This window comes from Vreelandella titanicae (genome assembly GCF_014697095.1).
Classification (GTDB): domain Bacteria; phylum Pseudomonadota; class Gammaproteobacteria; order Pseudomonadales; family Halomonadaceae; genus Vreelandella; species Vreelandella titanicae.
The window spans coordinates 2641322-2697418 of sequence record NZ_CP059082.1 but is presented as its reverse complement, the minus strand read 5'-3'; the positions used below and the strand labels follow the sequence as shown (position 1 = coordinate 2697418).

Sequence of the window (56097 nt, the reverse complement as noted above, 5' to 3'; positions counted from 1 at the left end):
CAACCTTGGCCCCCGCGGCGTTATTGCACGCCTAGGTGGCGACGAATTCTCTCTCCTATTAGAAGATACCAACGCCGATCAAGCCATCAGTGTCGCGCAATATATTGTCCAACTATTAGACGGTATCGGCTTCGTTGTGGGTGAGCGGCGGCATCGAGTAACGGCCAGTATTGGTATTGCCCTGTTTCCAACCCATGGCAATACGCCTGCTGACCTAATGGCTAGCGCTGATGTGGCAATGTACAAAGCGAAGGAGAGTGGCCTTCAGCACTGGCATTTACTTTCCAAGTCGGAGAATGCCAAAGACGAACTGCAAGCACGAGTCTACTGGGTTGAACGCATACACAATGCGCTTGAGGAGGATAGCTTCGAGTTGATGGTGCAGCCCATCATGCGTTTGGAAGATCAGGACGTAAAACACCACGAGGTGTTGCTAAGAATGCGCGACGCAGACGGGAGCCTAATTTCTCCCGCGCACTTTATTCCTATTGCCGAACAAAGCGGGCAGATTATTTTAATCGACCGTTGGGTATTGCGACACAGTTTAAAAGCACTTAGCCAATTGCAGGATCGAGGTATCACTCTGGCAGTTAACCTTTCGGGTCAGTCTCTTCACGACGGAGGGTTGAAGCAATACTTGGCAGACGAGCTGACGGCTAGCGGCGCTGATCCTCACCACCTTATATTGGAAGTAACGGAAACTGCCGCGGTAACCGATTTTTCTACCGCCCGTGGCGTACTACAAGCAGTACGTGACCTGGGTTGCCGTACCGCACTGGACGACTTTGGAGTAGGCTTCAGTAGTTTTCACTACCTTGGGCAGTTACCCGTCGACTATATTAAAATAGATGGTTCCTTTATTCGCAGCCTGCTGATTAGCCCTGACAGCCGCGTCATTGTTCGTGCTATTGCCGACATCGCTAAAGGTTTTGGCAAGCAAACCATTGCTGAATTCGTTGATCAAGAAGCGCTATTGCCAATACTAAAGGCCTATGGGATAACTTATGGTCAGGGGTTTCATTTAGGCAGGCCTATAAAAATCATCGAAGCATTTAGTGGAATTAGTGCTCAAGAATGGATACCGTTTATACTTAACTCTGGATTTAAATAGGGATAGTACATGAGCGCTTTACCACTGCAAGTGAAGAACAAGGATGCGTCAGCGGTATTTATTACAAGATTCATACAAGAGTTCAAATTCAAACTCTGCATAACTGAGCATGAGAAACAACTGGCTTATCGTTTAAGACATGATGTTTACTGCGAAGAACTTGAGTACGAAGAAGCCAGCGACCCCATAAAAAAACTCGAATTTGATATCCATGACCAAAACTCTATTCATTGTTTGATAGAACACCGCAGAACAGGACTAGTGGCAGGCTGCGTGCGGGTGGTTATGCCTCAGGCCTCCAGACCTCATCCACTTAACCAGCTCCCATTACAATCTTATGGCAGCCAAAGCCTTACACACGCAGAGCTGCATCCCGACAAACTTGCCCAAGGCAGTTACTATGAAATTTCACGACTGGCTGTGAATCGCCTTTTCAGAATAAAACTTAAAGATAGCTCTACTTCTTTAGAAAGCTCGACTACCAATCACAATGCTACTTTTTTTTCTACTGAAGAGAGGCAGCTCTTCCCACTACTAGCCACAGGCCTATTTGTCACCGGCTATGCTTTAGGGAGGCAGCTAGGTAAAATTCAAGTTTTTGCAATGATGGAACCTAGCTTGCCCCGACTTCTTGCTCTGACAGGCTTTCACTTCACCAAAGTCGGCGAAACAATCAACTTCCATGGAAGAAGAAGTGCTTACTACATCAATAAGCAACAAGCAGAGAGTGGATTAAAGAAATCATTGCTCCCCCTCTACTTGCACATACAGCAAACGCTGGCCCTCCAGCTAGAAGAAATGCTAGCTCAAGATGTTAGTACCTCACTAATAACTTGAATATTTTATCTATACCGTGGCCGCGGCGCTTTCTCGATCATCCAACGAAGCAGAACATCTAAAATCATCAACCGTTACGCTGGTGAATTTCTCTAAGAAAAACACGAGCGTTTCAGGATATTGGAAACGCTCCTCGAAGCGCTCTTGGCCCTCTTGCGAACGCCGAGTCACGCTTGCTCTATAGCCGCCATTAGATTTAGTCACTTTTACGCTATTTTCGCGGCTTCCATCACGCTTAATGGCCGTTAATGGAGAGCTATCGCTTAATAAAACGTCTAGCTGTCGAGCGGCAGTGCGCTCTTCATCAGATGCCCAGAGAGGTTGATCTCGGTCACCATAACGGTAGAGCATAATCACCAGCATGACCGAAAAAATACTGCTGGTCAGCATCCAGGTTAATAAAACGCTCGAAAGCGCCGTTGTCAGCATGATGAACATTTGAATCACGATACCCACCGCCAGCACACCGGCCAGAGGCCTCCACATACGCGGGTTCATAAACCCGCGCTTGAGGATATACCCCCAAAGCCCAATCACCGACAATGCCCCTAACAACAAATGAATGGGGGCAAGCAGCGTTCCTCCTCCAGCCAATATAGCAATTACCCCAATAATCACTATTAAACTGTAGAAAGCAGCTAGCAGGTAGTAAGCACGATCAAGAGTCATATGCAGTCTCCATGCGGGTTAGCCGATAACCTAATCGCCATCGGTTTTATTGTTATTGGTATACGGAAAAATCCTTAAACTGCAGTATAGGTTATGACGAAAATTCTTCACTATTGCCGACGTAGCCAATACAGGTCATAACCCCTGCGCCCCTCGGCGTAGCCAATCATGCACGAAAGCGAGCTTATGTCGGGCAGTCTCTGAGAGGACAAAGGGATAAAGATCCGGCAAGCCCATTGAGCGATTAACATGATTAACGCCCACGGTGAGTGAAGCTGCCACGTAGATCAAGCGCTCTGCATCAGGCTCTGCATACGGCTCCCATTGATGGCTAGGCAGCTCTGGTGAAGAGAGATCTGATGCCGCAAAGCTATCGGCAATATCGGTTAAATGCAGCAGGTGAGCAGCAGTCTCGGCCCAATCTTCATGAGGGTGCGCAGAGGCATAAGTGGTTAAATAGCGCTCTTTCCAATCGGGCGGCGGGCCATCGGTATAGTGGCGCTGAAGTGCTGCGGTGTAATCCTGACGTTCGTCTCCAAACATCTCACGAAAAGCATCAAGAAAGTCTTCCCGCAGGCTTAACCGCCACCACAGCATATGCGATATTTCGTGGCGCATATGGCCAATCATCGTTCGGTAGGGTTCTTCAAGCGCTTCACGACGGGTCGTGACTAGTACGGGGTCTACTTCGGCTACACTAATGGTCACCACCCCTTCAATGTGCCCCATCGGCACAGGCGTACGGCCTTCGGCGAGCAAATGGAAAACCGGCGGCGCGCCTGGATCTTCCGGGCGGAACCAGTGCCAACGCCCGAGGTTATCAAGCACCCAGCGTTTGGCTGCTTCAGTCTTGGCCCAATTAGGAATCGCATTAGGAAGGCTAGGATCTGGAGCCAGCGCTGTCATGGCACAAGCACGACAAAAAGCTCCCTCTTCAGGTGCAATCCAGTTGCAACCGATAATGTCGCGGTTAATACAGAAAGGAGGCATTGGCACAAAGGCCCGGGCCTGAGGGTCGTAGGCAACGGGGGTACCATCTGCGGTTGCGAGATTATCGAACCATAGAGAGCCGGAACCGACGGGATTTGAAAATACGCGCATACGGTAAAGCTCCTGAAAGCGAGGAAAATAGAACCTCAACCGATTGACTGAGCGTTCTCTTTTCCAAAAATCCTATTAAAAATAGTGTGCAGCGCACTTTATTTCATTTCAAAACTATTTCATTTCAAAACCCTGCTTGATTAAAAAATCGCGCATATGGGGGCGCAGCTTGTTATCGAACAAAGGCTTGAGATTGCGAGACCAGTCGGTGTCTTTATTACTGCTACTGCGAGCCCGGTAGTAAGCCTGCATGGTCGTATCGAAGGACTCTACCTGTTCGCCGTCTTCAGTGTAGTAGTCTTCTTTCAGAACCGCCTCCACGGGTAAGCGCGGCTTCACTTCAGGCTCTTGATCCGGATAGCCGAGGCACATACCAAACACTGGGTACACGTGCTTGGGGAGGCGTAGCAGGTCGCTAACCTCCTGGGGATTATTGCGGATACCACCAATATAACAGATCCCCAACCCTTCGGACTCAGCCGCCACTGCCACATTTTGCGCCATCAACGCCGTATCCACTGTTGCTACCAACAGTTGCTCGGTCATGCCCCGCACAACGTTTGCACCGGTGCGCTCTGAAGCCTCCGTGGGACGCTTCATATCGGCACAGAAAACTAGAAAGTCTGCACAGGTGGCAATATAACCTTGCCCACCGGCCAGTTCTGCTATCTGCTCACGGTTCGCCTGGTCTTTTACATGGATAACCGTATACGCCTGAACGTGGCTGGAGGTCGCTGCCCCCTGCCCGGCTTGGATAAGCTCCAGCAGCAATTCTTTCGGGATCGGCCGGTCGCTAAATTTACGGATCGAACGGTGGGATTTCAGCAGCTTAATAACGTCGTTCATGGAACCTCGCTTATCTTGATAACGCTTATTTAAAACAGCTAACTAACAGGGTAACAGATTTGTACAACATGACAGGATTGCGGATGGCGTTAAACATGGCTATAGCAAATGCATGATCGCGCCCCGTACGCCATATTGATCTATCCATAATTTGCCTAGGGTAATCGGCAGTTTGAATCGCCGCTTTCCCGCCGCACCTGGGTTGAAAAGCAGCATTCCCTCCTGGTATTCATTGCGGGGCTTATGGGAGTGGCCATGCAGAAGTGCATCGCAAGCCAACCTCGGGTCGTAATCCTCTAAGCGGTGCACAAGGCGCAGGTGCTTCTCGTTCACAATGATGTCCTGATGTATCGGTAAACTCGTCGCCCACGCCGCCGTATCGATATTGCCCTTAACGCAATGCACCGGCGCCAGTGTCTCCAAACGCTGCAAAATCGTTTTATCTGCCTCTTTGCTACCTACATCCCCCAAGTGAAGAATGAGCTCGCACCCCTGCAGCAGACAAAGTGCCTCATCACGCAGCAAACCGTGGGTATCGGCAATCACTCCAACGGGAGAATTAACCCTATAGCAAGGCATAGATGGGCTCATTAACAACCTCTTCCAGCGGCTAAATGGTGTCATTCTAGCTTTTTTTACTAGACCACTATTAAAAGTTGCTTATCAAGGCCGATATCTAAGTTATCAAATAGATAGTGCTGGCGAGTCATTTATTATGATTTTCATTGGCTATCTAATAAGTTAGGCACCAGCAAGCTATACTGATATGGCTATACGTTGATAACTGAATTTTGACGGAATAATAACGACGCCAGGAAGCCGATATGACCCATACCCCTCAAAATGCACCCGGGCAAGAGTGGAATGCCAGCGACTACGCCCAGAATGCTAATTTTGTACCTAAGCTAGGCAGCGAAGTGGTCAAGCTGTTAGCGCCTCAACCCGGCGAACGTATTTTGGATCTTGGCTGCGGCGACGGCTCTTTGACAGAGCGCCTTGTACAACTGGGCGCTGACGTTCTCGGTGTTGACGCTTCAGAAGAGATGGTAAATGCCGCCCGCCAACGGGGCATTACCGCTCGCGTTGTTGATGGCCACCAATTGCCCTTCGACCATGAGTTTGATGCGGTATTTAGCAATGCGGCGCTGCACTGGATGCTTGACCCTCAGTCGGTACTCGCAGGCGTTAAGCGTGCATTGAAGCCGGGAGGCCGGTTTGTGGCTGAGTTCGGTGGTCATGGCAATGTCGCCGCTATTTGCACCGCGCTGATTGCCGCTCTCCAGTTTCGGGGCATTAGCGCCCGCGGCCGTCATCCGTGGTATTTCCCGACCACCCATGAATATGGCCATCTGCTGGAAACCGTCGGTTTCAAAGTAGAAAGCATTGAGCTGATTCCACGCCCGACTCCGCTGCCCACCGGCATGATTGGATGGCTTGAGACGTTTGCTAGCCCGTTCTTACATGGGCTCGACGAGGATGTGCGCGATGCCGTGCTTGAGAATACCTTGACGCTGCTGGGCCACAGCCTACGCGATGAGCAAGGAAACTGGACGGCAGATTATGTGCGTCTGCGCGTTTCCGCCCGCGCGTAAGCGATAGCTGCCTCTGAGGTGTGCTGAGATGTAAAAAAGCTGCCGATGATAAGTGCGCTTGTCACCGGCAGCTTGTAGTTAATTCAGACCTAGAACTCATCCCATTCATCGACGGCCTCTTTTTTACTTTGCGTCGCCTGCTGGCGTGGCGCTGGCTCAATACGACCGTCAACTTGTTGCTGCTGAGTAGTGTCCTTATGCGTCAGCGCAACAGCGCTGGTAGCACTCTCATCAATGCGGAAGGTAGCCATCAAGTCGGCCAGCTCACGGGCCTGCCCCTCTAGAGCGCTAGCAGCCGAGCTGGTTTGTTGCACCAGCGCTGCGTTTTGCTGAGTGACCGAATCCATTTCAGTAAGAGCAGCGTTAATCTGCTCAATGCCACTATTCTGCTCCCGCGTCGCGGTCGAAATTTCGCCCATCAGAGTGGTGACTTGACGAATCGCATCCACTGTTTGATAAATCGTCTGTCCACTGCGCTCCGCTTGTTCAGCGCCGCCGTTAATCTTCGTGGTGGTCTGCTCGATCAGGCTACGAATCTCTTTGGCCGAGTCAGCACTTCGCGTCGCTAGTGAGCGAACTTCACTGGCCACCACGGCAAAGCCACGACCTTGTTCGCCTGCACGTGCGGCTTCAACCGATGCATTGAGCGCTAAAATATTGGTTTGGAAGGCAATAGAGTCAATCACACCGATAATATCGTTTACCTGGCTCGCACTGGCTGCAATCTCACGCATGAGTTGCACCGTGCGCTCCACCTCTTCACCACCTGTCTCCGCCGACTGTGACGCCGCCACCGAGAGCTGATCCGCTTCTTCGGCCGTTTCAGCATTTTTACTTACCGTCGTCGACATCTCCTCCATGCTGGAAGCGGTTTGCTGAAGCGCGGAGGCCTGCTGCTCGGTTCGTGAAGAGAGATCCTGGCTTCCCGCAGAGATATCACCCGCCCCGCTGAAGACCTGTTCGCTACTGCCTCTCAATGCTATCACCAGCTGTTTTAACTTCTCCTGCATGGCCGCCAGGCCACCGAACAACTGACCAATTTCATTACGGCCCCGATCTTCAATTTGACCTGTCAGATCACCATCAGCAATCCGTGCAAAATGCTCACTGGCACGCCGAAGGGGCCTTACAACGCTACGCATCATTGCCCACCGAATGACCACCACGGCCACCAGTGAAATCACTAAAAGGGTAATCGCAATGACGCCAATAGTCGTCGCCAAGCGATTGACCTGCTGAAGAACGCTAGCGCCACGCTCTTCGGTATAAGCAATAAAACCGCTCATGGCCAGATCCAGCTCGGCGCTTAATACTCCCAGTTCCTCTTGCCTGCGCTGGATTTGGAAAGGGGCGGCCTCGAGCAGTGGCGAAATGCCCTCTGTCACAAAGGCATTGTAAGCGCTGATAATCGCATCACGGTGGGGTGCAAGTGTGCCTTCAGGATTGATTGGCACAGCACGAAACTCATTAAAACGTGCCTCTGCCTCAGCTACCGCCTCTGCAGCCATGGCAAGGCTCTCCTGCCCCTTTTCTGGATTACCCTGAGTGCTAAAACTTGCCGAGCGGTCTAAAAACGTTTGTGCTCTGAGTGCGTTGACTTGCGTGCGGTTGGCTAAATTCGTCAGCCGCACGTTGGTAGCCGTCAGTTCTTCAAGCGCCTGAGAGCTATTGTGATTAGCAAAAAAACCAAGACCACTGATCAACCCAATCATAAGCACCAGCAAGGCTAACGCAGCAGTCAGGCTCCATTTAATAGAGAGGTGCTTCATCCCGTTGATCCCTTTTTCGTTTATAAGTCATTTAATTAGGTATCGGCCAGGTTAAAACCAACTGAAGCACTGCAGAGCGAATCTAGACGTTGGTATAATAAATAGCGTGACAGATGTAGCAGCTAGCGGTTAAGACACCATGGCAATTTTGTGTAGGTTGGCCTTCTTAGCCACATCCACCTGGAGCCAAGCTCCCGCCATGCACTCTAGGCTAGGCGCCTCGACTATCCCCTGAATACGCGCCCGAGACAGCAGTGTGGCTTTAGTGTTGGCTTTAAGCGTACCGACCATTTTTCCGTCAATATCGACACTGTTGCCTTCAAGATACGATGCGACGCGGCCAGAGGCAGTCACAGAGACAGGATGATTAGGCGCAATAAGAGTCCCCTCCAAACGGCCCTTAATGAGCACAGGCTCATCGGCGATCACTTTGCCTAAAATATGAGTGGCTGACCCAATTCGGCTGCCACCTGGCATGCACTGGATGGCGGGAGACGTCACAGCGGAGGCTTCTTCAGGTGGCGACATTGCTTCAAAGGGGTGTTCTGAGATGGAAGCGGAATCCACTGCAGGCGCTTTGTGTGGTCTCCCTGCGGCGCTTAAAGCGCGCTGTTTTAGCTTACGGCGCTTGCCATCCCATACGATCAGCGTCATTACGCCAACGCCCAGCACAATAAACCATACTTGAATGCCCATACCGCTTCCTGCCGCTTTAGATGTGGTTGCCCCAGCTAACGTTATACTCGCTCTTTTATATTGCGGCGGCGTGAATAAGCCCACTCACTTGGCTTAACTCCAGGCTTTGAGACAGTAACAAGCCGATTAAGGTATTCAATGCTCAATACCACGCACCCCAAAGGCGCTCTGGCGTCATTCACTAGGAGCCACCCTATGTTTAACAAAGCCAAGAATGCCCCACCTGAGAATAAGGCTGCGGCGCTAACGCCACCTGATACACGCTCATCAGCAACACTAGGCACGCCAACCAGCAGTGCACGACCAAGCCTCTCCGTTATTGGGGGTCATACGCAAGTGGAGGGAGACATTAATAGCGATGAGGATTTGACAGTAGAGGGACGCGTAAGCGGCATTATCACCTGTAAACAACACACCGTGACGCTAGGTGCCAATGGCTATATCAACGGCGATGTATTTGCTCACACACTGCATATATCAGGCGAGGTAACCGGAAACCTGGTGGCACACCACCGCGCAACCATTCATAAGGGAGCCCAGGTTTCAGGCACTATTGTTGCCCCCTGCCTGGTACTTGAAGATGGCAGCGTTTTCCACGGCAGTATCGATATGAACCCCGACAACGATGTGCTGAAAAGTGCCTTTAGCGACGCTATCGGCAGCATGACTAAAACCTCGCCAAAAGCAACCGTTGAAAAGCATTCAACCACGAGTGCGAACGCCGCAGAGCATGACACAACAGAAGCAAAAGCTAACGATTAAGTCGCTTTCAGCACATCAGAGGCGCTGAGCGCACACAGGGCAAGCGGGATCGCGAGGCACTAGAAAGTGCCGCCATTGGCCGCTTAAACCATCAAAGGTAGAGAGGCCTTGGTGGGCAGAACCTGCGCCACTAAGCAGCTTAAAGGCTTCAACCGCCTGAAAGCAGCCGATCAAGCCCACCAGTGGCGCCATGACGCCACTTTCTGAGCAGCTTAGCGCTTCATCGCCACTTTCGTCGGGCGGATAGAGGCAGGCGTAGCAGGGACACTCGGCATTGCGTGGGTCAAAGACTGCCAACTGACCTGAAAAGCGAATTGCCGCACCCGATACCAGCGGCACACCTGCTTTTTGGGACGCCGCATTCACCGCATAGCGGCTTGAGAAACGGTCGGTACAGTCGAGCACCACATCCGCCGAAGCGACTAACCGCTCAAGCGATTCGCCCTCAACATGTTGGTCTAACGCAACCACTTGGCAGTGGGGATTGAGTGCGCACATGCTGGCCTGGGCAGAGTGCGCTTTATTTAAACCAATACTGGACTGCTGATGGGCAATTTGCCGTTGAAGATTGGAAAGTTCAACATGATCGGCATCGGCAATGGTGATGCGCCCGACCCCAGCAGCAGCTAAATAGAGCGCTGCCGGAGAGCCCAAACCGCCGGCCCCAATAATCACTGCATGGGCAGATTGCAGGCGCTCTTGGCCCTCGAAATCCACCTCGGGCAGCATGATCTGACGGCTATAGCGCAGCAGCGCCTGGTCATCCATCATCGGCTTACTTATCCTCAAATTCCTCAAAGGCAGGAAGGTGTAAATTGAAGCTCTCTTTGACCTCTTCCATCACCACGTAGCTTTTCGACTCTTTCACACCCGGTAGCGTTAACACCACATCGCCCAATAGCTGGCGGTAAGCGGCCATTTCGGGAATGCGGCACTTCAAGATGTAGTCGAACTGACCCGAGACAAGGTGGCACTCCTGAATCTGCGGTAACTTCTCCACAGCACGGCGAAACTCATCAAAGACCGCTGGCGACTGCGTTTCTAAGCTGATCTCGACAAAAACTAATAAATTGGCCTTCAAAGCCCGCGGATCAAGAATGGCTTGGTAACCACGAATAATACCCGCTTTCTCCAAACGCTTAACGCGTTCAAGGCAAGGGGTTGTGGATAAACCCACTTCCGAAGCTAAATCGACGTAAGAAATACGCGCATTTTCCTGCAAGCAGCGCAGGATTTTAAGGTCGATACGGTCCAGCGTTCTATTTTTTGGTTTCATGGCAGGATCCAATACTGATGAATCAGGCAGTTATTAAAGGTGCCCCAGGGTAACCCGTTCATGCCCCCCCAGGTCACGAGCACTTTCAACGTTTTTATAGCCAGCGCGCTCAAGCGCCTCGCGCACCATTTCGGCCTGTTTATAGCCGTGCTCTAGCAGCAACCAACCAGAAGCCGTTAGATAGCGCTGCGCGGAGTTTACCAAATGCAGCAAATCCGCCATGCCGCAGGCGTTAGCAACCAGCGCTGAGCGTGGCTCAAAACGCACATCGCCTTCGGCTAGATGAGGATCATCGGCGGCAATATACGGGGGATTACTGACGATAATATCGAACTGCTTATCTGCATCCGCACACGTTTCCAAAGCAGCAAACCAATCACTCTGTAAAAACCTAGCATTGGATATGCCTAACGAGCGCGCGTTACGGTTTGCCAACGCGACCGCCTCAAAGCGCAGATCCACCCCCACTACCTGCCAGTGAGGTTGTTCGCTGGCAAATGCCAGGGCAATGGCACCCGTTCCCGTGCCAAGATCGAGCAGCCGGCCTGAGGGGAGCGTCGCCCGCTTTAGGGCAAGCTCAACCAGGGTTTCAGTATCAGGCCTGGGTATCAACGTATCAGGTGAGGTGGCTAAGCGCAGCCCCCAAAATTCGCGTTCCCCGGTAAGGTAGGCAACCGGAGTGCCCTGGGCACGTGCAGCGATGAGCGCATCGAAACGGGCCTGCTCCCATAAGGGGCATATTTTATCCCCCCAGGTGTAGAGCCAAGTGCGATCACGCCCGAGCACGTGGCATAACAGCACTTCAGCGTCGATACGCGGCGAGCTGGAACCCGCCGCCTGCAAACGTTGGGCAGCCTGTTTCATCAGCGCATCAAGGGTCATTAGACATCCTGAAGGGCTGAGAGCTGTTCCGCTTGATACTCGTGAATCAACGGGCTAATTACATCATCCAACTGCTCGCCGCTGACCACTTCATTGAGTTTATAGAGGGTCAGATTAATACGGTGGTCGGTAATCCGTCCCTGGGGGAAGTTATAGGTGCGGATGCGTTCACTGCGATCCCCCGACCCCACTAGCGAACGGCGTGCATCCGCTTGCGTCTGACGCTGGCTATCGACGGCGTTACGCTTCAACTTCGCGGCCAGTAGCGACATCGCCTTGGCACGGTTTTTATGCTGGCTGCGCTCTTCCTGGCACTCCACCACCACGCCGGTGGGTAGGTGAGTAATGCGGATCGCAGAGTCCGTGGTGTTAACGTGCTGACCACCGGCGCCGCTGGAGCGGTAGGTATCCACACGCAGATCCGAAGGGTTGATATCGATATCGCCCACGTCATCGACTTCAGGCATCACTGCGACGGTGCAAGCAGAGGTGTGAATGCGGCCCTGGGATTCAGTCGCGGGGACGCGCTGTACGCGGTGGGCGCCGGATTCAAATTTCAGCTGGGCGTAAACACCATCGCCTTTGACGCGGGAAATGATCTCTTTGTAGCCGCCCTGCTCGCCGTGACTGGCGCTCACCACCTCGACCCGCCAACCACGTTTTTCAGCGTAGCGGGAGTACATGCGAAACAGGTCACCGGCAAAAATTGCCGCTTCGTCGCCGCCGGTACCAGCACGTACTTCCAGAAACACCCCACGGCCATCATCAGGGTCTTTAGGCACCAGCAGGCGCTTCAGCTCGATATCCAGCTCGGCTAACCGCTCCCGCCCTTCGCTTAGCTCCATCTCCGCCAACTCGCGCATGTCCGCGTCGCTATCGCGGCTAAGCTGCTCGGCTTCGTGCATATTGGTTTCAATATCACGATAGCGCTGCCAGGCCGCCACCAGCTCCTCTAACTCAGCATACTCACGCGAATAATCGCGAAAGCGTTGCTGGTTATTGATCACGTCGGGATCCGACAGCAGCATCGCCAGCTCTTCAAAGCGTTCGGTAAAGCTGTCTAAGCGTTGGCGCAGAGTCTCTTTCATGCGGGCGTATCATCCTTCTGGCGGTTAACCGGGGGCGCTGGTGTAGTCTCAAAGGCAGGCTTAGTGGGCAACAGCAGGCGCGGAGCGGCGTTGAGTAAATCGTGGTGCTCTTCAGACGCTGCATCGCGTATGGCCTGGGTGGGCTGGTGGAGCAAACGGTTAGTCAATTGATGCGCCAAGCGCTCAATGACTTTAGCCGGATCTTCACCTCGTGCCAGCCGCTCCAACGCTTGGTCGCGGGAAAGATCGCGCAGCGCTTCACCATGCTGGCGGTAGTCGCGGATCAGTTCACCACCATTACGAATACGCCGCTCATGCTGCCAACTACCCACCCCGTGTTCGATCAGCGACTCGGCTTGGTCAGCGGCAACCTGGCGATGACGGCGATTTTCCTGGATAACCTCTTCCAAGTCATCCACGGTGTAAAGAAACACATCCGCTAATTCACCCACTTCGGGCTCAATATCCCGAGGCACCGCGATATCAACCATAAATACCGGCCGATGGCGGCGTTTTTTGAGCGCGCGCTCAACCATGCCTTTACCAAGTATAGGCAGCGGGGACGCGGTGGAAGAGATCACAATATCGGCGTTCTCGAGAGCGTTAGGAATCTCTTGCAGGGTAATCGCCGTTCCTCCCAGAGGGCCGGCGACCAACTCAGCGCGTTCTCGGGTGCGGTTAGCAACCGTAAGCTCTCGGACACCCGCCTCATTTAGATGGCGCGCAACTAATTCAATAGTTTCACCAGCGCCGATGAGCAGCGCCCGAGAACGGCTAAAGTCATCGAAAATGCGGCTGGCCATGCTGACGGCAGCGTAAGCCACTGAAACGGGGTTTTTACCGATGCCGGTTTCGGTGCGCACCTGCTTGGCCACCGCGAAGGTGTGCTGGAATAAGCGTTCAAGCTCGCCACCCAAGCCCTTGGATTGGCGCGCCTGCTGATAGGCATCCTTCAACTGCCCCAGAATCTGCGGCTCGCCCAGCACCATGGAATCCAGGCCAACCGCTACGCGCATTAAATGGCGCGCTGCATCGTTGTCTAGATAGTGGTAGGCACAGCGCATCAGCTCATCGACGCGTAAGTTATGAAAGCGTCCGAGCCAATTGAGTACTGCCTGCTCGCCAGCCGCATCCGTGACACAGTAAAGCTCCGTGCGGTTGCAGGTAGAGAGCACCGCCGCTTCACTGATTTGTGGCAGGTTACGCAATTCAGCCAATGCGGTTTCAAGCTGCGTTGGCGTAAAAGCCACCTGCTCACGCACGGCCACGCTGGCGGTACGATGATTTATTCCCAGGGCAAGAAGCGTCATGCGTTATGCGTCTTCGCTAGTGTGTCGGACTTTTTGGCAGCCGTCGTGATGATAAGCGGCTGCACCGTCAATTAGGGCTTGCTAAAACAAGTCTTTAGCGTGGTTCGGCGCTGCCTACAAATATCTGTAAGCTGCCTACAATGGTCTTTAATAAGTAGGCATAAAGTTTGCTGACCACTTTTTCAAGGAGGAACATTCTATCACAGCAGGCTATCATCTGGCCCACACCACTTTGCCGCAGGCAGGCAAGCCGCTATGCTGGGCATCTGGCCACTTAATCGAGAGACGCATGCGACCTCGCTTTTCTTTATCGGGCTCTGGTTTAAAGGGCTCTACCTGTTCGGGCTTCTCACTAGTGAGCGCTATGTTCCGGCATTCGATGCGATTACCTTTGGCCGCTTCTGCTGCTCTGCTGCTGAGCGCCTGCCAATCTACGCCCAGCCCTCAGGATAGCCACCTCGGCACCTGGGCCGATGACCCAATGCGCAATGCGCCGCCAATAACCCGCGGGCTGGATGCCGCAGGGCTCAGTACGCTGCTGGGCGCGGAGCTTGCTGGCCAGCGTGGTGACTATCGCTACGCGAGCCAGGGCTACCTGGAAGCGGCTAAGCGCTATCGCGAGCCAGCGCTTGCCGAGCGTGCCACCTTCGCGGCCCGCTTTGGCGATGAAGCTTCATTAGTCGAAGCCTCGGCACTGCACTGGCGAGAGCTTGCCCCCCAGGCAGAAGCACCCAATCGTCTGCTGGCGGCCTTTTCACTGCAGCGTGGTGATTGGCTCGACAGCCTTGAGCAGCGCATTGCGATTGTTGAAGCTGGCGGCCATGGCGATATCACCGCCTTTGCAGAGATCGCGGTGGCTGAAGAGGCACCATTAACGTTGATCGCCCAGCAGCTGCGTGAGCATTTAGCCCGCCCAAACGCTGACCAACTGCCCCATCACAGCGATGTACTACTGGGCACGGCACTGATTGAGGCCGCCCTGGGTGATACAACGCTTGCCCAGAGGCGGCTTGATCAAGTCGAGTTGCTCGACCCCGAATCTGCTGCGTTATGGTTGGTGAAAGCTCGCTTGGCATTGGAGGTTGAGGATTACCCGGCCGCTCAACGCGCTGCCCAACAGGGCCTTGAACTCGCCCCTGACGATGTGCGGTTTATCCTGCTACTGGCTCAAGCAGAAATCCGCCTTAACAATATTAGCGCGGCTGAAGTGCAAACCAACGCTCTGCTAGAGAGCCATGCAGGCAATGAAGATCTGCGCTTATCGCTAGCCCAGCTTTATCTGGAAGAGGGGCACCCCGAACCCGCGCAACGCTTGCTGCAGCCGCTGATTGGACAACCTAACGTGCCAGATTTAGCCTATTACCTACTTGGCGCCATCACCCAAGAGCAAGGCGATATCGATAATGCGCTGCTCTATTATCGCCAAGTCAGCGAGGGCAGTGAATTTTTGCCCGCTCGCGCGGCGGCCGCGCAAATGCTGATTGAGGAAGATCGCCTGCTGGATGCTCGCGCCTTCCTACGCATTGAACGGATGCGCTTTGATAATTACTTTACTGAATTGGTGATGCTCGAAGTGCAGTTGCTGGACGAAATAAATCAGCCTGCGGATGCTGATGCGCTATTAGACCGCGAAATTAGCCGTACACCTGATGACGCATCGCTGCTTTATATGCGTGCCATGCGGCGCTGGGAAGCAGGCGACATCGCGGGTATGGAGCAGGATTTACGTCAGATACTGCGCACCGACCCAGACAATGCCGAAGCGCTCAATGCGCTGGGCTACACACTGGCCGATCTTAACTTGCCAGGGCGCTTGCAAGAGGCATTTGAACTGATTGAGCGTGCCTACGAGGCTGATCCGGACAACCCTGCCGTGCTCGATAGCATGGGCTGGGTCTACTTCCGCCTTGGCGAACCTGAAGAAGCGCTGCCCTGGCTTGAAAGCGCCTATATGCAGCTACCTGACCAGGAGGTCGCTGCGCATCTGGCCGAAGTGCTAAATGCACTGGGGCGTGATGAAGAAGCGCGCCAGTTGATTCAGCAAATCATGCAGCGGACGAACCAACACCCACTGATCGACGGGCTACTCGAGCGTTATCCTGAGCTAAGCCCTGAGCTCAGTCCTTAAATAAGTCCTGAACTAACGCCGCCAGAGACACCCTAACCCTGCGAACCCCATTTTAAGCGCCCCCATCATGTTACCCTTGCGCTATAACCACCTGACATGGAGCCTGTTTATGTTGACACTGACGTCCCCCTCGCCCCGCTGGCCATTGACACGTCAAACTTCGCGCCTCTGGCTTGCCGGCTTCGCGCTTCTCTTGCTCGCCGGCTGTGCCTCCCAGGCTCCCATGGATGAAAGTGGCCGCCAGGCAGGTCAGTGGGAACGCCAGCAGGCCGATGTAGAAGCATTCGATACCTGGACGCTGGTCGGCAAGGCAGGATTGCGCACCTCAGAAGAGAACGTCAGCGCCAACCTGGACTGGAATCAAACCCCCTACTATTTCCGTATGCTGATCAGCGGGCCCTTTGGCGGCGGACGCAACGTGCTTGAGGGGCGCGAGGGACGTTTCTCCCTCTCCAATAGCGACGGCCGCTTTGAGGCAGAAACCCCAGAAGCGCTTATGGAAGAGCAGTTGGGCTGGTCACTCCCCGTCACCGCTATGCCCAACTGGGTGCGCGGCCTGCCCGGTGATCCTGATAATGACAATACCGGCAGTTATCAGCTAGAAACCGACGAACTGGGCTTTCCTAGCCATCTTGCCCAAGACGGCTGGGAAATCGACTACCGCGACTGGGAGAAAGTCGACGATTTATGGCTGCCACGGCGCATGGTCATGCACTACGATGATGTGCGTATTACGCTGGTCGTCAACCAGTGGCAAGCTAGCGAAGAGTAAAGGTAACCGTTTCAATGAACGCGCCATTAACGCTTCCCGCGCCGGCCAAGCTTAACCGCATGCTGCATATAGTGGGCCGTCGTGAAGACGGCTACCACGCACTGCAAACGCTATTTCAGTTTATCGACCTGTGCGACCACCTTACGCTGGCCCCCCGCGATGACAGGAAAATTCAGTTAACCAGTGAAGTTAGCGGCGTTAGCCACGATGACAATTTGATCGTACGCGCCGCACGGTTATTGCAACAGCATAGCGGCACGGCACTAGGCGCTACGCTTACGATCGATAAGCAGTTGCCGATGGGAGGCGGTTTAGGGGGTGGCAGTTCCAACGCAGCCACCGCATTAGTGGGGCTCAACCACCTCTGGCAGCTCAATCTACCGTTAGTCGAACTAGCTCGTCTGGGGCTTCAGCTGGGGGCCGATGTGCCGGTATTCGTCCATGGCCATAGCGCCTGGGGCGAAGGCGTTGGCGAACGGCTTACCCCGGTGACGCTTGATACCCCTTGGTTTGTGATTATTCACCCGGGTATTAGTGTGTCTACGTCAGGCGTCTTCCAAGACCCGCAATTGACACGTGACAGCCGCCCCATTACTATGGCGCGCGCACTGCAGGGGGGAGCGCCGGAGTGGCGCAATGACTGTGAGGCCGTGGTAAAGGAACGCTATCCGCCAATTGCGGAAGCCCTGAACTGGCTTGCACAGCACGCACCTAGTCGGTTGACCGGCACGGGGGCTTGTCTGTTTGCTGCTTTCGATACACAGCAATCGGCACAAGCAATCGCGCAATTAGCGGGACAACATTGGCCGGCATGGGTAGCACGCGGACTCAACACCTCTCCCCTACATGATGCTCTGGGCTGTTTATAATCCCGCTCTGGGCTATTTACAGTCCCGCTCTGGGCAGTTAAAAGCGCCCGGTCAGCGCGTTAGGTTATTGCTGGGGTATCGCCAAGTGGTAAGGCACCGCTTTTTGGTAGCGGCATTCCCAGGTTCGAATCCTGGTACCCCAGCCAACCCAACAATGGCCTGCGTTTTTACCCCTGATCCCCAACACTGCAAAGGTGGCTGCGCGTGTCAAAATTGATGGTTTTCGCCGGGAACGCCAATCCCGCACTCGCTCAAAAAATTGCCGAGAGCTTAGACAGCCGTATGGGTAACGCTACGGTGGGTCAATTCAGCGACGGCGAAATCGCAGTCGAGATCAATGAGAACGTGCGCGGTAAGGATGTCTTCATTCTACAATCCACCTGTGCACCGACAAACGACAATCTAATGGAGTTGATCCTGATGGTCGACGCACTGCGTCGCGCCTCGGCAACTCGCATCACGGCGGTACTTCCCTACTTTGGCTATGCTCGCCAGGATCGCCGCGTGCGCTCCGCACGGGTGCCGATTTCCGCTAAAGTAGTGGCGGATATGATGGTTAAAGCGGGCGTTGACCGTGTGATGACCATGGATCTACACGCTGACCAGATCCAAGGCTTCTTTGATGTTCCTGTCGACAACGTCTACGGCTCGCCCATCCTGCTGGATGATATCGAACGTCAGAATTACAGCGACCTCGTCGTTGTTTCCCCTGACGTGGGCGGCGTTGTTCGCGCCCGTGCCATCGCCAAACAGCTGAATGCCGATCTCGCCATTATCGATAAGCGTCGCCCTCAGGCCAACCAGGCCCAGGTGATGCATATCATCGGCGAGATTGAGGGCCGCACCTGTGTCGTAGTCGACGACATGATCGACACCGCTGGCACGCTGTGTAAAGCCGGTGAAGCGTTAAAAGATCACGGCGCCAAGCGCGTGGTGGCCTATGCGACACACCCGATCCTGTCCGGCCCTGCGGTCGATAATATTACCAACTCCGTACTGGATGAAGTGGTGGTGACCGACACCATCCCGCTATCTGACGTTGCCCGTCGTAGCGGAAAAATTCGCCAGTTGAGCGTTGCTGGACTGATCGCAGAAGCGATTCGCCGGGTCAGCAACGAAGAATCTGTCAGCGCGATGTTCCACTAATCCGCTGACGATACAGCCCCCTTTTGGGGCCACGGAAACGTCATCGTCTGGTCGCGGTCGGCGGCGTCTTCCTTACTTAAACTAAGAGGCAATTCCATGTCTGATTTTATCCTGAAAGCCAGCGTTCGTAACGACCTGGGGAAAGGTGCGAGCCGCCGCCTGCGTCGTGCGAACCAGCAAGTGCCGGCCGTTGTATACGGTGGCGAAAAAGGCGCGCAGTCCATCGCTGTTGAAAAAACCGCTTTCTACAAAGCGATTGAAGATGAGTCTTTCTTCTCTTCCGTCATCAAACTGATGATCGAAGGTAAAGAAGAGCAAGTCGTTGTTCGTGACCTGCAGCGTCACCCTTTCAAGCCGTTGCTGACCCACGCCGACTTCCTGCGCGTTGATGCGACTCACGAAATCACCATCAACGTGCCACTGCACGTGACGGGCGAAGAGAAGTGTGTCGGTATCAAAGACCAAGGCGGCGAACTGCACGTACTGGCCAACGAAGTGGCGATCAGCTGCTTGCCGAAAGACCTGCCTGACTTTATCGAAGTCGACATCGCTGCCGTTGAGCTTGGCACGACACTGCACTTGTCTGACCTTACCCTACCGGCCGGCGTCACCTCAGTTGACCTGTCCCACGGTGAAGAGCACGACAATGCAGTACTCAGCATCACGAAAGTAAAAGTGCGTGCTGATGCAGAAGATGAAGATGGTGAAAGCGAAGGCGAAGAAGACAGCAGCGCCGAGTAAGTATCCCGTTAAGCATCTTATGGGGGCCATGCCTGCATGGCCCTTGTGATGCTGACACGATGTTAGAATCAAGCGCCTCGGCGCTTGATTTTTTTTAGGGCCGTCGCTGGCGCGGCGTCAACCATGTTTTCTGGATTGTTTTAGTCTTCTGGATAGTTTTGGTCTTCTGAATATTTTGTGCGAGGTGGGAAGATGAGCCAGGTAACAGCCATTATTGGATTAGGCAACCCCGGAGCGGAATATGAAGCCACGCGCCATAACGCCGGTTTCTGGCTGGTAGAGGCTATTACGCAGAGCGCCCATGCAGAGCTACGACCGGAAAAGAAATTTTTCGGCCACTACGCCAAGGTACGCCTAGGCGACCATGAACTGCACCTGCTCAACCCTGCCACCTTTATGAATCGCAGTGGCGCCGCGGTGGCAGCCTTGTGCCAGTTTTTCAAACTTGCCCCTGAAAACCTACTGGTCGCCCACGACGAGCTCGACCTCCCCCCCGGCCAAGCACGCTACAAAACCGGTGGCGGGCATGGAGGCCACAATGGCCTGCGCGATATTATTAGCGCACTAGGCGGCCAGAAGCAGTTTCACCGGGTACGAATTGGCATTGGTCACCCCGGCGAGGCACGCCAAGTCACTAATTATGTACTGGGGCGTCCCGGCAAGGCCGAACACGAGGCCATTGTTCGCGCCATGGACGAGTGTGTCACCACCCTGCCGCTAGCGCTCGCGGGAGACTGGGCCAAAGCCATGAACCAGCTGCACAGCCTCAAGCCAGCATAGACGCCGCCAAAAGCTGTTCAGTTACGCCGGTAGCTGACGGCTAGCGCATCTCGTAGAATGGCGATTACTTTTACGCCCTACCACCTTATTCTCAGGAACATTTTATGGGTTTCAATTGCGGCATCGTCGGCCTGCCTAACGTCGGCAAGTCCACACTATTCAATGCACTGACCAAGTCAGGCATCGATGCAGAAAACTTCCCCTTCTGTACCATTGAGCCGAACGTGGGTATCGTGCCGATGCCGGATCCGCGCCTTGATAAGCTTGCCGAGATCGTCAAGCCACAAAAAACACTGCCGACCACCATGGAGTTCGTCGACATTGCTGGCTTGGTCGCCGGGGCCTCCAAAGGTGAGGGCTTAGGCAACAAGTTTCTGGCTAACATTCGTGAAACCCAGGCAATTGCCCATGTGGTGCGCTGCTTCGACAACGACAACGTTATCCACGTAGCCAACCAGGTCGACCCGCGCGCCGATATCGAAACGATCAATTTAGAGCTGGCGCTGGCCGACCTGGATACTGTCGAAAAAGCCAGCCAGCGTCTGGTTCGTTCGGTGAAAGGCGGTGATAAAGAGGCCATTGCCACTAAGGCGATTCTTGATCGTATTCAGCCCCACGTTGCGGAAGGCTTACCGCTACGCAGCTTTGGCTTAAGCGAGGAAGAGCAGCGCCAGGTGAAGAGCTTCGGCTTTTTGACTCTGAAGCCAACTATGTACATCGCTAACGTCAATGAAGATGGTTTTGAGAACAATCCTTACCTGGATATTGTTAACGAAATCGCCGCTGAAGAAGGCGCGCTTGTGGTGCCTGTTTGCAATCAGCTGGAAGCCGAAATTGCCGAGCTGGATGATGAAGAGCGCTCGATGTTCTTAAGTGAGATGGGCATGGATGAACCAGGCCTTGATCGTGTCATTCGCGCGGGCTACTCACTGCTGGGTCTGCAAACCTACTTCACTGCCGGTGTTAAAGAAGTGCGCGCCTGGACAGTGAAAGAAGGCGCAACAGCCCCCGAAGCCGCTGGCGTGATTCACACCGACTTCCAGAAAGGCTTTATCCGTGCAGAAGTAGTTGCCTATGAGGACTTCGTATCGTTAGGCGGCGAGCAGGCAGCCAAAGACGCCGGAAAATGGCGCCTGGAAGGCAAAGAGTACATTGTCAAAGATGGCGATGTGGTGCACTTCCGCTTTAATGTGTAAGCGGCAACACCCATACGACCAGCAATAAAACATTGACTGAAGGCGGGGTTATCAGTATCATTCGCCCCCGTTGAAAGGCTACGTAGCTCAGCTGGTTAGAGCACATCACTCATAATGATGGGGTCCCCTGTTCAAATCAGGGCGTAGCCACCAAGCATATTAAAAGCCCGCTAATTTTATTTAGCGGGCTTTTTTTGTGTTGCAAAGCTGTTATTGCTAAGCAAAACTCAGCTATTTACTTGGACTAGCTTAACGCAGGACGGTTTAGAAATAGCGTTAGGGCGCGGGTTAGATACTCGACATCTTTAGTACCCGCGGTTTCCCGAATCGAATGCATCGCCCATTGAGGCACCCCCACATCAATAGTGGGCACACCCAGCTCGGTGGCGGTAATCGGGCCAATCGTACTGCCACAGCCCATATCCGCCCGGGTAACAAACGACTGCACGGGTACGTCAGCCTCACGACAGACATCGCGAAACAGCGCACCAGTGACACTATTGGTGGCGTAACGCTGGCTGGAGTTCACCTTGATGACCGGGCCACCATTAATCGCTGGACCATGGCGCTCATCGTGCTTGTCGCGAAAGTTAGGATGCAGTGCGTGGGCATTATCGCAAGAAATCATCAGCGACGACTGAATCAGTTGAATCAGCGACTCGTCGTCTCCCTTGCCCACCTGGCCATTAATGCGCTTTAGCACATCCGCCAAGAATGGGCCTTGGGCACCACAGGCACTGGCACTGCCGACTTCCTCGTGATCGTTGGCCACCAACAAAGCGCCTTGACTGCCATCGCAAGCCAAGAGTGCCTCTAAACCGATGAAGCAGGAGAGCAAGTTATCCAACCGGGCGCTGGCCACCAGTTCTTGCTTAACACCGACCAGGGACGGTGGCTGAACATCGTAAAAGCCTAATTCAAAGTCCACTACTTCCACTGCACGCAGGCCGTGCTGCTCTTCTAACCACTGCGCCACTAGCTCGCCTAGCGTAGCCGTATCGCTCTGCATCAATACTGGCGCCATTTGCGTCTGCGGGTTAATCGGCCGTCCTGCGTTGACATCACGATCCAGGTGAATCGCCAGGCTCGGCACCATGGCAATTGCCTGATCGACATTAAGCAATACGCTTTCCAAGCGACCATCGGCATGGCGCACATGCACACGCCCTGCCAGCCCCAGGTCACGGTCAAACCACGGCGCCAACAAAACACCGCCATACACCTGCACTCCCAACTGTAGCCAGCCTGCAGAGCACTGCGTGGCGTTAGGCTTTAGATGCAGCCCAGGGCTATCGGTGTGGGCACCGATCATACGCAGCGCCGTCACTTCAGACTCAGGCAACTGAAAAGCAATAATCGCCGAATCATTACGGGTGACATAGTAGCGCTTGCCCGGGGTTAGCTGCCAATTGGCCTTCTCTTCCAGCCGCTGAAAACCAGCTTGCTCCAATCGCTCAGCCATATTGCCTGCAGCGTGCCACGGGGTCGGTGATTGGCGCAGAAAATCGCATAACCGCGTTAAACGATCAGCGTTGAAAGTCTCGGACATGGAAATCCTCATAACAGTAATGATTGAGTCTCATCGCGCAGGCGACCTGCTACAATACCCCTTCGACCTACGCAACTCATGGGTCATATGCGAGTCTAGGGAAGAATGAGTGTACACAAATCCGGGAGAGCTTGACTGATGAGCTTGTTTGCAACGCTTTCGCGTTCGGTCGCCCTGGCTGTCATGCTGGTTGTTACCAGCCCAGCCGCCTTGGCGCAACTTGAGCCGACCGACGAACAACGCCAGGCGGCAGTGGAAATTGCGGACTCGCTCCGCTACGGCCATTATGCTGATATTACATTTGATGAAGCGTGGTCGCAGGATGCTTTCCAACGCTATTTGGATATTCTGGACGGCCAGCGCGCCTACCTGCTGCGCAGTGATATCGAGCCCTATCGTCACTTAGAGACGGGCATGGCAGACGCTCTTTTCAATGGTGAGCTGGATGATGCGTTTGATCTCTATAACACCTTTAGTGATCGGCAACGGTCGCGCCTTGAGTCTTTGTTGGCAAAGCTGGACGAAGGCCTTGATTTCGATTTTGAAAGCAACGAGCGTTTAGAAATTGATCGTGAAGAGGCGCCCTGGGCATCCCGGCAAAGCGAGCTTGACGAGCTATGGCGCAAGCGGCTTAAAAACGACGCCTTAACGCTCGCCCTGACCGATCAGGATAGCGAACAGATTGAAGACAACCTGCGCCAGCGCTATGAAGGCCAACTAACGCGGCTGGAGCAAACCGAGTCTGAAGATGTATTTGGCGTACTGATGGCAGCCGTTACTAGCAGTATCGACCCACATACTGGCTACCTCTCCCCTCGCCAGGGCGAATCCTTCGATATTCAGATGAGCCTCTCCCTTGAGGGCATTGGCGCCCTACTTCAGTCCGATGGTGAATATGTCAAAGTTTCCAGCCTTGTGCCCGGCGGCCCAGCGGAGCGCGCCGGCGTACTTGAGCCAGCGGATCGCATCATCGCCGTAGGCCAGGAAGAGGGTGAGATGGTCAATGTGGTCGGCATGCGCCTGGACAACGTGGTGGATCTGATTCGTGGCCCCAAAGGCTCCGTTGTTCGCTTGGACGTGGTACCTGCCCAAGCGGTGGATATGACCCGCTCGCAAACCGTTGAGATTACCCGTGACACCGTTAGCCTTGAAGACCAAGCCGCCCATGGCGAAGTGATTGAAGTCGAGCGTGATGGAGAACCTCACCGCTTAGGGGTGATTAACATCCCGACGTTCTACGTCGATTTTGACGCCTGGCAAGCGGGTGAAGAGGAGTATCGCAGCACTACTCGCGATGTTGCCAAAGAAGTCGAACGCCTTAAAGAAGAGGGCGTGGAAGGTATCGTGCTTGACCTACGCAACAACGGCGGCGGTGCGCTCCAGGAAGCCAACTCGCTTATTGGCCTGTTTATCGACCGCGGCCCCACCGTACAAGTGCGCGATGCCCAGGGGCGCATTCAACTGTATGGCGACAGCGAAGCAGGGACACTTTATGACGGCCCGCTAGGGGTGCTGGTGAATCGCCTCTCCGCCTCTGCCTCGGAAATCTTTGCCGGTGCGATTCAGGATTATGGTCGCGGCTTAGTACTGGGCACGCCGACGTTTGGCAAAGGCACCGTGCAGACGCTCAACGAGCTGAGCCATGGTCAGATCAAACTGACTCGCGCCAAGTTCTACCGCATTTCCGGCGACAGCACCCAGAATCGCGGCGTTGAGCCGGATATCGACTTCCCCAGTTTGATTGATCCCGAGCGTATTGGTGAAAGCAGTTTGGATAATGCCTTGGCCTGGGACACCGTTCAGAATGTCCAGTATCGCCGCTATGGCGAACCTGAAACCATGCTAGACAAGCTGATAGCCCAGCACGACGCACGCGCTGAGGACAACGCCAACTTCCGCTATTTAGAGCGCCAGTCCACGCTGGCCCGCCAGTTACGCGAGCAGCACACCAGCGTGAGCTTAAATCGTGAGCAGCGTCAGCGTGAAATGGAAGCCCAGGAAGCCGAACAGCTTTCGCTGGAAAACCAACGCCGTCGTGCACTGGGCCTGGAAGAGCTGGATGAGTGGATGGATGCTCGTACGGATGCCACCGAAAGCGTCACAGAAGGAATTGAGGACGCAGAGGCAACCCAAGACAGTGAAGGGGAAAGCGACGAAGATGACGCACTGGCTGTTGATCGCGCCTATGTGCTCGAATCGGCTGAAATCCTGCTCGACTACGCCCGCCTGCAAGACACTCAGCGGCTAGCCGCTAAGCGCTAAGCAAGCCGAGTTAAAGAAGCAAACGCCGCCCCTTAGCAAGGGGCGGCGTTTTGGTTTTAACGTTTTGGCTTTAACCCTGGTTTCAACAGAGCGCCGCCAGGCGGGCTGGCCGGTCACCCATTTTGGTTAAGCGCCGAGTCAGCGCAGCTAACTGGGCGGCACTGCCCTGGCCACCCGCGCGAATCACCTCATGAGCCCAGGCAGGTAACTGGGGGGCAAGCCGGTAATAGACCCACTGCCCCTCACGCTGATCACTCAGCAACCCACACTGACGCAGCTGAGCCAAATGACGCGATACTTTAGGCTGGGACTCCTGCAGCGCATAAGTCATTTCGCACACGCAAAGCTCCTGCTCTTGAGCCACCAGCAGTACCAGCATCAAACGCGTCTCATCGCTTAAACATTTAAACACCTGCAAGGCTTGCGGTGTATTCACATTGCCCACCATAAACTTCCCAGACTGATTGACTATGTGTAGTTTACGCCACAAGAACCGTTAGCAGTAAGCACCGCGCGAATGCGCGGCATTCAGGCACAGAAAAACACCCAGATGCCATTAAGCAGCGGGTATTAAAGAAACAGTGAGACTTAAACTAACAGGGGAAATTAAATGGCTCCTCGAGCAGGACTCGAACCTGCGACCCAATGATTAACAGTCATTTGCTCTACCAACTGAGCTATCGAGGAACAGTGCACTACCTGTTATATGAAGATATCCCCGTATCGGCATATCTTAAACAGCTAGCTAATGCGCAGTACCTGTGAAGTACTGATGTGATAACTTGGCTCCTCGAGCAGGACTCGAACCTGCGACCCAATGATTAACAGTCATTTGCTCTACCAACTGAGCTATCGAGGAACATCTTAAGCTATTTTTTCATAAGCGCTGTCTTTTCAAACACTATCGTGTTTAAAGCGAAACCAAAATTGCTAATAACTTCCAGCAATTGATTGGCTCCTCGAGCAGGACTCGAACCTGCGACCCAATGATTAACAGTCATTTGCTCTACCAACTGAGCTATCGAGGAACTGCTCAAACACGGTGCGTAGTATACCCATAGAATCGTGAGGGTCAAGTATCGATTATGGATGAACGCTAGCCGCTGGTTTCTTGTATCCGTATAATGCGCCAACTAACGATAGCGGTTCGGGCACCATCACTGCCGACCGCACGACGACACTCCATTCATCCTCGTCCCCCGACGACTCATAGATGACAGGTACCGATGGCGAAGAAGCTCTTCATCAAAACGCACGGCTGCCAAATGAACGAGTACGACTCCTCCCGCATGGCGGATCTACTCGGCGAATCTCACCAGCTCGAACTCACTGATAATGAGCGTGAAGCCGATGTCATTCTGTTAAACACCTGCTCGATTCGCGAAAAAGCGCAGGAAAAAGTTTTTCATCAGCTGGGACGCTGGAAAAAACTTAAAGACGCCAATCCCAACCTGGTGATTGGCGTGGGCGGCTGCGTGGCAAGCCAGGAAGGCGAAGCCATTCGCAAGCGCGCGCCTCACGTGGACATGGTGTTCGGGCCGCAAACCCTGCACCGCGTACCCTCAATGCTGGATGCCCGTGGCAATAATCAGATTGCGGCGGTAGATGTCACCTTTCCAGAGATCGAAAAATTCGACCACCTGCCCAAGCCCTCTTCTGATGGCGCAACGGCGTTTGTGTCGATCATGGAAGGTTGCTCAAAGTACTGCACCTTCTGCGTGGTGCCCTACACCCGCGGTGAAGAAGTCTCGCGCCCCTTTGAGGCGGTAATGGATGAAGTCATTCACCTTTCCGACCAGGGCGTGCGCGAGATCAACCTGTTGGGCCAGAACGTCAATGCCTACCGCGGTGAAAACCAGCTTGGCGATGAAATCGACCTGGCCGAACTGATTGCCTGCGTTGCGGCGGTTGAGGGCATTGACCGCATCCGCTTTACCACCTCACACCCGGTGGAGTTTACCGACAGCCTAGTTGACGCCTTTGCCGATATCCCTGAGCTGGTGAGCCACCTTCACCTGCCGGTACAGTCGGGTTCAGACCGTATTCTTACTGCCATGAAGCGCGGGCATACGGCGGCCGAATACATTGAAAAGATGGAGCGCATCCGCGCCAATCGCCCGGACATCAGCTTCTCTTCTGACTTCATCATCGGCTTCCCCGGCGAAACAGAAGAAGATTTTGAAGCGACGATGAATTTAATTCATCAAATCGGCTTCGATCATTCGTTCAGCTTCGTTTACTCCGCACGCCCCGGCACACCTGCTTCTGGCCTGCCGGATGAAACACCGGAGAGTGTCAAAAAGCAGCGTCTGGCGATTCTGCAGGAGCGGATCATTCAGCAAACCGCGCAAATTAGCCGCCGCATGGTCGGCAGCACACAGCGTGTACTGGTTAACGGCTTTTCGCCCCGCGACCCCGGCCAGCTCTCAGGGCGTACCGAGAATAACCGAGTGGTTAACTTCCGCGCTGCCAACCCCACCGAACTAATCGGCTACTTTGTCGATGTAGAGATCACCGAGGCATTTCCCAATTCGCTACGCGGTGAGCTTGCCTCACCTGAGCGCTATTGATTGTTTAACGCATTTATAAATGCCCGATAACGAGTGCGAGAACAGGTTGTAGCGAGGGTCTTTTGCCAGGGATGGCAAAAGTAGCGCCCAAGGAAGGGTTCACAGCGCCCTCGCGGAAACCTGCTCTCGGCACCGTACTGTATAAAGTACCTTTCAGTTAGCATAGATCATTGCCCCGCTTCTGGCGGGGCAGTAAGCTGAACGATACACACACTAACGAGGGGTTTCCCACTCTTGAGCCAGCCAACACCTCAGGCCAATCGCATCATCACCTTAAGCCTTGAACCCAATGATCCGCAGCGCCTTGCTAGCCTTTGCGGCCAGCAGGACGAGCATTTGAAGCTGATTGAAAGCCGCCTAGATGTGACGCTGCGCAACCGGGGCAATGTGTTCCAACTGGCGGGCCCAGCCAACCGCATCAAAGCAGCGGCGAACGTGTTGGAACACCTCTATCGCGAAACAGCGGCGAGCGAACTTGAGGCCGACACTGTGCACCTGTTCCTGCAAGAGTCTGGGCTTGAAGCGCTGGAAGAGGAAGCTGACGGCGTCGGCAGCAGCGATGAAGTGATCATGCGCACCCCACGCACCATGATCAAACCGCGCGGGCTCAACCAGCAGCGCTACGTATCCAGTATCCGCGAACACGATATCAATTTCGGCATTGGCCCTGCGGGTACCGGTAAAACCTACCTCGCTGTTGCCGCCGCGGTTGAGGCACTCAACCAACAGGAAGTACGCCGCATCCTGCTCGTGCGCCCGGCGGTGGAAGCGGGTGAAAAACTTGGCTTCTTGCCCGGCGACCTGGCCCAGAAAATCGATCCCTACCTGCGGCCCCTTTACGATGCCCTGTATGAAATGATTGGCTTCGAGCAGGTGGCAAAACTGATTGAGCGTCAGGTGATTGAGATTGCCCCGCTGGCCTATATGCGTGGCCGCACACTCAATAACTCCTACATCATTCTGGATGAGAGCCAGAACACCACCCCGGAGCAGATGAAAATGTTCCTGACCCGGATTGGCTTTGGCTCCACCGCCGTGATTACCGGCGACGTGACCCAGGTCGATCTCCCCAAAGGCCAGCGTTCAGGGCTGATTCAGGTGCTCGACGTGTTGAAAGACACTCAAGGCATCGGCGTCACCCACTTTGCCGCCAAGGATGTGGTACGCCACCCGCTGGTACAGCGCATTATCGAAGCCTACGATATGTTCGAATCCCAGCAGGAAGTGGAAGAGCGTGCTCGCCGCGAGGCACGCCAGCAAGAGCGTGACGCACGTATGCAGGCACGCGAAGACGCATGGGATAGTTCGCGATGAGCGAGGCCATTGAAGTCATCGTTGATCGTCAGGCGGCGATTGACGAACCACTGCTACCCAGCCTGCCACAGCTCACCCAATGGGTGGGCTGTGTGTTTGCCCACCACCCTGACGATCAGCGTCTTGAAGTGACTATTCGCTTTGTGGATGAGCTTGAAAGCCAAACGCTCAACCGTGATTACCGCGGCAAAGACAAAACCACCAACGTGCTGTCATTCCCTTTTGAGAGCCCGCCGGGTGTGGATTTACCGTTACTCGGCGACCTGGTGATTTGCCATGCCGTGGTGGCCAAAGAAGCCAACGAGCAAAACAAGTCGATCGAGCACCACTACGCCCATATGGTCGTGCATGGCATCTTGCATTTAATGGGCTACGATCATATTGATGATCACGAGGCCGAGGAAATGGAGCAGTTTGAGCGCGAGCTGTTAGCCGAGCTAAGCATTCCTGATCCGTATGCTGACAGCCCCCCCGCTCAATAGGGAACACGCTTAGCCCCTTACCTCTTTATTATTTAGCGGTGAGTGCGTTAAATCACGTAACAACTAATCTGGTACTATCCCCCGTTTCAGTGATAAAACAGCTACCTGACGACATGGTTTATATAACGATGTCGTCAACGAGATAGCAACTGTCTGCCCGCAAACGAGAGAATTGACGCATGAGCGAAGACCGATCGAGCAACCCCAATCAAAAATCCTGGCTCGAGAAACTCTTTGGCGCCCTTTCCGGAGACAATGACGAACCCAGCTCACGCGATGAGCTGATGACGTTTTTACGCCATACCGCAGGGAAATTAAAGCTGGATCAAGACGCCATTATGATCATCGAAGGGGCGCTTGATATCAGCGATCAGCAGGTTCGTGAAGTGCTAATACCTCGCTCCCAGGTCTCAGCCATCGCTCTGGATCAAACCAGCGACGGCTACCTACCACTGATTCAGGAAACCGGCCACTCCCGCTACCCGGTGATTGGCGAAAATCTGGACGATGTAAAAGGCATTCTGCTGGTAAAAGATTTACTCCCCCTGCTCTCCCAGACACAGGCCCAGCGTGATGCGTTCAAGTTAGATGACATTTTGCGCCCCGCGATGTTTATCCCTGAATCAAAACGGCTAAACAGCCTACTCAAAGAGTTTCGGGATACCCACAATCACATGGCAGTGGTGGTGGATGAATACGGCGGCACCGCGGGCATTATCACCATCGAAGATATTCTTGAGCAGATCGTTGGCGACATCGAAGATGAGCACGATACCGATGAAGAGGACGATATCCGCGAAATAGAGAATGGCCGCTACGCCATTCGCGCACTGACCCCCATCGAAGATTTCAACGAACGCTTTGACACCGAGTTCTCTGACGATGAGTTCGATACCGTTGGCGGCCTGGTAATGCAGCAGTTTGGCCATCTACCGCGGCGCGGTGAACACACCATTCTGGGCGGCTGGCGGTTTGTGATTCTCAATGCCGACACCCGACGCATCCGTCTACTCGAAGCCTATCGCGACACCCGCCGCGATGACGAAGAGGATGATGACCAGGAGAACAAGCCAGCCTAGGCGCTTGTTGTCGCGCTGTTTTCTCTCCACTCCCTCGCACTTTACCGTAGATAGGTTATCGCTATGGGTTTACCCCCCGCGTTTTTGTTACAGCTGCTTGCCGCCCTGGTGGCGGGCGGTTTCACCACCCTAACGGCTTCCCCTTTTGAGCTTTGGTGGCTTGGCCCGGTGGCCATTGGCTTACTCTATGTGGGCCTGCACACTTTAACCCCCGCCCAGGCGGCCCTGAAGGGCTGGTTATACGGTGTGGCACTGTTCGCCAGCGGCACCTCTTGGGTGTATGTCTCTATCCACGACTATGGCTACACCGGTGTACCGCTAGCTGTTTTCCTAACAGCGCTGTTTGTGACGATTCTGGCGCTGTTTTTTGCCGGCACTTTCTGGCTCTACCGGCGCTTCACCTCCGCCCGGCTTGCGTTTATCAGCTTTGCTGGCGCCTGGGTACTGGGCGAGGTGCTACGCACCTACTTGTTTACCGGCTTTCCCTGGCTGTTGCTGGGCTCTGGCTACGTCGACTCGCCGCTGGCTGCCTGGGCACCCGTTGGCGGCGTCTACCTGCTCTCGCTGCTGGTCGCACTTAGCGGTGCGCTTGGCGCTGAACTACTGCTGCGCCGTCAGTGGTGGACACTTGCGCCACTGGCGGCTATTTGGCTAATTCCCTTGGCACTCCCCCATCAGTGGACCACGCCTGTGGACGAGCCCACGCGCGTGGCACTGCTACAGGGCAACCTGCCGCAGTTGCTGAAGTGGACGCCCGAAGGGCAGCGCACGGCGGCGAATACCTATAGCAACCTCACCCGCGAAGTCGCCGATGAGGTTGACCTGATCATCTGGCCAGAAACCGCCCTGCCAATGATGGAGACCCAGGCTCGCCCGGTGCTGGAGCGGGTGCAAGCGAACCTACCGCCCGACGTCGCTCTGCTCACCGGCATCGTTCAGCGCGACGAGCAGGAGCGTTACTTCAATAGCGTGATTGGCGTCGGCGACGTAGAGGGCAGCTACCAGAAAGAACACCTGGTGCCTTTTGGTGAGTACCTGCCGCTGGAGAGTGTACTCCGCGGGGCGATTGATTTTTTTGACCTGCCCATGTCGACCTTTACCAAAGGTGAGCATGAGCAAACACCGATGCAGGCCGCCGGGATTCATATTGGTAACGCTATTTGCTATGAGATCATCTACCCACAGCTAGTCGCCCGCCGAGCCCAAGACAGCGGTGTCATCATGACGGTGTCTAACGACACCTGGTTTGGCGCCTCAATTGGCCCCCACCAGCATCTGCAGATGGCACGCCTACGCGCGCTAGAGAATGGACGCTATGTGATCCGCGCCACCAGCAATGGCATTACCGCTATTATCGATTCCAGTGGGCGCATTGTTGAACGCGCGCCGCAGTTTGAGACAACCACGCTCACCGGTGAGTTTTACGCCATGGAGGGTCTAACGCCTTTCACCCGCTTGGGTAGCTGGCCAGCTTGGCTGTTAGCAGGCTTGATGCTCTTGCCCGGCGTGGTGGCAGCAAGAGTCACACGCCAACCACGAAGTTGAAACGCCTCAGGCGCTAAAGTGGCTAGCTAGAAAAACGGCCCGAGTCCTCTGCAGGACTCGGGCCGTTTTGTTTTGCTCCAGCTACCTACCTGAGTGGATAGATAGGCAGCTAGACAATCCGTTATTTAGGCTGCACTGTTTTTTAGCGTGGCCATATCAATCACGAAACGATAGCGCACATCGCCTTTTTCCATGCGCTCAAAACCTTCGTTAATGTTATTGATATCGAGCATCTCGATATCACAGGTAATGCCCTGATCGGCGCACAGCTTGAGCAGCTCTTCAGTCTCCGCAATGCCACCAATTAGTGAACCGGCAACCACACGACGCTTAAAGACCAAATTGAACGCTTCAATAGCAGGCTCAATGGGCTCTAACAAGCCGACAATGATATGGGTACCGTCATACTTCAACGACGTTAGGTAGGGGTTTAGATCGTGTTGGACAGGTACGGTGTCGAGCATGAAGTCGAAGGTTTCAGCCACCGCATCCATTTGTGCCTGGTCGCTGGAAACCACCACGTGGTCTGCACCGTTACGCTTGGCTTCTTCAACCTTGGCGTCGGAACGGGTGAACACCGTGACTTCAGCGCCCAACGCTTTGGCCAATTTAACGCCCATGTGGCCTAAGCCACCCATACCGATCACACCGACTTTATGGCCTTTGCCCACGCCGTGATGCTTGAGCGGTGAGTAAGTCGTTACACCGGCGCATAGAATCGGCGCCGCTGAGGCCAGATCAATACCATCAGGCATCTGTAGCACAAAGTGCTCGCTCACCACGATGGAATCGGAGTAGCCACCCTGGGTTAGGGTGCCATCCTGACGATCTTCGCTGCCGTAGGTCATGGTGAAGCCTTCCAGGCAGTACTGTTCTACGCCATCTTTACAGGCAGCACAGGTACGGCATGAATCGACCATGCAACCGACACCCACCAGGTCACCGGCTTTAAAACGCGATACTTTATCGCCCACAGAGGTCACGCGTCCGACAATTTCATGGCCAGGTACGACGGGATACTGGCTCATGCCCCAGTCATTGCGAGCAAAATGCAGATCGCTGTGGCAGACACCACAGTAGAGAATTTCGATGGCTACGTCATCGGGGCGCGGCTGACGACGATCAAAAGTAAACGGTGCTAAGGGCTTATCGTTGGCAAATGCGGCGTAGGATAATGCTTGGCTCATCGGTGAAACTCCTTATCAGCAAAAGACTGCCGTATAAATCAGCAGACATTTCCCTCGCATGCGAGGCATGCCAATAGTATTGGCCTATTCAGTGGTGATAGCGATGAACGAAGCTACGTCATTTTTGCCAAATACTCCGACAAAACGTAATAAAATAACAAAAAATAGCCATAAATCGTTATGATTATACAAAAACCACCAGAAACCCGAGATAAACCCTCATGACCTCCACCGCTCAGGCTGGCAATGCGCTGGCTGCCGTTATCGCGCCACTGGTTAAAAGCGACGGAATCAATAACACGCAGCTACCCGGCGTGTCGTTACTCTGTTTAAGCCGCCATCAGGTACGTACGCCACTGCTCTATGAGCCGAGCCTGACCATCATTGCCCAAGGGCGCAAAATGGGTTATCTGGGTGATCGCGAAATCCACTACGACCCCGGCCACTACTTAGTGCAAACGCTACCACTGCCCTTTGAGTGCGAAACTCACGGCTCACCGGAAGCCCCGTTACTGGGTATATCGGTACGCCTGGATCCGGCGCTGTTAAGCGAGATGGTGACGGCCATGGGCGATGCCGGTCATAACGCATTGGCTCCGCTGCCGATGGCCTCGGTGGCCATGACAGAGGGCATGCAGGAGGCCGTATTGCGCTTGGCCAACGCGCTACATGCTGACATTGAGCGCAACACAATGGGCAACGCTCGCATTCGCGATGTGGTGTTTGAAGCGCTGAAGGGAGAACAGGGTCCCGCTTTACGGGCGCTCGTACTGGGGCATGGTAACTATTCACGCATTGTGCAGGTGCTGTCTAAGCTCCACACCCATTTTGCCGACGACTTTAGCGTGGAGCAGTTGGCGGCACAGGCCCATATGAGCCCCTCGACTTTTCACCAGCACTTTAAGCAAATTACCCGCTCATCACCGGCTCAGTACTTAAAGCGGTTGCGCCTAATCAAAGCGCAGCAGTTGCTGCTGCAGGATAATCACAACGTCAATCAGGCCGCTGCGGCGGTGGGTTACCGCAGCGTGCCTCAGTTTAGCCGTGACTATAAGCGCTACTTTGGCGAGCCCCCGCTTCAGCATCGCCGCCAGGAGCAAGCGTTACGCGCTTAAAACGAGATTTAATGCAGGGCTTATTTAGCAAACACCTGACTCATATCTTTAAACGCCTTGAACTCCAGGGCATTTCCGCAGGGGTCGAGCAGAAACATGGTGGCCTGCTCACCTACTTCGCCTTTAAAGCGAATATACGGCTCGATCACAAACTGCGTATCGCGCGATTTCAAGCGCTCGGCCAGGGCTTCCCACTCGTCCCACGCTAATATGACGCCAAAGTGCGGCACCGGGACGTTGTGCCCATCTACCGGATTAGTGTGGGCGCTCTCTTGCCCCGGCGTTTTGGGCTGCTCATGAATGACCAGTTGGTGGCCAAAGAAATTAAAGTCGACCCACTGCTCGCTGGAACGCCCCTCTTCCAGGCCAAACACATCATTATAAAACGCCCGCGCCAGCGCCACATCGTAAACGGGAATCGCCAGATGGAAGGGTGAAAGGCTCATGGTCATTCTCCACATTATTGGGTTTTATGAGGGTTAGCGGGCACTTTATGCAGCCCCGCTGTATTAATCCTAGGGCCGCTCATGGGAAAATAAAATCAATAACTATTTAGCTGATTCACAAAAAGGATTGATCAATGATCCGTGAGCTAAAAACGCTGATTGCGGTAGCACAGGAAGGCACCTTTGCCGCAGCGGGCAATAAAATTGGCCTGACTCAAGCGGCGGTAAGCGCACAAATGAAACGCCTCGAGGAAGAGTTGGGTATCCCACTGTTTGAGCGTAAAGGGCGTACCGCCATCTTGACGCAGCGTGGGCAGGAAACGTTAAAGCAAGCTCATGCACTGCTCACCCTCTACAGCGCGCTGGGTGCGACGACTGCAGGCCAAGCCACCACTCAACGGGTCAACATTGGGGCCATCGCGTCCATACAGCGTTCGCTACTGCCCGATGCGCTGGCGCGCTTTCATCACGCCTATAGCGAATGCCGCACCCGCGTGGTGCCTGGGCTCTCCATGGAGCTGGTGAATCAAGTCGACGCTGGGGAGCTGGATATGGCGGTGATTATTCGCCCGCCCTTTTCACTGCACAGCGATTTACGCTGGACGCCCCTTGCCCACGAGCCATTTCGTTTAATCGTGCCGCGCCATATTGAGGGCGATCACTGGCAGGAGCTGATCGCCCACCAGCCGTTTGTCCGCTACGACCGTGCTTCCTTTGGGGGACGGCAGGTCGAACGCTTTCTGCGTGACAATCACTGCAATGTACGTGAAGTATGCGAAGTGGATGAACTAGAGGCCATCGTTAAACTGGTCGCCAAAGGGGTAGGCGTTGCTCTGGTGCCCCAAGCGATTGCGCAGCAACCCTGGCCAGCGAAAGTGCGTGCGATTGATTTAGGCGAACGCACCTTTCACCGCGACATAGGGCTGATACATCCCAGTAGCGGCCATTTGAGCGAACCCGCCCGGGCGCTGGCCCAATTGATTGGCGAAATCGCTCAGCGGCCTGATAATGGCGCCTAAAATGTTTCGTTCAATATCAAAGGAGTAACTGCATGAAACCAGAGGATCTGGAAAAGCTAGTGACGCGTACCATGCCCTTTGGCAAGTACGAGGGTCGGCTTATCGCTGACCTTCCCGGCCCTTATTTAAACTGGTTCGCTCGGGAGGGGTTTCCCTCCGGGGAAATTGGCCAACTGCTGCATCTGATGCACGAAATTGATCATAATGGGCTTGGCCCGTTGCTTGACCCACTGCGAAAAACGCCTAGCCAGCGTGGCGAAACTTAAGGCTGAGCGTTTTTATCTGCGTTCTCACGCTCGTCAAGAGCACCCTGAAACTCAGCGCGGTAAGCGGCCTCGTGCTGTGCGGTATCCGCAGGAAAGCGGCCTAAGGTGACGGCTAGTTCAAAAAAGCCAGCCGCAGGTAAATCGCCGCCCCGCCGGCTGACCACCAGTGCTGCGATGAAAGGCTTCTGCTGTGCGGCGTCTTCGCGCATTAACTGCTCTAACGCCTGAGTGACTTGAGCGATAGTCCGCGGCGGTGTTAGCGCTAGCGCGCTAGCCACCTGCTGATATGTCATTGGCAGGGCGTCACGCGGTGCGCTGAGCAGTAGCTGGCGAAGAGCGGCTACGTTATCGGTCATATATATCCTATCGTCAGGTTTTAACACGTTCACATTGCCCATTGACCCAGTGTTTGTGCTAAGAAATAGTTGTGCTAAGAATAGCGAAATACGCTGTGATAAGGAGAGAACATGGTAACGCGACTAACAACGGTACGCCCTCGTGGAGGCCGTTGGCCAGGCGTGCTAGCTGGCTTAGCCATTTTGCTGCTAGCGGTGGCGACCCTAATGATGGCGGGCTCCGGGCCTGCTTATCGGGGCGAATTTATCAGCCTAGGCGAGGCGTTCAACTTACTCCGTAACGGCGTTTATGCCGCTGGAGGAGCAGTCGCGGTCAGTATTGTCACGCTACTGTTTAGCCTGCTGGTTCATCGCTCTAGGCCCGCCTTAATAGCCACGCTGGTTATCGTCGCTGCTGCTGCACTGCTTTACGTACCCTGGCAGCATTGGCAACGCGCTCAACAAGTGCCCGCGATTCACGACATCACCACCGATACGCAGAACCCTCCTGTCTTTGAAGCGTTAGCTGACGCACGAGAAGCGGCGCCTAACGCGGTTGACTACCCGGGCGATGCCACCGCTCAGCAGCAGCAAGCAGCCTACCCTTATATCAAGCCGCTGGTCTTGGACGAGGCCCCACAAATGGTACTCGCTGCTGCACAAGCTGAGGCCGAAGAGGCTGGCTGGCGGATCGCGCGAATTACCGACAATCACATAGAAGCCACCGCGACCACGCGCTGGTTTGGCTTTGAGGATGATGTGGTCATTCGCCTAACCGAGCTTGAGAACGGAGTACAGGTGGATATGCGCTCGGCATCACGTCTGGGTGCCAGCGACGTGGGCACCAACGCAGCGCGTATTGAAAAATTTTTAACGGCGCTGGAAGCGCGACTTGAGTGACCGTTTCAATAATCGCCCTACTCTCTCTTATTAATGCAATGGGTCGCGCGTTTTGCCGCCCTCACGCGCTAAAATTTGCTCAGCATCCAGGGTGGCGATAGGCACTTGATGCTGGGTAGGAATATCACCCGTCAATTGAAGCGCTTGATAACGCAGAGCGCAAACGCGTAAAAACGAGGTAAAGTTACCCAAGTCGTGCCCGGCGTCGATAGATTCATGATAAAGCCGGGTAATCATTTGGGCCGTGTTCATTCCATCACGCTGGGCAATCTCTTCGAGAATGTGCCAGAAGTAATTTTCCATTCGCACGCTGGTAACCATGCCATCGATACGCAGCGAGTGTGTCGCGCTGCGCCACAGCTCTGGGTCGGCTTGAATAAACAGTTTACACATAGGCGCTGTCTCTCGGGGTGTTCGTAACCACACGCATTATCAGGAATCCTCTGATTAGAGCATAGCGGCAATTATTGGCACAGCAAACAAGAGCGCCCAGCGGGTGCTGGGCGCAAATTTCGTTAGGTTAGTGGGCCAAGCTCACTTATTCAGTAGCGCCATAAACTGCGCCAGCCAGGCTGGGTGGGCAGGCCATGCGGGGGCGGTGACCAGGTTGCCATCGGTTACCGCATCGGTCACTTCCAGGTTGGCAAAGTGGCCACCCGCAAGCTCTACTTCCGGCTGGCAGGCCGGGTAAGCGGAGCACTGCTTCCCTTCCAGTACTTTTGCAGCGGCTAATAGCTGAGCGCCGTGGCAAATCGCCGCCACGGGTTTATTGGTCTCAAAAAAGTGCTGAACCATGGTTAGCACCTCTTTGTTCAAACGAAGATATTCAGGTGCACGTCCACCAGGCACTACCAAGGCATCGTAATCGGCGGGATTAATGCTGGCAAAATCGGCATTCAGGGCAAAACGGTGGCCGGGCTTTTCGGAATAGGTTTGATCGCCTTCGAAGTCATGAATCGCCGTCGCCACAGTATCGCCCGAGGCTTTCCCGGGGCAAACTGCATCGACACGATGGCCGACTGCCATAAGTGCCTGAAATGGCACCATGGTTTCATAATCTTCAGTGAAATCGCCGGTGATCATTAAAATGCGCTTGCTGCTCATCTCAGTGCTCCTCTTGGTTATCTTATGGTTATTGATCGAGTGTTTGAGCACACGCAGGGCGTGTTAGATGAGACTAGCAAGCGCTTTCCGACAATAGGTAGTAATTGCTTACTACTGAGTCACTTTCTCCTGCTGCGGAAGCGCTAGATGCCGTTGCCCTGCCGCGTCGCCGACCCGAAAGCGCCCTACCAGTGAATGCATATCACCGGCACGATCATCCAGCGTATGGCTGGCAGTCGTCGCTTCTTGCACCAAGCGGGCGTTCTGGTGTGTCACCTGATCCAGCTGCGAAATTGCCTGGTTGATCTGATCAATACCAGCAGATTGCTCATGGGTCGCCCCAGCAATCTCGGTAACATAGCGCGTCACCTCTCCCAGGCTATCAATGATTTCCTGCAGGTGTTTGCTTGAGGCGTTTACCAGTTGCTCACCCTCGCTTACCTTGGCGACACTGTCGTCTACCAAATGACGAATTTGGGCCGCTTCGTCGGCGCTACGTCCCGCTAATTTGCGCACTTCTTGGGCCACTACGGCAAACCCACGGCCCTGCTCACCCGCTCGCGCCGCTTCAACAGAAGCGTTGAGCGCCAGCAAGTTGGTTTGAAAAGCGATATCGTCAATGGCTTTGATGATCGAGGTAATCTTTTCGCTCGCCTCGCGGATATCACCCATTGCCGCCGTGGTGCGCGTTGATACCTCACCAGCGGCACGGGCGCGCTGATCAACATTACCGCTAGCGTCTTTGGCTTGGTCAGCGTAATCAGCGGTCTGTTTCACCGTGGCCGTGATCTGCTCGAGGCTTGAAGCCGTTTCCGCCAACGATGCTGCCTGCTGGTCAGTACGCTGGGAGAGGTTTTCATTACCGGCGGCAATTTGTCGGCTGCTGGCCGCGATGGCTTCGGCACTTTCACGAATTTGTGCCACCATGCCTTCAAAAGTATTCATCATGTTGTTAAACGCTTGGGCAGTTTGGCCCACTTCATCATTGCGCTTAAGCTCAAGTCGCTTAGAAAGGTCAGCGTTTTCCCCTGCGGCTCCGCTGATGTTTTCCATTTGCTGGCGCATCGCCACTAGCGGGCCCAATACACGCACCATGGTACGCCAGCCAAAGATGGCAAGCAGCGCGATGACGGTCAGTGTGACCATGATCAGTAACGAGCGACCAGCGTTGGCTAAGGTCTCTGCTTGCGTTGCCGCACTACCTGCCTGGGCAACGGTGTAAGCTTCGACATCACTTAGCGCCGTTCGCATCTGCGCCATGGCCTGGGCAACATTAGTGAGTGCCGCTTGCACCTGGGCATTTAACTCTAGCTGCTGTAAACGCAGCTCATAGACAGCGTTGTCATCGGATACCATCAACCCATCCAACTCTACGATGACAGCATCCAAATCACTGATTAGCGCGCGCTGATCTACTTCGGTGCTTGGCGCGTCGGCGATCGCCGCCAGAGATTGGCGAGCAAGCCCCACCTGCTGGGCAATTTCATTGTGGCGCAAGTTAACCAGCGCATCGGCGCTATCCGTTTGCATCATCTGGCGGCCAAGATCTGACAATTGCGCTAATGCCATGCGTGCATTACCACTCAGGCGCCCAATATCCGCTTGCGCGGTAAACATATTGTCGAGCAATTGGGTCGGTAACGTGGTCATGCCATCTTCGCGCCAGGCTTCCATTAACTCGCGCTGTTCGCGGTCACTGCGAACCTGTGCCAGCGCCGTACGGCCGGCAATATCTTCAGCACTCAGCATCACTTGAGAAATAAGCGCCTGCATCGCACTGATGCGTTCGGCCATCTGGGTTTGTAGGCTCAGCTCTTCACGGCGCACTGCTTCCAGCGCCGTATCGCCTTCTAGTAACGTCTCATAATGGCTATCCAGGTCACTCAGCCCTTGCGCTTGATCGACCCCCTGAAGGCCTTTCCGTGCATCACGAAAACGTGCATCCAATGCCGATTGAGTCGTGACCTCGTTGAGGTCATTCACGCTCCCTGCGGCCAGCAAATCCGCATGGCGTTGACCAAATGCCCCCATGGTTAACACCATGCCCATGCTGGCATCCTGAAGCGGCAACACATCATTGGTAATATAACGCTGGGAGTTGATTAGCCGTTGGTTGGTCGCCCAACCGGTTGCCGCCAGCACCACAGCGCCTAGTACTGCAGCCAAAAACAGGCTGATCAACATCGCTCGAATACTTAAGGTCTTTTTCATTATCTGTTTTCACTTGTGTCAGGGGACAGACAGGTAACGTAAGCTTTAGGGCAACAGGCTTGCCCATTCCACCGACTCGAAACGGCCGTTTTTAATAATGGTTGGCCATACCGCATCACTGGCTTGATGGTCATTTGGCCCCAAGCTCAACGGCTCTTCCAAACCAATATCAACCGAGCCCAACCCAAGCAGACCATCCACAATCGCCTCACGGTCAGGGTTAGCACCGGCCGCTCTTACGCCCTCAACAAAGAGTTTTGCCGCCAAATAACCTTCCAGGGAAATAAAGTCAGGCTCACTACCACGGGCATGGGTTTCCAGCGCTTTGCGGTAGGCCTCAACGGCGGGTAGGTCAGCATTTAGCGGAGGGACGACTTGGGTAATAATGACGCCTTCGGCCAGATCGCCCAGTTCTTCCATAAGGGCTTGGCTGCCCACAAAGGAGACGTTCAGAAATACCGTATCTGGCAAGTCATTTTTCGCTTCACGAATGAAGTCCGCTGCGGGGCCGTAAGTACCGACGATGATAACAGCGCGAGGTGTTACTGGTGCTTCCAGAATCGTCGCTAAGCCCTGGTGAATATTGCGTGTACCGCGCGTAAAGCGACCATGGGCCAGTGCCGCGATATTGTCGACGCCATGGGCAGTTAATGCCTGGGTGGCGCCATTGTATCCTGCATCGCCAAAGCTATCGTTCTGCGTAAAGAAGGCGATCTCCTCGGGCAAAACACCTGCCTCCAACAGCCCGCTCACCATGGCGGCGGTTTCTTGTACATAGCTTGCCCGGTAGTTAATCACGTAGCGGTCAGGCGGCGTTTTGCGCAGCACACCCGCGCCAGTAAAAGCGCCATACAGCAGCGTTTCATATTCGTTAAAGATGGGAATAGTAACGGTGGCCGTCGGAGTGCCGACATTTCCGATCGCCGCGAGCACTTCATCCTCTTGAATCAACTGTCGGGTATTACTGGCGGCCTGCAGCGGTTTGTACTGATCATCCCGGGCAATTAACGCCAGGGTTTCACCATTAACCCCGCCTGCCTCGTTGACTTCGGCAAAGTAGGTCTCGATACCTTTTTGCATACCCAATCCTAGCGGTGCGGCCCCACCGCTGGAAGGAGCAACAATACCGAAACTCAGCTCTGCCTGCGCAAGAAGTGGAACAAACATTCCCACTGCTAATGCTATATTCAATAAGTATTTTCTTAATAAGACCTTTTGTGACAAGGCTTTTATTAACAACCCGATTCCCAATCGTTGCATTGATCTGCTCCTTGCTGGCTAGATCACTTCCCCACTACATAAATGGCAATATCGAATACGTGCAATGGTTAACACCGCACGCGTTCGAAATCACCAACCAGTTCTTATCTCTATCGGCGGGAGGATATACGACTAAAGATTAATTATCGTCGGTTGCTAAGTAACAAATATTACTTAGATTGTAACAGTTGATATCACGCCCGCCATTAGCGCAAAATTATGCTTTTAAGCAGGTCTTTCGATGGCGAAACGGTCACTGATACGGATGTAATCACTGCCTGCAAGCCGGCCAACAGGTTTGAGTCGATCCATATCGACATGGCGACCGTCCCACAGCGAATCGTCAATATGGATGGAGACAACCTGAGCCAGCACCAAAGTACCTGCTAGCGGCTGGTCACCAAAGCTAATCATATCGAATAGTTTGCAACCAAATGCCACGGGAGCGTTGGCAATGCGTGGCACGCTGACCCCAGGCATCTCAGCTTTTTCAAGGTCGGCCAGCGCAAACTCATCCTCTCCTGGCGGCAAGCTGGCGCTAGTGGTATTGAGCGCTTCTATCAACCCTTCACTACCCACATGTACGACACATTCAGGTACTTCTTTTAAATTGCGCACGGTATCTTTAAGTTCACCGCTACCATTCAGCAGTGGAGAAAACGCCAGCACCGGTGGATTCACGCTGACCACGTTAAAAAAGGAAAATGGCGCCAAATTGGTATTTCCTTGCTTATTCTGGGTAGACACCCAGGCAATAGGCCGGGGGCAAACAGTGCCCGACAGCAACCGATAAATAACCCCTGGGCTTAGTGGGGAATCATCCAATAGGTAGTCGCTCATTTTTGACTCCTGAGTAATGGGTTTAAGCGTATTATCAACCTATAACAGCTATCACTTTACAACAGCATTGCCAGCATAGACGCGTTTTACAAACATATGCTGCCCAGCAAGGAACCGATTCAATGAAGATTGTCATTGCCGATGATTATCAGGACTGTGTGCGCAGTTTAGACGCTTTCAAGCAGCTAGAAGGCCAAGAGGTAACGGTTTATCACGATACGCTTACCGACCTGGACGCATTGAGCGCGCGCTTTCAGGATGCCGAGGCGTTGATACTCATCCGTGAACGCACGCCTATCACGGCCGCCCTGCTTGAACGCTTGCCCAACCTGAAAGTCATTAGCCAAACGGGTGGCGGTGCAGCGCACGTGGATATGGAGGCTTGCCGCCGCCATGGCATCACTGTCATGACGGGAACTGGCTCGCCCTATGCAGCGGCAGAATTAACCTGGGGCTTAGTGCTTGCCGCGATGCGCCATATACCCGCAGAGGTCGAGAACCTGAAAGCGGGCCGTTGGCAGCGTACCTTAGGCACGGGCCTTAAAGGCCGCACCCTAGGCATTTTTGGCTATGGCAAAATCGGCAGCTTAGTAGCGCGCTATGGTCAGGCATTTGAAATGAACGTTTTGGTGTGGGGAAGAGAAGGCACCCGCCAGCGCGCTTCAGATGCTGGACTAGAGGTAGCCAAAAATCAGGCTGATTTGTTCCAGCGTGCGGATGTGCTCAGCCTACACCTTCGTTTAAACGACGATACTCGCGGTATCGTCAACGCTGAAACCCTAGACCAGATGAAGCCCACATCTCTGTTGGTGAATACCAGCCGTTCTCAGCTAGTGGCACCTGGGGCGCTGGAACAAGCACTAAAAGCCGGGCGACCCGGTCAAGCCGCAGTCGACGTTTTTGATACGGAACCCCTGTTGGGGGATCCGTTACTTGAGCTGCCCAAACTTATCGCCACGCCTCACCTTGGCTATGTGGAAAAGGATAGCTACGAACTCTACTTTGGCGATGCGTTTAGTAACCTGCTGGCCTACATCAATGGTCAGCCAGTCAACAATCTAGCTGACTAATAGGGCGCGCTAAAACGTGGGCTAAACATCAGGGCTGCAAGCGCCCCATAGTCTCATCAGGCTGGTAGCTCACACATTCGCGAGCTGAAGCTCCCTACCACAAGTGCTGAAAGCCCTCCTTCGTCTCAGGTGTGCCAATTGTGCTAGCCTTATGGGTTAACGAGTAACACAGGGGCCATTAATGCTCACCATTTCTAGCAACGTTACCCTGGCTGATTGGGAGATTGATATTAGCCAGATTCGCGCCCAAGGCGCGGGCGGCCAGAACGTCAATAAAGTCGCTTCAGCGGTACATCTGCGCTTCGATATTCTTAGCTCAACACTGCCACCGCTGTACAAAGAGCGCTTAATGGCGCTGTCCGATCAGCGCATCAGCAAAGAGGGCGTGGTGATTATTAAAGCCCAGAGCCATCGTAAGCTTGAGCTGAATAAAGAGGATGCGTTGGCACGCTTAAAAGAGCTGATACAGAGTGCCACCAAGCAGCAAAAAGCACGCCGCGCCACTAAGCCCACCAAAGGTTCACAGCGCCGCCGCGTCGATCACAAAACGCGTAAGGGCAAAATTAAATCGCTGCGCGGTAAGGTGTCGGCCTCTTAATGACTAAAGACGCCGCACCTCCTGCTCAGCGCCCCCTTTCGCCCTGCATACAAATCTGTCAGATTGAACCAACAACATCGGTGTGCGAAGGGTGTGGTCGCACGCTGGATGAAATTGCGGTTTGGGGCAGCATGACCGAGGCCGAAAAGACCCCGGTATGGGAACGCTTAATAGCCGAAGGCTATGTTTCTAGGGGCTATGTTTCTAGGGGCTATGTTTCTAAAGGCAGGGCTTCCGGCGAGTGACGGTCGCGCAAGATATGGTGTAGCTCGCCACACGCGACCATCGGGTCATCACAGTTAATCACAATATCCGAGTGGGCCAATACATAGCTGCGGCCAGTAATGGTATTTTCCACTACCTGGTAAGCCCCTTCCTGATGGGTGCCAATGAAGGTGCCGATAAACCCCGTCTCACGCAGTGACACCGTCTCTAGCTTATCACCTACATTCAAACGCCCTTCGTAGTTCATTAGCGCTAGACGTGCCGAGGTGCCGGTGCCCGTTGTGCTGCGGCAAATAACGCCTGGATGAACGTAGGTCGTTGACCGTGAACGTGTATACCCCTCCCCTATCTGCTCTTCAGGCCCCATAAAGTGCAAAAATGGCAGAGGCCCCACATCGCCCAGAGTGTAGTGAGAAAAGCCCCGCTGCGCTTTTATTGCCTCAACAATTTTGTAGGCACACTCTGAAAGTGCGCGCTCCTCATCACGCACCAACTTAAAGCCCAGCTCGGTTGCATCGACCAAGGCGTAAAAGCCACCGCTATAGGCGATCGAATAGGTGACTTCGCCAATCCCCGGCACTTGAATCGTATCGCGATAGGTATCGATATAGCTGGGAAGGCCGCCACAAGTAACCGACTCCACCACACCGTTATGCACCTTCGCTTCGATTTGCACTAGCCCCGCCGGCGCTTCAAGCTTAAAGCGCTGTATGCCTTCCTGCTTGGGCACAATGCCGCTCTCCAGCACGGCCGTGGCGGTACACAGCGTGTTGGAGCCAGAGTAAATAGGGTACCCCATCACTTCCATAATGATGTAACCCGCCACCGCCTCAGGGTGAGTGGCCGGCACCAACAAGTCGACCGACATTTCCGGGATGCCGTAGGGCTCTTCGAGCAGCAGGCGGCGCAAACCGTCGGCGTCATCACGCAGGTACTCCATCTGCTCGCGAACGGTGGCGCCAGGCAGAACATCAATCCCCCCTGTGACGATACGGCTAACGTCACCACCGGCATGAGTGTCCATTAGCTGGATGGTATGAAGGTTATGCACTAGCGGCGCTCCTAAACGGCAGAAGAAGGATTTTCAAGGGCGAACGGCGCACCGTGAGATGCCCACTGAGCATCGGGAACAAGCACAATTTTGCCCAGATAATTGCTACCCCGGTTAACAAAATAGCACTCGGCGGCATGCAGGTCAGAAAGCTTAAAAGCGGCGTGAAGTACCGGCTTTAATTCCCCACTGCGAATCCACGCCACCAGTTGTTCGGCCTCTTCGCGGGTGCCATGGGAAACGCCAAATATCTGTACTTGGTAAAGGTACACGCGGGTCCACATCATTTCGCTAAGGTTGCCACCGCTGGCACCAGCAATGGAGAGACGGGGGTAGCTCTTACGCCCCTGCATATCGACAATCATGGTGTCAATAAACAGGTTGGTCATCTCACCGCCGACTAAGTCCATCACCGCATCGATTGGTTTGCCGCCAGTGGTTTCCAGCACCCGGTCAACAAACGTCGGTAGGTCGCCACGATCAATGACCGCTTCTGCGCCTAGTGCTTTGAGCGCCTCGGCTTTATCTAACTGGCTAACGGCATACGGAACCGCTCCCACAATACGGCAGAGCTGAATGAGCGCGGTGCCCACACCGCCACTAGCACCACTGACCAGCACACGCTCGCCAGCACTCACCTTGGCGGCAGTCATCATGTGGTAAGCCGTTTGATAAGAGCACATGCCCATTGAGGCCAATTCAGCGTCGTGAAGCTCGGGGTTGGGCACGTGATAAAACTGATCAGCAGGCACAGCGATATACTCAGCAAAGCCGCCGTCGGCTCCATGGCCATAGTAATCCGGGGTTAGATTAATATCACGGCGTTCATCGGCGTAAATATTAAAATCCAGCAAACCTCGCTGACCAATGCGCTCAGCGTCAACGCCCTCTCCCACCGCCACTATGCGGCCAGCGACGTCGGCGCCTTGAATACGCGGGAAAGTTAAGGTTGGCGTACCTCCCATGGCAAAGGACGTGACATCGCCTTTGTCCTTGGTAGGGTACAGCCCTTCACGCGCTTTGCGATCCGTGTTGTTCTTCGCCGTGGCGGTCACCTGCACCAGCACTTCGCCCGCCTTGGGCTGCGGCGTGGCGACATCCTGATGGTATTCCAGCTTTTCGATACCGCCATGTCCGATCAAAAGCATAGCAGCCATTGTGGTGGGCACCGTGTGTGTTGTCTCGGCCATGGAGTGACTCCTAGGTTGGGCTAACGTCAAACTGCTAAAAATAGATTAGCTAAAAACAGGGACGCCAATCAGTACTGTGTGCAAGTAAAAGGCAAACACCACATACGCTACCAAGCCGACGAGTACGGTAACAATGGTGGCCATTTTATGGGTGCTGACGGGCGCGGGCGGTGCAAGACGGCCACGTTTTTTGGCGGCTTTGAACGCCAGGATAGCCCAGATAAGAAAGGCAGCAAAAAAGATAATATCACCCAAGCGACCGTTGGCCAGCAGGTGAGCAAAAGCCCAGACTTTCACCGCCAGCATCATCGGATGGCCAAGTTTGGCCTTAATCGCGTTATGCGGAATGTATGCCGCCACCAGCATAATAAAGGCCGGCACCATCAGCAGCGCCACCGCATGGCGCATTCCCATTGGCGGGTACCAGATATAGATGGGATCAAGGCGCATCTGGCCAAAACCGTATATAGCAATGGCCAGGCCAACGATGGATACCGCCGAATAGGCGACTTTCCAAGTGGTTTCGCCATGTTTCGCAATCTGCTGCTGACGCCAGTTTTCAGCAAAGATACGTACAGAGTGGCTGCCTAAAAAAATCAGCAGCCCGATAATCATAATCGTCATGGAACAACTCCCAGTGAAAACCCTAGTCGACGGCTTTATGCCTTATAGTCTTGGTCGCTGGAGAGGATGCCACACTCAGCCACCGACCACCTATGCATGGGTCAACTTTTTGTTTCCTGGAGTCGTTCTATGGGGAGACTAAACCCCGTCCTTAAAACCTGTCCTTAAAACCAATGCTTGCGCTTAAATAGCCAAATCATGACACCCGCAATACCCAACATGGCTCCCCAGACAAAAAAGTAGCCATACTGATAACGCAGCTCGGGCATATTTTCGAAGTTCATACCGTAAATCCCGGCAATAAACGTGAGCGGCACAAAAATCGCGGTAATCACCGTGAGCACCCGCATGGTGATATTTAGCTGGTGGGAGGAAATAGAGATATAGCCATCGATTAGGTCACCGCAAATGTCGTAGTACATTTGGGTCAATGTGTAGAGGCGTTCGAAGCGATCCGCTACATCGTTGATGGCGTGCAGGGTTTCGCTCTCTTCCCGCGGTAAATGCTCATAGTCATAAGCGGTGAGTTCTTGGGTAATCCCCTGGTGGTAGCTAAAGATGCGGCGCATTTTAACCAGCCGGGAACGGTAAGTGATGATCTTGCGCATTAGCACATCATTACCATTTTCCAGCAGCTCGTCTTCCAGATCGCTTAACGCCGTTTCGAACTCAAGCAGGCTATCGATATAAAAGCCCGCAGAAATATACATCACCCGCAGCGCGACATGTTCCGGCGAATGGGCCAGCAAGGCTTTACCGTGCTCGTTGAATAGCCGTTCTATGGAGAGCGCTTGGCCGGGGTGGAGGGTGACCAGAAATCGCTCCCCCACAAAGAAACAGACCTGTTGAGGCAGATAGTTTAGTTCGGCATCAAAGGAGGAGATGCCACGATAAATAATCAAGGTGTGATTATCAAACTCTTCAATTTTTGGCGGATGGCGCTCTTTGTGGGCATCTTGAATCGCCATGGGGTGAAACTCAAACGCCTCTAAAATCGCCCGCTCGCTTTGTTGGGACTCGCCCTGCATATCGATCCAGATATGGCTGCCAGGCGTCGCCTGCCAGACAGCCAACAGGCTTTCATCCCCCTCGTGGGTCTCACCTTCAGGGGTAGTCAGAAGAGTTCGAATCATGGATGTCCTTGCGAATAGCTAGCGTTAAGTAGGCTAACAGCACACTCACCAGCGTTGAGGCGATTAACGCCCCGACGAATGGCCCCAAGGTAGGGACACTGCCCGGAAAACTGGCGGCCACCATCCCGGCGACCAAGCTTCCTTGGCTTAACCACCCTGGGAGAATGGCACCCAGCAGCCCCGCGATGCCACCTACAATGGCGGCCAGTGGCGTCATTCGTTGCCACAGGCCCAACAGCACAGGTACCACAATGGCAGCACACAGCAGGTCGGCAATCAAAAACAGACGCAGTACTGACAACCCCTGCAAGGCAATTAATACCACCGGTACCATTACTACCACTGTCACCCAGCGGGCAGCCACCAGTGATACGCCCTGCTGCTCGCTGCGCGCGACCACCAACGAGGCAATACCATTTTGCAGCGTATCAACGCTGGAGGCCACCAAGGTCACCGCTAATACCAAGGCGGGTAGCGTCAGCCAAACAGGAGCATCACTTAACAGGGCAAAAAATGGCATCGGCGGCTCGCCTAATGGCACACCACTCATCGCGGCCAATACACCCAGACCACCAATCACCATGACGACGACTACCGTCATTGCGCCACCTAACCATGCCCCGCGCCCCAGGCTTTGATCGTCTTGAGCGGCCCACACGCGCTGCCAATAGCCTTGATGGAAGAGATTGGCCGCGGTAACCGCGATCACTAGCGTTAACGCTACGCTGAGCGCACTGGTGATGGGAATGGCAGGAAGCGCAGCCTCGTTGGGAATAGTGGGAAGCCGCCATAGGGCCATGCCACCGACCACACACAGCAGTACCAGTAACAACCACGCCTGCCAACGGTCAGTGGCAAGGCTGGCCCGTAGACCACCTGCCGCAGTATAGATGAGCGTGGTAAGCGCCACGCCAATAATCACCAGTGCGGGGGGCACATCGGAAAGCAGCGCGGTAATGGCGCCAATAGCGGTTAGCTCGGCAGCTAAAAAGCACGCCATATAGGCGATTGATACCAGCGTTACCCAGCGCCTTACACCAGGGCCATAGCACGCTTCGGCAAACTCGGCGATGCTGCGCCCCTCGGGCAGCGCCCGGCGAATCTTCGGCCCATACAGCCCCAAGACGATAAACGGCAGCGCAGAGCCTAATGCATAGCCTGCCAGGGCCAGCGGGCCAACAAAGGCGCCGATTTCAGGAGGAGCAAAGAGAATCCATGCGCCCATGCCGGAGGCAAGGAAGGAGAGCCCCAGGGTAGATGCCGTTTGCGAGTTACGGGCGGTGACATAGTCATCAAGTGGGCCATTCACCCAGCGAGCCCGGAGGCCTAAGTAAGCAAAGCAGCACAGCGCCGCACCAAGCACGGCTAACGTTAGGTAAAGCATGTCGCACTTCCTCCGCCGGTACGAACCGGATCAGGTTCCAGGGTCTGCGTAGCCGCATCTCAGCCCTTTTATGCAGGGCTCCCCTGGCGACAGTGAATGTAGGTGTTTTGCTAAGCGCTTTTTCTAAGTACGTTTTTGGGTACTGTTCGAAGCGCTGTCTCAAGAACTATTCTCAATCAAAATCATAGCTTAGTAAAGTTAAGGTGCGCTGGTCGCCTCTTAGCGAGGCACTCGCCCCATCAGGTAGAACTCCTCATTGGGTGGCGTACCTGCCAGGGTAACCAACCGATTCGACAAGCCAAAAAACGCCGCGATCGCGCCTATATCCCAGCAATCCTCTTGACTAAAGCCTACTTCCAGCAGGCGGGCAAGCCATTCATCAGTCATTTCACCCACATCGATGGCACAGTGCATGGCGAAATCGAGCATCACCCGGTGGCGCTCGCTAATCGGCGCCACCCGATGGTTGATCGCCACTTGGTCAGCGAGTAGCGGGTCTTTACTGTAAATGCGCACCAGTGCCCCGTGAGCAACCACACAATATAGGCAGCGATTACGTGCGCTGGTAGCCACTACAATCATCTCTTTTTCGGCTTTGGTGAGGGTATCTGATTCGCGCTCCATCAACGCATCGTGATAGGCAAAAAAAGCACGAAATTCAGCAGGGCGATGGGCCAACATCAGAAAGACATTGGGCACAAAACCCGCTTTACCCTGAACGGTCAAAATGGTACTGCGAATATCGTCAGGCAGGTCATCCAATGTTTCAGGCACGTTAAAACGACTTAATGATGAAGACATGCTCACCTCTTTCTTGTTAAGTTTAGCCATCTCATAAAAACGGCTTAGCGGTTGTGTAACAAAAAGCTGAATTAAGAGGCTTTTATTCAGCCGCCCTACTCGCCATACTGAAGATTCGTTCTGTGACAAAAAAACATGCGCTACTCTTAATAAACAGTTCGTTCAAAGGGACACTGTCATGAGCCATAACGAAGCCAAGGAACATACCCCCGGTCGTCTAAACGAGCTGTTTACTGACCCTTACCGAGCATTTGAAAATGATACCGATGAGCGTCAGCTGCACATTCGTATAATGCTACATATGCTGCTTGCCCGCCCAATGACACGGGGTCAAATGACACTTCGCGTCATTCATGGCTGGGAAAATGGCGGCTGTGAGCCCGAAGACCTCCAGCATGTCGACTATACTCTTGATGGCGTTCCTGACTTTAAGCGCGCTGTACAAGATTTTGAACACGCTTCTAAGCACAACACGCCGTTACCTGCCGACAACAGCGCCATTCTTGCCGCCCCGCTTGCCAATGCAATTGCAGACGCCGAAGCCGAAGGGCAAGACCTTACCAACGATATTCGCGAGACCCCTGCGCGCTGGCCAGCCTTTGAGGGTGGTTTGGCACTATATACGCTGTTTAAAATGTACCATCGGCTGATTTATGGCGAAGATGACACCTACCGCTGCACGCAGTGTGTAACTCCGCTGGGAATGCGCGAAATACATGAGTTTCACCTTGAAGAGGGTGAGTTTGCTCTGCTCGTCCCCCCCGCTGAACACTTTATGGGTAAGGAGTCGCTGTTAGTATTGCATGAAAGCCAGCTCGGCCCCATTGAACAGCTGCTTGAAGAGAGCCTTCCGCTGTTTGACAACTTTTAAGCCAGCCACCTGGCTTGATCTGCCAAGCGGTTAACCGACCTCGTTAGCAACTGGCCCCGCTTAAGCGGAGCCAGTTAGCGCCACTTTTTTAACCCAGCGAAATCGTGCTATTAATACCGCTGGAAACATTCTCGGGTTCAAACCAACGTGCCGTTACGGTTTTTGTTTGTGTCCAGAATGCAATCGCCTGCTTACCATTGGGCCCTAAATCGCCCAGCTTTGAAGCCCTTGACCCGGTGAAACTAAAGTAAGCGACCGGTACGGGGATTGGCACGTTAATACCAATTTGTCCAACATCGATATCGGTTTCAAACCGGCGCGCTACCCAGCCTGAGTTAGTAAAGATGGAGGTACCGTTGCCGTTGGGATTGGCATTGATAAAGGCAATCGCCTCATCCAGGGTTTCAACACTGACCACACACAGCACGGGGCCAAAAATCTCTTCGCGATAAATGGTCATATCGGCGGTTACATCGGCAAACAGGGTCGGCCCCACGAAGTTACCGTTGGGGTAACCCTCTACCTGAACCTTGCGACCATCAACCATCAGTTTGGCGCCCTCTTTCTCCCCTGCATCGATTAAACGTAGTACACGATCACGGGCAGCAGGTGACACCAGCGGGCCCAAGTCCGCATCAAGCTGAGTGCCTGGGCCTACTTTCATTGCTCGCGCCGCATCTACTATATCGCTTAGCCACTCGCGTGCCTCGCCGACAAGCACCACTACCGAGTTCGCCATGCAGCGTTGGCCCGCAGCGCCAAAAGCTGAGCCCAGCAGGTTGTTGATCGCTTGACTACGGTTAGCATCAGGCATAACCACACAGTGATTCTTGGCGCCCATCATCGCCTGCATGCGCTTGCCCGCCGCTGCTGCACGGTTATACAGCAGCGACCCCACATGGGTAGAGCCGATGAACGAGAGCGCTTTGATATCCTGATGATCGGCAATTTGATTGGCCACGTCCGGGCCACCGTGCACTACGTTGAGCACGCCCGCTGGGATACCCGCTTCATGGGCTAGCTCCACTAAGCGCATGGTGGAGCTGGGATCCTGTTCGGAGGGCTTAAGCACAAAGGTATTTCCGGTGGCAATCGCCAGCGGGAACATAAAGCAGGGCAACATAATCGGGAAGTTAAAGGCGGTAATCCCAGCCCCCACCCCCAGCGGCTGGTGCATGGTGTAAACGTCTACCTCGTTGGCAGCGTTTTCGGCTAATTCACCCAACTGCAACGAAGTAATCGAACAAGCGTGCTCTACCACTTCCAGACCACGACCCACTTCGCCTTCCGCATCGGGCAGGGTTTTACCGTGCTCTTCAGTAATCAGTGCCGCGAGTTCAGCGGTATTGTCGCGAATCAGCGCTTGCAGCTTGAGCATAATGCGCATGCGCTTCCCCAGCGGCACTTTACGCCACTCCTTGAACGCTTCTTTGGCACTACTGATAGCGCGTTCTACTTCGTCAGCGGTACAGAACGGCACTCGAGCCACTACTTCTTGCGTCGCAGGGTTGACCACGTCGCGCCACTCCTGGCTCTGTGACTGGACGGGCTGGCCATCGATATACATGGGAATTTCGCGAACGGACATAGCGTTGCTCCTATTTATGGTTGTGGTTGTTATGGTTGCGAGTATTAAAAAAAGCTGTTTTTAAAACGCATCGCGGTAAGACAAGTACACAGGGTATAGCAGCAAGTTGACGTTAACGTCAACCAAGTATCTCATGAGTAAACAAAATCTACGCCAGAACGTCAATTAGCCTTTCCATTGTGATACCGCGCTGGCTATGCTTCGGCTAATCAGTGTGCCGCAGGCTTGCGGATCGCCCACGGCGAAAGCGCGTGTTTAAACACAGGGAATTATCTATGCAGACCTTTCACTGCCGCTGTGGCAATCCGCTGTTCTACGAAAACACCCACTGCCTTGCCTGTCAGTCAGAAGTAGGCTGGTGCCCTGCTTGTAGCAATATCGTGGCTATTGAGCCCTTGGATAACGGCGGCTATCGCTGTACCCACCCGGGTTGCGATACAGCGCTAATGAAGTGCCACAACTACGCTGTTGAAAACGTATGTAATCGGCTGGTGGTGATGGAACACGGCCAAGCGGACACGCTCTGCGACTGCTGTCGTTACAACGAAGTAATACCCGACCTCAATATTGCAGGCCACCGTGAGCGTTGGGCGGCACTAGAGGCTGCTAAACGGCGCCTTTTTCATACTCTGGATCTACTTAAACTTCCCCACGGTACCAAAGACGACGACATTGCTGTGCCGTTAAGCTTCTCATTTATGGCTGATGCCCTCCCCGACCAGGGCTTATGGCGTTCCACCGCCAAGCCAGAGAAGGTGTATACCGGCCATGCAGCAGGGCATATCACCATCAACATCAAAGAAGCCGACGACGTTGAACGCGAGCGTTTGCGGGTCGACATGAACGAATCCCATCGCACATTAATTGGTCATTTCCGCCATGAAATCGGCCACTACTATTGGGATGTATTGGTTAAGGATCGCGATGAAGAAAATTGCCGTGCGGTATTTGGCAATCACCACCGGCCAACCTATGCCGAAGCGTTAGAGCGCTACTACCAGCAGGGGGCGCCCAGCGACTGGCCTAATCGCTTCATCTCTGCTTACGCCACCATGCACCCCTGGGAAGATTTTGCTGAAACATTTGCCTACTACTTGGATATGGTCGCCGTGCTGGATACCGCACTGCACATGGGCATTACCCCCGTTGAGTACGACGGCAGTCTGGAGAGCATGCTGATTGCCTTTCATCAGGTAGGGATGGCAGTGAATGAGCTCAACCGGGATATGGGCCTGCTCGATTTGGCCCCAGGAGTGCTTGCCCCAGCGGTGCGCGAGAAGCTGGCGTACCTGCATCGAATCGTGCAGGCCGCCAGCCCGCTAGAGCGCGACTCCCCCACTGGTTAGTCGTTATCGTTATCCCCTGCGTGGCTTTGACTCTGGCTCTGACTCTGGTTTTGGGTAACGCGGGGCACGCTGTCGTCATTCACAAAGTAGGTTGCGCTAAGCGTATCGTGGATAGCGGCAAAGCCGATCTGCAGTTCGTCGATAAACAGGTGCAGCTTGCTGGGTGAGTGGGCCAGCGCTTGAATATCGGCATCCACCACATCGGCGCGCACCAGTGAAACGGTCGCTGCCGGTCGATCCTGTCTTGGCAGTAGCGTCAGCTCATGGCCCAGCGTCTCCAAGCTGCAGGCAATGGAGCGTGGCAGATTAGGATCTTGCAGCAAAAAGCGCAGCACATCCGGGCCCCGAACGCGTAAGCGTACCTGCTGACGGTACATTTGGTAGGCGGTGAGCGATTTGAGTACGCTCATCCACTGCAGGTTTTCAAACGGCAGCAGCTCTTCAGGGTTTTGCGGCAGCAGGCTGGCAGAGCGCACATCCACGATGCGAGTAGTCATATCGGCCCGCTCTAACTGACGCCCCAGCTCAATAAAGGTACGCGCAGGGCCATGGCTTAACGTGCCTTCAATCAGGCCCGTCAACGCCTGGCAGCTACGGATGACGCTTTTGAGAAAGCTATCGCGACGGCGTGGACTAACACCGTTTTCGGCATGATCGGCCACGCTCAGATAGAGCTGGTTAACCTCTTCCCAAATCTCCCGGGGCACCACATCCCGAGTGGTTCTGAGGTTCTCACGGGCACTGGCAAGCGCAGAGATAATCGAAATATCATTGTCAGTATCAGCGCATAAAAAGTGCACCACATTGCGTTCATCAAAGTCTTTATGGCGTGCGGTAAAGGCTTCCAGACTGCCGGTCATTTCGATAAGCGGTGCCCAACCTAACGGCAGGCGCCCCGGCAAATCGAGCATAAGGTGGCTATTGACACTCAGCAAACGGGCAGTGTCTTCCGCACGTTCAATATAGCGCGCCATCCAGTAGAGGTTCTCTGCAACGCGTGACAGCATGGCGTTAGGCTCCTTTCACCGCGGCCGCTGCCGCCTTGTCGTCGGTTTCTACAATCCAGGTGTCTTTACTACCGCCACCTTGAGAAGAGTTCACCACCAACGAACCTTCTATCAATGCCACTCGGGTCAGACCACCGGTGGTGACATGGATTTC

Annotated in this window: 56 protein-coding genes, 5 tRNA genes and 1 riboswitch (2 of these 62 only partly in view); of the genes, 28 read left to right on the top strand and 33 right to left on the bottom strand. The window is 54.3% G+C overall.

From position 1 onward, the window contains the following. A protein-coding gene (locus tag HZS52_RS12385) for a bifunctional diguanylate cyclase/phosphodiesterase (RefSeq protein ID WP_190372858.1) crosses the window boundary here: on the top strand, nucleotides 1-1111 show its 3' end. 1766 nt of this gene lie to the left of the window's left edge; 1111 of the gene's 2877 nt are visible here — the last part of the coding sequence; the start codon falls outside the window, past its left edge; its stop codon occupies nucleotides 1109-1111. 9 nt (nucleotides 1112-1120) lie between these two features. Continuing rightward, a complete protein-coding gene (locus HZS52_RS12380; RefSeq protein ID WP_159177088.1) occupies nucleotides 1121-1948 on the top strand; it encodes a PEP-CTERM/exosortase system-associated acyltransferase in 828 nt (275 codons plus the stop codon). A 9-nt stretch (nucleotides 1949-1957) separates the two neighbouring features. Here the strand turns inward: HZS52_RS12380 and HZS52_RS12375 are convergent, their stop codons facing one another. The 4 genes from HZS52_RS12375 to HZS52_RS12360 all read right to left on the bottom strand — a co-directional run bounded on the left by HZS52_RS12375 (nucleotide 1958) and on the right by HZS52_RS12360 (nucleotide 5155). After that, entirely contained in the window at nucleotides 1958-2617 is a 660-nt protein-coding gene (locus HZS52_RS12375; protein ID WP_022522576.1) for a hypothetical protein, read from the bottom strand. A gap of 135 nt (nucleotides 2618-2752) precedes the next feature. Continuing rightward, nucleotides 2753-3718, bottom strand: a complete 966-nt coding sequence (locus HZS52_RS12370) for a zinc-binding metallopeptidase family protein (RefSeq protein ID WP_022522575.1) — start codon at nucleotides 3716-3718, stop codon at nucleotides 2753-2755. Between the two features lie 114 nt (nucleotides 3719-3832). Then, the gene (gene nfsA, locus HZS52_RS12365; RefSeq protein WP_159177089.1) at nucleotides 3833-4564 is read right to left on the bottom strand and encodes an oxygen-insensitive NADPH nitroreductase; all 732 of its coding nucleotides are present in this window, start codon (nucleotides 4562-4564) and stop codon (nucleotides 3833-3835) included. 99 nt (nucleotides 4565-4663) lie between these two features. Beyond that, complete coding sequence (locus HZS52_RS12360) at nucleotides 4664-5155, bottom strand: metallophosphoesterase family protein (protein ID WP_167522519.1); 492 nt, start codon at nucleotides 5153-5155, stop codon at nucleotides 4664-4666. Nucleotides 5156-5388: 233 nt separating this feature from the next. On the opposite strand from HZS52_RS12360, the gene HZS52_RS12355 reads away from it, so the two are divergent. Beyond that, nucleotides 5389-6156, top strand: coding sequence for a class I SAM-dependent methyltransferase (locus HZS52_RS12355; RefSeq protein ID WP_009287581.1), 768 nt, complete (start codon nucleotides 5389-5391; stop codon nucleotides 6154-6156). 89 nt (nucleotides 6157-6245) lie between these two features. Here HZS52_RS12355 and HZS52_RS12350 read toward each other — a convergent pair whose 3' ends face one another. Continuing rightward, nucleotides 6246-7925 carry a methyl-accepting chemotaxis protein gene (locus HZS52_RS12350; protein WP_009287580.1) on the bottom strand — a complete coding sequence of 560 codons (1680 nt, stop codon included), beginning with the start codon at nucleotides 7923-7925 and terminating at the stop codon, nucleotides 6246-6248. Between the two features lie 129 nt (nucleotides 7926-8054). After that, on the bottom strand, nucleotides 8055-8621 hold the full coding sequence (locus HZS52_RS12345) for a bactofilin family protein (protein WP_223827915.1): 567 nt from the start codon (nucleotides 8619-8621) through the stop codon (nucleotides 8055-8057). A 195-nt stretch (nucleotides 8622-8816) separates the two neighbouring features. On the opposite strand from HZS52_RS12345, the gene HZS52_RS12340 reads away from it, so the two are divergent. After that, the gene (locus HZS52_RS12340; RefSeq protein WP_035538778.1) at nucleotides 8817-9383 is read left to right on the top strand and encodes a bactofilin family protein; all 567 of its coding nucleotides are present in this window, start codon (nucleotides 8817-8819) and stop codon (nucleotides 9381-9383) included. Between the two features lie 15 nt (nucleotides 9384-9398). On the opposite strand, the gene HZS52_RS12335 is transcribed toward HZS52_RS12340, so the two are convergent. From HZS52_RS12335 to hemA, 5 genes are read right to left on the bottom strand one after another with little or no spacing between them, the layout of a single operon-like run. After that, complete coding sequence (locus HZS52_RS12335) at nucleotides 9399-10154, bottom strand: HesA/MoeB/ThiF family protein (RefSeq protein ID WP_039859611.1); 756 nt, start codon at nucleotides 10152-10154, stop codon at nucleotides 9399-9401. A 4-nt stretch (nucleotides 10155-10158) separates the two neighbouring features. After that, nucleotides 10159-10659, bottom strand: a complete 501-nt coding sequence (locus HZS52_RS12330) for an Lrp/AsnC ligand binding domain-containing protein (RefSeq protein WP_190372856.1) — start codon at nucleotides 10657-10659, stop codon at nucleotides 10159-10161. A 33-nt stretch (nucleotides 10660-10692) separates the two neighbouring features. Then, on the bottom strand, nucleotides 10693-11541 hold the full coding sequence (gene prmC / locus HZS52_RS12325; protein ID WP_190372855.1) for a peptide chain release factor N(5)-glutamine methyltransferase: 849 nt from the start codon (nucleotides 11539-11541) through the stop codon (nucleotides 10693-10695). Then, nucleotides 11541-12629 carry a peptide chain release factor 1 gene (gene prfA, locus HZS52_RS12320; protein ID WP_009287574.1) on the bottom strand — a complete coding sequence of 363 codons (1089 nt, stop codon included), beginning with the start codon at nucleotides 12627-12629 and terminating at the stop codon, nucleotides 11541-11543. The genes prmC and prfA overlap by 1 nt, the downstream gene beginning before the upstream one ends. After that, nucleotides 12626-13939: a glutamyl-tRNA reductase gene (gene hemA, locus HZS52_RS12315; RefSeq protein WP_190372854.1), complete on the bottom strand. Its 1314-nt coding sequence runs from the start codon at nucleotides 13937-13939 to the stop codon at nucleotides 12626-12628. The genes prfA and hemA overlap by 4 nt, the downstream gene beginning before the upstream one ends. 289 nt (nucleotides 13940-14228) lie before the next feature. Here hemA and HZS52_RS12310 point away from each other — a divergent pair, with 289 nt between their 5' ends. From HZS52_RS12310 to HZS52_RS12270, 9 genes are all read left to right on the top strand, one after another. Then, entirely contained in the window at nucleotides 14229-16067 is a 1839-nt protein-coding gene (locus HZS52_RS12310; protein WP_190372853.1) for a tetratricopeptide repeat protein, read from the top strand. Between the two features lie 109 nt (nucleotides 16068-16176). Then, the gene (lolB, locus tag HZS52_RS12305) at nucleotides 16177-16839 is read left to right on the top strand and encodes a lipoprotein insertase outer membrane protein LolB (protein WP_190372852.1); all 663 of its coding nucleotides are present in this window, start codon (nucleotides 16177-16179) and stop codon (nucleotides 16837-16839) included. Between the two features lie 14 nt (nucleotides 16840-16853). Then, on the top strand, nucleotides 16854-17708 hold the full coding sequence (gene ispE / locus HZS52_RS12300) for a 4-(cytidine 5'-diphospho)-2-C-methyl-D-erythritol kinase (protein ID WP_190372851.1): 855 nt from the start codon (nucleotides 16854-16856) through the stop codon (nucleotides 17706-17708). A gap of 71 nt (nucleotides 17709-17779) precedes the next feature. Next, nucleotides 17780-17854, top strand: a tRNA-Gln gene (locus HZS52_RS12295). A 58-nt stretch (nucleotides 17855-17912) separates the two neighbouring features. Next, a complete protein-coding gene (locus HZS52_RS12290; protein WP_009287569.1) occupies nucleotides 17913-18854 on the top strand; it encodes a ribose-phosphate pyrophosphokinase in 942 nt (313 codons plus the stop codon). A gap of 96 nt (nucleotides 18855-18950) precedes the next feature. Beyond that, nucleotides 18951-19595, top strand: a complete 645-nt coding sequence (locus HZS52_RS12285; RefSeq protein ID WP_009287568.1) for a 50S ribosomal protein L25/general stress protein Ctc — start codon at nucleotides 18951-18953, stop codon at nucleotides 19593-19595. Nucleotides 19596-19787: 192 nt separating this feature from the next. After that, complete coding sequence (gene pth / locus HZS52_RS12280; RefSeq protein WP_190372850.1) at nucleotides 19788-20375, top strand: aminoacyl-tRNA hydrolase; 588 nt, start codon at nucleotides 19788-19790, stop codon at nucleotides 20373-20375. 104 nt (nucleotides 20376-20479) lie between these two features. After that, on the top strand, nucleotides 20480-21571 hold the full coding sequence (gene ychF / locus HZS52_RS12275) for a redox-regulated ATPase YchF (RefSeq protein ID WP_009287566.1): 1092 nt from the start codon (nucleotides 20480-20482) through the stop codon (nucleotides 21569-21571). A 76-nt stretch (nucleotides 21572-21647) separates the two neighbouring features. Then, a tRNA-Met gene (locus HZS52_RS12270) sits at nucleotides 21648-21724 on the top strand. A 91-nt stretch (nucleotides 21725-21815) separates the two neighbouring features. Here the strand turns inward: HZS52_RS12270 and HZS52_RS12265 are convergent. Beyond that, nucleotides 21816-23120 (bottom strand): M18 family aminopeptidase, encoded by a 1305-nt coding sequence (locus HZS52_RS12265; protein ID WP_027960051.1) that lies wholly within the window; start codon nucleotides 23118-23120, stop codon nucleotides 21816-21818. A 138-nt stretch (nucleotides 23121-23258) separates the two neighbouring features. On the opposite strand from HZS52_RS12265, the gene HZS52_RS12260 reads away from it, so the two are divergent. Further along, complete coding sequence (locus HZS52_RS12260) at nucleotides 23259-25382, top strand: carboxy terminal-processing peptidase (protein ID WP_009287564.1); 2124 nt, start codon at nucleotides 23259-23261, stop codon at nucleotides 25380-25382. Between the two features lie 82 nt (nucleotides 25383-25464). Here the strand turns inward: HZS52_RS12260 and HZS52_RS12255 are convergent, their stop codons facing one another. The 4 genes from HZS52_RS12255 to HZS52_RS12240 all read right to left on the bottom strand — a co-directional run bounded on the left by HZS52_RS12255 (nucleotide 25465) and on the right by HZS52_RS12240 (nucleotide 26410). Further along, nucleotides 25465-25830: a metalloregulator ArsR/SmtB family transcription factor gene (locus HZS52_RS12255; RefSeq protein WP_190372849.1), complete on the bottom strand. Its 366-nt coding sequence runs from the start codon at nucleotides 25828-25830 to the stop codon at nucleotides 25465-25467. A 163-nt stretch (nucleotides 25831-25993) separates the two neighbouring features. Beyond that, a tRNA-Asn gene (locus HZS52_RS12250) sits at nucleotides 25994-26069 on the bottom strand. 96 nt (nucleotides 26070-26165) lie between these two features. Continuing rightward, a tRNA-Asn gene (locus tag HZS52_RS12245) sits at nucleotides 26166-26241 on the bottom strand. 93 nt (nucleotides 26242-26334) lie between these two features. Beyond that, nucleotides 26335-26410: transfer RNA gene (locus tag HZS52_RS12240), tRNA-Asn, on the bottom strand. 198 nt (nucleotides 26411-26608) lie between these two features. On the opposite strand from HZS52_RS12240, the gene miaB reads away from it, so the two are divergent. From miaB to lnt, 5 genes are all read left to right on the top strand, one after another. Beyond that, nucleotides 26609-27952, top strand: a complete 1344-nt coding sequence (gene miaB, locus HZS52_RS12235; RefSeq protein ID WP_009288234.1) for a tRNA (N6-isopentenyl adenosine(37)-C2)-methylthiotransferase MiaB — start codon at nucleotides 26609-26611, stop codon at nucleotides 27950-27952. Between the two features lie 234 nt (nucleotides 27953-28186). Further along, complete coding sequence (locus tag HZS52_RS12230; RefSeq protein WP_009288233.1) at nucleotides 28187-29266, top strand: PhoH family protein; 1080 nt, start codon at nucleotides 28187-28189, stop codon at nucleotides 29264-29266. Next, nucleotides 29263-29748: an rRNA maturation RNase YbeY gene (gene ybeY / locus HZS52_RS12225; RefSeq protein WP_009288232.1), complete on the top strand. Its 486-nt coding sequence runs from the start codon at nucleotides 29263-29265 to the stop codon at nucleotides 29746-29748. Before HZS52_RS12230 ends, ybeY begins: the two co-directional genes overlap by 4 nt. Before the next feature lie 179 nt (nucleotides 29749-29927). Further along, nucleotides 29928-30827, top strand: coding sequence for an HlyC/CorC family transporter (locus tag HZS52_RS12220; RefSeq protein ID WP_009288231.1), 900 nt, complete (start codon nucleotides 29928-29930; stop codon nucleotides 30825-30827). A gap of 63 nt (nucleotides 30828-30890) precedes the next feature. Continuing rightward, entirely contained in the window at nucleotides 30891-32372 is a 1482-nt protein-coding gene (lnt, locus tag HZS52_RS12215; protein WP_190372848.1) for an apolipoprotein N-acyltransferase, read from the top strand. Between the two features lie 125 nt (nucleotides 32373-32497). Here lnt and HZS52_RS12210 read toward each other — a convergent pair whose 3' ends face one another. Next, entirely contained in the window at nucleotides 32498-33559 is a 1062-nt protein-coding gene (locus tag HZS52_RS12210; RefSeq protein ID WP_138801116.1) for an NAD(P)-dependent alcohol dehydrogenase, read from the bottom strand. A gap of 221 nt (nucleotides 33560-33780) precedes the next feature. Here HZS52_RS12210 and HZS52_RS12205 point away from each other — a divergent pair, with 221 nt between their 5' ends. Beyond that, on the top strand, nucleotides 33781-34674 hold the full coding sequence (locus HZS52_RS12205) for an AraC family transcriptional regulator (protein ID WP_138801115.1): 894 nt from the start codon (nucleotides 33781-33783) through the stop codon (nucleotides 34672-34674). A 20-nt stretch (nucleotides 34675-34694) separates the two neighbouring features. On the opposite strand, the gene HZS52_RS12200 is transcribed toward HZS52_RS12205, so the two are convergent. After that, nucleotides 34695-35120: a VOC family protein gene (locus HZS52_RS12200; RefSeq protein ID WP_022522552.1), complete on the bottom strand. Its 426-nt coding sequence runs from the start codon at nucleotides 35118-35120 to the stop codon at nucleotides 34695-34697. Between the two features lie 134 nt (nucleotides 35121-35254). Here HZS52_RS12200 and HZS52_RS12195 point away from each other — a divergent pair, with 134 nt between their 5' ends. Further along, complete coding sequence (locus HZS52_RS12195; RefSeq protein WP_190372847.1) at nucleotides 35255-36139, top strand: LysR family transcriptional regulator; 885 nt, start codon at nucleotides 35255-35257, stop codon at nucleotides 36137-36139. 32 nt (nucleotides 36140-36171) lie between these two features. Further along, nucleotides 36172-36405 carry a DUF3820 family protein gene (locus tag HZS52_RS12190; protein ID WP_022522550.1) on the top strand — a complete coding sequence of 78 codons (234 nt, stop codon included), beginning with the start codon at nucleotides 36172-36174 and terminating at the stop codon, nucleotides 36403-36405. Here the strand turns inward: HZS52_RS12190 and HZS52_RS12185 are convergent. Further along, nucleotides 36402-36761 carry a hypothetical protein gene (locus HZS52_RS12185; protein WP_041158253.1) on the bottom strand — a complete coding sequence of 120 codons (360 nt, stop codon included), beginning with the start codon at nucleotides 36759-36761 and terminating at the stop codon, nucleotides 36402-36404. The genes HZS52_RS12190 and HZS52_RS12185 overlap by 4 nt on opposite strands. Nucleotides 36762-36872: 111 nt before the next feature. On the opposite strand from HZS52_RS12185, the gene HZS52_RS12180 reads away from it, so the two are divergent. Next, entirely contained in the window at nucleotides 36873-37640 is a 768-nt protein-coding gene (locus HZS52_RS12180; RefSeq protein ID WP_009288227.1) for a DUF1499 domain-containing protein, read from the top strand. A 30-nt stretch (nucleotides 37641-37670) separates the two neighbouring features. Here the strand turns inward: HZS52_RS12180 and HZS52_RS12175 are convergent, their stop codons facing one another. From HZS52_RS12175 to HZS52_RS12155, 5 genes are all read right to left on the bottom strand, one after another. Next, nucleotides 37671-38033: a ribbon-helix-helix domain-containing protein gene (locus HZS52_RS12175; RefSeq protein WP_022522547.1), complete on the bottom strand. Its 363-nt coding sequence runs from the start codon at nucleotides 38031-38033 to the stop codon at nucleotides 37671-37673. 141 nt (nucleotides 38034-38174) lie between these two features. Next, on the bottom strand, nucleotides 38175-38744 hold the full coding sequence (locus HZS52_RS12170; RefSeq protein WP_022522546.1) for a DJ-1/PfpI family protein: 570 nt from the start codon (nucleotides 38742-38744) through the stop codon (nucleotides 38175-38177). A gap of 111 nt (nucleotides 38745-38855) precedes the next feature. After that, nucleotides 38856-40955, bottom strand: coding sequence for a methyl-accepting chemotaxis protein (locus HZS52_RS12165; RefSeq protein ID WP_190372846.1), 2100 nt, complete (start codon nucleotides 40953-40955; stop codon nucleotides 38856-38858). Nucleotides 40956-41000: 45 nt separating this feature from the next. Then, the gene (locus HZS52_RS12160; protein WP_223827914.1) at nucleotides 41001-42122 is read right to left on the bottom strand and encodes an ABC transporter substrate-binding protein; all 1122 of its coding nucleotides are present in this window, start codon (nucleotides 42120-42122) and stop codon (nucleotides 41001-41003) included. A gap of 318 nt (nucleotides 42123-42440) precedes the next feature. Further along, nucleotides 42441-43055 carry a flavin reductase family protein gene (locus HZS52_RS12155; RefSeq protein WP_022522543.1) on the bottom strand — a complete coding sequence of 205 codons (615 nt, stop codon included), beginning with the start codon at nucleotides 43053-43055 and terminating at the stop codon, nucleotides 42441-42443. 122 nt (nucleotides 43056-43177) lie between these two features. Here HZS52_RS12155 and HZS52_RS12150 point away from each other — a divergent pair, with 122 nt between their 5' ends. The 3 genes from HZS52_RS12150 (at nucleotide 43178) to HZS52_RS12140 (ending at nucleotide 44968) form a co-directional block, all read left to right on the top strand. After that, on the top strand, nucleotides 43178-44125 hold the full coding sequence (locus tag HZS52_RS12150; RefSeq protein WP_190372844.1) for a D-2-hydroxyacid dehydrogenase family protein: 948 nt from the start codon (nucleotides 43178-43180) through the stop codon (nucleotides 44123-44125). 181 nt (nucleotides 44126-44306) lie between these two features. Beyond that, complete coding sequence (arfB, locus tag HZS52_RS12145) at nucleotides 44307-44723, top strand: alternative ribosome rescue aminoacyl-tRNA hydrolase ArfB (protein ID WP_027960041.1); 417 nt, start codon at nucleotides 44307-44309, stop codon at nucleotides 44721-44723. Next, nucleotides 44723-44968, top strand: coding sequence for a DUF1289 domain-containing protein (locus HZS52_RS12140; RefSeq protein WP_141440833.1), 246 nt, complete (start codon nucleotides 44723-44725; stop codon nucleotides 44966-44968). The genes arfB and HZS52_RS12140 overlap by 1 nt, the downstream gene beginning before the upstream one ends. Here HZS52_RS12140 and HZS52_RS12135 read toward each other — a convergent pair. The 6 genes from HZS52_RS12135 to HZS52_RS12110 form a co-directional block, all read right to left on the bottom strand. Continuing rightward, nucleotides 44935-45999, bottom strand: a complete 1065-nt coding sequence (locus tag HZS52_RS12135; protein ID WP_009288221.1) for a proline racemase family protein — start codon at nucleotides 45997-45999, stop codon at nucleotides 44935-44937. The genes HZS52_RS12140 and HZS52_RS12135 overlap by 34 nt on opposite strands. An 11-nt stretch (nucleotides 46000-46010) precedes the next feature. After that, nucleotides 46011-47189: an alcohol dehydrogenase catalytic domain-containing protein gene (locus HZS52_RS12130; protein WP_190372843.1), complete on the bottom strand. Its 1179-nt coding sequence runs from the start codon at nucleotides 47187-47189 to the stop codon at nucleotides 46011-46013. 45 nt (nucleotides 47190-47234) lie between these two features. Then, on the bottom strand, nucleotides 47235-47813 hold the full coding sequence (locus HZS52_RS12125; protein ID WP_009288219.1) for an NnrU family protein: 579 nt from the start codon (nucleotides 47811-47813) through the stop codon (nucleotides 47235-47237). A gap of 164 nt (nucleotides 47814-47977) precedes the next feature. After that, on the bottom strand, nucleotides 47978-48946 hold the full coding sequence (gene corA / locus HZS52_RS12120) for a magnesium/cobalt transporter CorA (RefSeq protein WP_022522538.1): 969 nt from the start codon (nucleotides 48944-48946) through the stop codon (nucleotides 47978-47980). Next, the gene (locus HZS52_RS12115; RefSeq protein WP_009288217.1) at nucleotides 48918-50330 is read right to left on the bottom strand and encodes a sodium:solute symporter family transporter; all 1413 of its coding nucleotides are present in this window, start codon (nucleotides 50328-50330) and stop codon (nucleotides 48918-48920) included. Before HZS52_RS12115 ends, corA begins: the two co-directional genes overlap by 29 nt. After that, nucleotides 50320-50425: riboswitch (TPP riboswitch) on the bottom strand. It overlaps the preceding gene by 11 nt. A 124-nt stretch (nucleotides 50426-50549) precedes the next feature. Beyond that, a complete protein-coding gene (locus HZS52_RS12110; RefSeq protein WP_022522537.1) occupies nucleotides 50550-51131 on the bottom strand; it encodes a peroxidase-related enzyme in 582 nt (193 codons plus the stop codon). A gap of 178 nt (nucleotides 51132-51309) precedes the next feature. Between HZS52_RS12110 and HZS52_RS12105 the strand changes: the two genes are divergently transcribed. Next, the gene (locus tag HZS52_RS12105) at nucleotides 51310-52002 is read left to right on the top strand and encodes a hypothetical protein (protein WP_009288215.1); all 693 of its coding nucleotides are present in this window, start codon (nucleotides 51310-51312) and stop codon (nucleotides 52000-52002) included. An 88-nt stretch (nucleotides 52003-52090) separates the two neighbouring features. Here HZS52_RS12105 and HZS52_RS12100 read toward each other — a convergent pair whose 3' ends face one another. Next, a complete protein-coding gene (locus HZS52_RS12100; RefSeq protein WP_009288214.1) occupies nucleotides 52091-53590 on the bottom strand; it encodes a CoA-acylating methylmalonate-semialdehyde dehydrogenase in 1500 nt (499 codons plus the stop codon). Nucleotides 53591-53865: 275 nt separating this feature from the next. Between HZS52_RS12100 and HZS52_RS12095 the strand changes: the two genes are divergently transcribed. After that, complete coding sequence (locus tag HZS52_RS12095) at nucleotides 53866-54936, top strand: zinc-binding metallopeptidase family protein (protein ID WP_190372842.1); 1071 nt, start codon at nucleotides 53866-53868, stop codon at nucleotides 54934-54936. Here HZS52_RS12095 and HZS52_RS12090 read toward each other — a convergent pair. After that, the gene (locus HZS52_RS12090; RefSeq protein ID WP_009288212.1) at nucleotides 54933-55943 is read right to left on the bottom strand and encodes an alpha-E domain-containing protein; all 1011 of its coding nucleotides are present in this window, start codon (nucleotides 55941-55943) and stop codon (nucleotides 54933-54935) included. The two genes, HZS52_RS12095 and HZS52_RS12090, sit on opposite strands and share 4 nt — an antisense overlap. A 4-nt stretch (nucleotides 55944-55947) precedes the next feature. Next, nucleotides 55948-56097, bottom strand: the 3' end of a protein-coding gene (locus HZS52_RS12085) for a circularly permuted type 2 ATP-grasp protein (RefSeq protein WP_009288211.1). 1332 nt of this gene lie beyond the right edge of the window; 150 of the gene's 1482 nt are visible here — the last part of the coding sequence; the start codon falls outside the window, past its right edge; the stop codon is at nucleotides 55948-55950.

Bases quoted from the DNA above. Each gene is read 5' to 3' on its own strand.
- HZS52_RS12330 (WP_190372856.1), bottom strand. From the start codon at position 10,659: ATGAAACCAAAAAATAGAACGCTGGACCGTATCGACCTTAAAATCCTG.
- HZS52_RS12340 (WP_035538778.1), top strand. From the start codon at position 8,817: ATGTTTAACAAAGCCAAGAATGCCCCACCTGAGAATAAGGCTGCGGCG.
- prmC (WP_190372855.1), bottom strand. From the start codon at position 11,541: ATGACCCTTGATGCGCTGATGAAACAGGCTGCCCAACGTTTGCAGGCG.
- nfsA (WP_159177089.1), bottom strand. From the start codon at position 4,564: ATGAACGACGTTATTAAGCTGCTGAAATCCCACCGTTCGATCCGTAAA.
- HZS52_RS12380 (WP_159177088.1), top strand. From the start codon at position 1,121: ATGAGCGCTTTACCACTGCAAGTGAAGAACAAGGATGCGTCAGCGGTA.
- HZS52_RS12150 (WP_190372844.1), top strand. From the start codon at position 43,178: ATGAAGATTGTCATTGCCGATGATTATCAGGACTGTGTGCGCAGTTTA.
- HZS52_RS12310 (WP_190372853.1), top strand. From the start codon at position 14,229: ATGCGACCTCGCTTTTCTTTATCGGGCTCTGGTTTAAAGGGCTCTACC.
- HZS52_RS12140 (WP_141440833.1), top strand. From the start codon at position 44,723: ATGACTAAAGACGCCGCACCTCCTGCTCAGCGCCCCCTTTCGCCCTGC.
- lnt (WP_190372848.1), top strand. From the start codon at position 30,891: ATGGGTTTACCCCCCGCGTTTTTGTTACAGCTGCTTGCCGCCCTGGTG.
- HZS52_RS12100 (WP_009288214.1), bottom strand. From the start codon at position 53,590: ATGTCCGTTCGCGAAATTCCCATGTATATCGATGGCCAGCCCGTCCAG.
- HZS52_RS12090 (WP_009288212.1), bottom strand. From the start codon at position 55,943: ATGCTGTCACGCGTTGCAGAGAACCTCTACTGGATGGCGCGCTATATT.
- prfA (WP_009287574.1), bottom strand. From the start codon at position 12,629: ATGAAAGAGACTCTGCGCCAACGCTTAGACAGCTTTACCGAACGCTTT.
- HZS52_RS12190 (WP_022522550.1), top strand. From the start codon at position 36,172: ATGAAACCAGAGGATCTGGAAAAGCTAGTGACGCGTACCATGCCCTTT.
- HZS52_RS12185 (WP_041158253.1), bottom strand. From the start codon at position 36,761: ATGACCGATAACGTAGCCGCTCTTCGCCAGCTACTGCTCAGCGCACCG.
- HZS52_RS12370 (WP_022522575.1), bottom strand. From the start codon at position 3,718: ATGCGCGTATTTTCAAATCCCGTCGGTTCCGGCTCTCTATGGTTCGAT.
- HZS52_RS12160 (WP_223827914.1), bottom strand. From the start codon at position 42,122: ATGTTTGTTCCACTTCTTGCGCAGGCAGAGCTGAGTTTCGGTATTGTT.
- HZS52_RS12115 (WP_009288217.1), bottom strand. From the start codon at position 50,330: ATGCTTTACCTAACGTTAGCCGTGCTTGGTGCGGCGCTGTGCTGCTTT.
- HZS52_RS12180 (WP_009288227.1), top strand. From the start codon at position 36,873: ATGGTAACGCGACTAACAACGGTACGCCCTCGTGGAGGCCGTTGGCCA.
- HZS52_RS12175 (WP_022522547.1), bottom strand. From the start codon at position 38,033: ATGTGTAAACTGTTTATTCAAGCCGACCCAGAGCTGTGGCGCAGCGCG.
- HZS52_RS12285 (WP_009287568.1), top strand. From the start codon at position 18,951: ATGTCTGATTTTATCCTGAAAGCCAGCGTTCGTAACGACCTGGGGAAA.
- ychF (WP_009287566.1), top strand. From the start codon at position 20,480: ATGGGTTTCAATTGCGGCATCGTCGGCCTGCCTAACGTCGGCAAGTCC.
- miaB (WP_009288234.1), top strand. From the start codon at position 26,609: ATGGCGAAGAAGCTCTTCATCAAAACGCACGGCTGCCAAATGAACGAG.
- HZS52_RS12345 (WP_223827915.1), bottom strand. From the start codon at position 8,621: ATGGGCATTCAAGTATGGTTTATTGTGCTGGGCGTTGGCGTAATGACG.
- HZS52_RS12170 (WP_022522546.1), bottom strand. From the start codon at position 38,744: ATGAGCAGCAAGCGCATTTTAATGATCACCGGCGATTTCACTGAAGAT.
- HZS52_RS12205 (WP_138801115.1), top strand. From the start codon at position 33,781: ATGACCTCCACCGCTCAGGCTGGCAATGCGCTGGCTGCCGTTATCGCG.
- HZS52_RS12360 (WP_167522519.1), bottom strand. From the start codon at position 5,155: ATGAGCCCATCTATGCCTTGCTATAGGGTTAATTCTCCCGTTGGAGTG.
- HZS52_RS12110 (WP_022522537.1), bottom strand. From the start codon at position 51,131: ATGTCTTCATCATTAAGTCGTTTTAACGTGCCTGAAACATTGGATGAC.
- HZS52_RS12195 (WP_190372847.1), top strand. From the start codon at position 35,255: ATGATCCGTGAGCTAAAAACGCTGATTGCGGTAGCACAGGAAGGCACC.
- HZS52_RS12265 (WP_027960051.1), bottom strand. From the start codon at position 23,120: ATGTCCGAGACTTTCAACGCTGATCGTTTAACGCGGTTATGCGATTTT.
- HZS52_RS12200 (WP_022522552.1), bottom strand. From the start codon at position 35,120: ATGAGCCTTTCACCCTTCCATCTGGCGATTCCCGTTTACGATGTGGCG.
- ispE (WP_190372851.1), top strand. From the start codon at position 16,854: ATGAACGCGCCATTAACGCTTCCCGCGCCGGCCAAGCTTAACCGCATG.
- HZS52_RS12260 (WP_009287564.1), top strand. From the start codon at position 23,259: ATGAGCTTGTTTGCAACGCTTTCGCGTTCGGTCGCCCTGGCTGTCATG.
- HZS52_RS12335 (WP_039859611.1), bottom strand. From the start codon at position 10,154: ATGATGGATGACCAGGCGCTGCTGCGCTATAGCCGTCAGATCATGCTG.
- HZS52_RS12125 (WP_009288219.1), bottom strand. From the start codon at position 47,813: ATGACGATTATGATTATCGGGCTGCTGATTTTTTTAGGCAGCCACTCT.
- HZS52_RS12220 (WP_009288231.1), top strand. From the start codon at position 29,928: ATGAGCGAAGACCGATCGAGCAACCCCAATCAAAAATCCTGGCTCGAG.
- HZS52_RS12255 (WP_190372849.1), bottom strand. From the start codon at position 25,830: ATGGTGGGCAATGTGAATACACCGCAAGCCTTGCAGGTGTTTAAATGT.
- HZS52_RS12355 (WP_009287581.1), top strand. From the start codon at position 5,389: ATGACCCATACCCCTCAAAATGCACCCGGGCAAGAGTGGAATGCCAGC.
- arfB (WP_027960041.1), top strand. From the start codon at position 44,307: ATGCTCACCATTTCTAGCAACGTTACCCTGGCTGATTGGGAGATTGAT.
- pth (WP_190372850.1), top strand. From the start codon at position 19,788: ATGAGCCAGGTAACAGCCATTATTGGATTAGGCAACCCCGGAGCGGAA.
- HZS52_RS12095 (WP_190372842.1), top strand. From the start codon at position 53,866: ATGCAGACCTTTCACTGCCGCTGTGGCAATCCGCTGTTCTACGAAAAC.
- HZS52_RS12210 (WP_138801116.1), bottom strand. From the start codon at position 33,559: ATGAGCCAAGCATTATCCTACGCCGCATTTGCCAACGATAAGCCCTTA.
- ybeY (WP_009288232.1), top strand. From the start codon at position 29,263: ATGAGCGAGGCCATTGAAGTCATCGTTGATCGTCAGGCGGCGATTGAC.
- HZS52_RS12165 (WP_190372846.1), bottom strand. From the start codon at position 40,955: ATGAAAAAGACCTTAAGTATTCGAGCGATGTTGATCAGCCTGTTTTTG.
- HZS52_RS12105 (WP_009288215.1), top strand. From the start codon at position 51,310: ATGAGCCATAACGAAGCCAAGGAACATACCCCCGGTCGTCTAAACGAG.
- corA (WP_022522538.1), bottom strand. From the start codon at position 48,946: ATGATTCGAACTCTTCTGACTACCCCTGAAGGTGAGACCCACGAGGGG.
- HZS52_RS12375 (WP_022522576.1), bottom strand. From the start codon at position 2,617: ATGACTCTTGATCGTGCTTACTACCTGCTAGCTGCTTTCTACAGTTTA.
- lolB (WP_190372852.1), top strand. From the start codon at position 16,177: ATGTTGACACTGACGTCCCCCTCGCCCCGCTGGCCATTGACACGTCAA.
- HZS52_RS12350 (WP_009287580.1), bottom strand. From the start codon at position 7,925: ATGAAGCACCTCTCTATTAAATGGAGCCTGACTGCTGCGTTAGCCTTG.
- HZS52_RS12155 (WP_022522543.1), bottom strand. From the start codon at position 43,055: ATGAGCGACTACCTATTGGATGATTCCCCACTAAGCCCAGGGGTTATT.
- hemA (WP_190372854.1), bottom strand. From the start codon at position 13,939: ATGACGCTTCTTGCCCTGGGAATAAATCATCGTACCGCCAGCGTGGCC.
- HZS52_RS12130 (WP_190372843.1), bottom strand. From the start codon at position 47,189: ATGGCCGAGACAACACACACGGTGCCCACCACAATGGCTGCTATGCTT.